The 57,671-nt window shown below is 61.0% G+C and carries 51 protein-coding genes (1 of these 51 running past the window's edge); 29 read left to right on the forward strand and 22 right to left on the reverse strand.

Annotation, left to right across the window (positions count from 1 at the left end; genetic code table 11):
* Positions 1-442 precede the first annotated feature (442 nt).
* Together HF257_RS03615 and HF257_RS03620 are read right to left on the reverse strand one after the other, a co-directional pair.
* Positions 443-1,936, reverse strand: coding sequence for a CoA-acylating methylmalonate-semialdehyde dehydrogenase (locus HF257_RS03615; RefSeq protein WP_185705351.1), 1,494 nt, complete (start codon positions 1,934-1,936; stop codon positions 443-445).
* 39 nt (positions 1,937-1,975) lie between these two features.
* Complete coding sequence (locus HF257_RS03620) at positions 1,976-3,325, reverse strand: aspartate aminotransferase family protein (RefSeq protein WP_016977052.1); 1,350 nt, start codon at positions 3,323-3,325, stop codon at positions 1,976-1,978.
* A 125-nt stretch (positions 3,326-3,450) separates the two neighbouring features.
* Here HF257_RS03620 and HF257_RS03625 point away from each other — a divergent pair, with 125 nt between their 5' ends.
* The 6 genes from HF257_RS03625 (at position 3,451) to HF257_RS03650 (ending at position 9,437) form a co-directional block, all read left to right on the forward strand.
* Positions 3,451-4,371 carry a LysR family transcriptional regulator gene (locus tag HF257_RS03625; RefSeq protein WP_185705349.1) on the forward strand — a complete coding sequence of 307 codons (921 nt, stop codon included), beginning with the start codon at positions 3,451-3,453 and terminating at the stop codon, positions 4,369-4,371.
* Between the two features lie 80 nt (positions 4,372-4,451).
* Positions 4,452-5,846 (forward strand): uracil-xanthine permease family protein, encoded by a 1,395-nt coding sequence (locus HF257_RS03630; RefSeq protein WP_185705387.1) that lies wholly within the window; start codon positions 4,452-4,454, stop codon positions 5,844-5,846.
* An 87-nt stretch (positions 5,847-5,933) separates the two neighbouring features.
* The gene (locus HF257_RS03635; RefSeq protein ID WP_185705347.1) at positions 5,934-6,593 is read left to right on the forward strand and encodes a TetR/AcrR family transcriptional regulator; all 660 of its coding nucleotides are present in this window, start codon (positions 5,934-5,936) and stop codon (positions 6,591-6,593) included.
* 12 nt (positions 6,594-6,605) lie between these two features.
* On the forward strand, positions 6,606-7,187 hold the full coding sequence (locus HF257_RS03640) for an IMPACT family protein (RefSeq protein WP_185705345.1): 582 nt from the start codon (positions 6,606-6,608) through the stop codon (positions 7,185-7,187).
* A 49-nt stretch (positions 7,188-7,236) separates the two neighbouring features.
* Positions 7,237-7,923, forward strand: a complete 687-nt coding sequence (locus HF257_RS03645; RefSeq protein ID WP_185705343.1) for an SDR family oxidoreductase — start codon at positions 7,237-7,239, stop codon at positions 7,921-7,923.
* Between the two features lie 155 nt (positions 7,924-8,078).
* Entirely contained in the window at positions 8,079-9,437 is a 1,359-nt protein-coding gene (locus tag HF257_RS03650) for an 8-oxoguanine deaminase (RefSeq protein WP_185705341.1), read from the forward strand.
* Between the two features lie 137 nt (positions 9,438-9,574).
* Here HF257_RS03650 and HF257_RS03655 read toward each other — a convergent pair whose 3' ends face one another.
* Positions 9,575-10,666: a calcium:proton antiporter gene (locus HF257_RS03655; protein ID WP_185705338.1), complete on the reverse strand. Its 1,092-nt coding sequence runs from the start codon at positions 10,664-10,666 to the stop codon at positions 9,575-9,577.
* A gap of 193 nt (positions 10,667-10,859) precedes the next feature.
* Between HF257_RS03655 and HF257_RS03660 the strand changes: the two genes are divergently transcribed.
* Positions 10,860-11,813: an adenosine deaminase gene (locus HF257_RS03660; protein ID WP_021493192.1), complete on the forward strand. Its 954-nt coding sequence runs from the start codon at positions 10,860-10,862 to the stop codon at positions 11,811-11,813.
* Between the two features lie 76 nt (positions 11,814-11,889).
* On the opposite strand, the gene HF257_RS03665 is transcribed toward HF257_RS03660, so the two are convergent.
* The 3 genes from HF257_RS03665 to HF257_RS03675 form a co-directional block, all read right to left on the reverse strand.
* Complete coding sequence (locus tag HF257_RS03665; RefSeq protein WP_185705336.1) at positions 11,890-13,260, reverse strand: MFS transporter; 1,371 nt, start codon at positions 13,258-13,260, stop codon at positions 11,890-11,892.
* A gap of 105 nt (positions 13,261-13,365) precedes the next feature.
* Complete coding sequence (locus tag HF257_RS03670; protein WP_185705334.1) at positions 13,366-14,061, reverse strand: ArsR/SmtB family transcription factor; 696 nt, start codon at positions 14,059-14,061, stop codon at positions 13,366-13,368.
* Between the two features lie 134 nt (positions 14,062-14,195).
* On the reverse strand, positions 14,196-15,125 hold the full coding sequence (locus HF257_RS03675; RefSeq protein WP_185705332.1) for a LysR family transcriptional regulator: 930 nt from the start codon (positions 15,123-15,125) through the stop codon (positions 14,196-14,198).
* Between the two features lie 118 nt (positions 15,126-15,243).
* Between HF257_RS03675 and HF257_RS03680 the strand changes: the two genes are divergently transcribed.
* From HF257_RS03680 to HF257_RS03690, 3 genes are all read left to right on the forward strand, one after another.
* Entirely contained in the window at positions 15,244-15,537 is a 294-nt protein-coding gene (locus tag HF257_RS03680) for a putative quinol monooxygenase (RefSeq protein ID WP_185705329.1), read from the forward strand.
* 25 nt (positions 15,538-15,562) lie between these two features.
* Positions 15,563-16,576, forward strand: a complete 1,014-nt coding sequence (locus tag HF257_RS03685) for a zinc-binding alcohol dehydrogenase family protein (protein ID WP_185705327.1) — start codon at positions 15,563-15,565, stop codon at positions 16,574-16,576.
* Between the two features lie 145 nt (positions 16,577-16,721).
* A complete protein-coding gene (locus tag HF257_RS03690) occupies positions 16,722-16,904 on the forward strand; it encodes a hypothetical protein (RefSeq protein ID WP_185705325.1) in 183 nt (60 codons plus the stop codon).
* 8 nt (positions 16,905-16,912) lie between these two features.
* Here the strand turns inward: HF257_RS03690 and HF257_RS03695 are convergent, their stop codons facing one another.
* A complete protein-coding gene (locus tag HF257_RS03695; protein WP_185705322.1) occupies positions 16,913-18,106 on the reverse strand; it encodes a Bcr/CflA family multidrug efflux MFS transporter in 1,194 nt (397 codons plus the stop codon).
* An 85-nt stretch (positions 18,107-18,191) separates the two neighbouring features.
* A complete protein-coding gene (locus HF257_RS03700) occupies positions 18,192-18,383 on the reverse strand; it encodes a heavy-metal-associated domain-containing protein (protein ID WP_185705320.1) in 192 nt (63 codons plus the stop codon).
* A 147-nt stretch (positions 18,384-18,530) separates the two neighbouring features.
* On the opposite strand from HF257_RS03700, the gene HF257_RS03705 reads away from it, so the two are divergent.
* The 3 genes from HF257_RS03705 to cueR all read left to right on the forward strand — a co-directional run bounded on the left by HF257_RS03705 (position 18,531) and on the right by cueR (position 21,577).
* A complete protein-coding gene (locus tag HF257_RS03705; protein WP_185705318.1) occupies positions 18,531-18,911 on the forward strand; it encodes a hypothetical protein in 381 nt (126 codons plus the stop codon).
* Between the two features lie 66 nt (positions 18,912-18,977).
* The gene (locus HF257_RS03710; RefSeq protein ID WP_185705316.1) at positions 18,978-21,179 is read left to right on the forward strand and encodes a heavy metal translocating P-type ATPase; all 2,202 of its coding nucleotides are present in this window, start codon (positions 18,978-18,980) and stop codon (positions 21,177-21,179) included.
* On the forward strand, positions 21,176-21,577 hold the full coding sequence (gene cueR / locus HF257_RS03715) for a Cu(I)-responsive transcriptional regulator (protein ID WP_185705314.1): 402 nt from the start codon (positions 21,176-21,178) through the stop codon (positions 21,575-21,577). Before HF257_RS03710 ends, cueR begins: the two co-directional genes overlap by 4 nt.
* Before the next feature lie 136 nt (positions 21,578-21,713).
* Here cueR and HF257_RS03720 read toward each other — a convergent pair whose 3' ends face one another.
* Both HF257_RS03720 and HF257_RS03725 read right to left on the reverse strand, forming a co-directional pair.
* Positions 21,714-22,610 (reverse strand): PA4780 family RIO1-like protein kinase, encoded by an 897-nt coding sequence (locus HF257_RS03720; RefSeq protein WP_185705312.1) that lies wholly within the window; start codon positions 22,608-22,610, stop codon positions 21,714-21,716.
* A gap of 124 nt (positions 22,611-22,734) precedes the next feature.
* Complete coding sequence (locus HF257_RS03725) at positions 22,735-24,012, reverse strand: acetyl-CoA C-acetyltransferase (protein ID WP_185705310.1); 1,278 nt, start codon at positions 24,010-24,012, stop codon at positions 22,735-22,737.
* 113 nt (positions 24,013-24,125) lie between these two features.
* On the opposite strand from HF257_RS03725, the gene HF257_RS03730 reads away from it, so the two are divergent.
* The 4 genes from HF257_RS03730 (at position 24,126) to HF257_RS03745 (ending at position 30,049) form a co-directional block, all read left to right on the forward strand.
* The gene (locus HF257_RS03730) at positions 24,126-25,469 is read left to right on the forward strand and encodes a 3-oxoacyl-ACP reductase (RefSeq protein WP_185705308.1); all 1,344 of its coding nucleotides are present in this window, start codon (positions 24,126-24,128) and stop codon (positions 25,467-25,469) included.
* 2 nt (positions 25,470-25,471) lie between these two features.
* Positions 25,472-26,320, forward strand: coding sequence for a MaoC family dehydratase (locus HF257_RS03735; RefSeq protein ID WP_185705306.1), 849 nt, complete (start codon positions 25,472-25,474; stop codon positions 26,318-26,320).
* A gap of 304 nt (positions 26,321-26,624) precedes the next feature.
* Entirely contained in the window at positions 26,625-28,181 is a 1,557-nt protein-coding gene (locus HF257_RS03740; RefSeq protein ID WP_185712019.1) for a collagen-like triple helix repeat-containing protein, read from the forward strand.
* Positions 28,182-28,366: 185 nt separating this feature from the next.
* Positions 28,367-30,049 carry a ShlB/FhaC/HecB family hemolysin secretion/activation protein gene (locus tag HF257_RS03745; protein WP_185705302.1) on the forward strand — a complete coding sequence of 561 codons (1,683 nt, stop codon included), beginning with the start codon at positions 28,367-28,369 and terminating at the stop codon, positions 30,047-30,049.
* A gap of 70 nt (positions 30,050-30,119) precedes the next feature.
* On the opposite strand, the gene HF257_RS03750 is transcribed toward HF257_RS03745, so the two are convergent.
* Positions 30,120-30,524 (reverse strand): response regulator, encoded by a 405-nt coding sequence (locus HF257_RS03750; RefSeq protein WP_185705300.1) that lies wholly within the window; start codon positions 30,522-30,524, stop codon positions 30,120-30,122.
* Between the two features lie 54 nt (positions 30,525-30,578).
* Entirely contained in the window at positions 30,579-30,776 is a 198-nt protein-coding gene (locus tag HF257_RS03755) for a Flp family type IVb pilin (RefSeq protein ID WP_185705298.1), read from the reverse strand.
* Between the two features lie 332 nt (positions 30,777-31,108).
* Here HF257_RS03755 and cpaB point away from each other — a divergent pair, with 332 nt between their 5' ends.
* From cpaB to HF257_RS03795, 8 genes are read left to right on the forward strand one after another with little or no spacing between them, the layout of a single operon-like run.
* The gene (cpaB, locus tag HF257_RS03760; protein ID WP_185705295.1) at positions 31,109-32,041 is read left to right on the forward strand and encodes a Flp pilus assembly protein CpaB; all 933 of its coding nucleotides are present in this window, start codon (positions 31,109-31,111) and stop codon (positions 32,039-32,041) included.
* A gap of 19 nt (positions 32,042-32,060) precedes the next feature.
* Complete coding sequence (locus HF257_RS03765) at positions 32,061-33,278, forward strand: type II and III secretion system protein family protein (protein WP_185705293.1); 1,218 nt, start codon at positions 32,061-32,063, stop codon at positions 33,276-33,278.
* Positions 33,275-34,468, forward strand: a complete 1,194-nt coding sequence (locus HF257_RS03770) for a pilus assembly protein (RefSeq protein WP_185705291.1) — start codon at positions 33,275-33,277, stop codon at positions 34,466-34,468. The genes HF257_RS03765 and HF257_RS03770 overlap by 4 nt, the downstream gene beginning before the upstream one ends.
* On the forward strand, positions 34,465-35,736 hold the full coding sequence (locus tag HF257_RS03775; protein WP_185705289.1) for a CpaF family protein: 1,272 nt from the start codon (positions 34,465-34,467) through the stop codon (positions 35,734-35,736). The genes HF257_RS03770 and HF257_RS03775 overlap by 4 nt, the downstream gene beginning before the upstream one ends.
* Positions 35,737-35,746: 10 nt before the next feature.
* Positions 35,747-36,628 (forward strand): type II secretion system F family protein, encoded by an 882-nt coding sequence (locus HF257_RS03780; RefSeq protein ID WP_185705287.1) that lies wholly within the window; start codon positions 35,747-35,749, stop codon positions 36,626-36,628.
* A 1-nt stretch (position 36,629) separates the two neighbouring features.
* A complete protein-coding gene (locus tag HF257_RS03785; protein WP_185705285.1) occupies positions 36,630-37,517 on the forward strand; it encodes a type II secretion system F family protein in 888 nt (295 codons plus the stop codon).
* Positions 37,518-37,527: 10 nt separating this feature from the next.
* A complete protein-coding gene (locus HF257_RS03790) occupies positions 37,528-38,238 on the forward strand; it encodes a tetratricopeptide repeat protein (RefSeq protein ID WP_185705283.1) in 711 nt (236 codons plus the stop codon).
* Between the two features lie 10 nt (positions 38,239-38,248).
* Positions 38,249-38,518, forward strand: coding sequence for a DUF3613 domain-containing protein (locus HF257_RS03795; RefSeq protein ID WP_185705281.1), 270 nt, complete (start codon positions 38,249-38,251; stop codon positions 38,516-38,518).
* On the opposite strand, the gene HF257_RS03800 is transcribed toward HF257_RS03795, so the two are convergent.
* Both HF257_RS03800 and HF257_RS03805 read right to left on the reverse strand, forming a co-directional pair.
* Complete coding sequence (locus HF257_RS03800; protein ID WP_185705278.1) at positions 38,515-39,297, reverse strand: response regulator transcription factor; 783 nt, start codon at positions 39,295-39,297, stop codon at positions 38,515-38,517. The two genes, HF257_RS03795 and HF257_RS03800, sit on opposite strands and share 4 nt — an antisense overlap.
* Positions 39,298-39,422: 125 nt before the next feature.
* Positions 39,423-39,872, reverse strand: coding sequence for a prepilin peptidase (locus tag HF257_RS03805; RefSeq protein ID WP_185705276.1), 450 nt, complete (start codon positions 39,870-39,872; stop codon positions 39,423-39,425).
* A 72-nt stretch (positions 39,873-39,944) separates the two neighbouring features.
* Between HF257_RS03805 and HF257_RS03810 the strand changes: the two genes are divergently transcribed.
* Together HF257_RS03810 and HF257_RS03815 are read left to right on the forward strand one after the other, a co-directional pair.
* Entirely contained in the window at positions 39,945-40,388 is a 444-nt protein-coding gene (locus HF257_RS03810; RefSeq protein WP_185705274.1) for a TadE/TadG family type IV pilus assembly protein, read from the forward strand.
* Positions 40,385-43,117 (forward strand): PAS domain-containing sensor histidine kinase, encoded by a 2,733-nt coding sequence (locus tag HF257_RS03815; protein ID WP_185705271.1) that lies wholly within the window; start codon positions 40,385-40,387, stop codon positions 43,115-43,117. The genes HF257_RS03810 and HF257_RS03815 overlap by 4 nt, the downstream gene beginning before the upstream one ends.
* Here the strand turns inward: HF257_RS03815 and HF257_RS03820 are convergent.
* The 6 genes from HF257_RS03820 to pbpC form a co-directional block, all read right to left on the reverse strand.
* Entirely contained in the window at positions 43,114-45,063 is a 1,950-nt protein-coding gene (locus HF257_RS03820) for a pilus assembly protein TadG-related protein (RefSeq protein ID WP_185712020.1), read from the reverse strand. The two genes, HF257_RS03815 and HF257_RS03820, sit on opposite strands and share 4 nt — an antisense overlap.
* A 151-nt stretch (positions 45,064-45,214) precedes the next feature.
* A complete protein-coding gene (locus HF257_RS03825) occupies positions 45,215-45,772 on the reverse strand; it encodes a DUF4136 domain-containing protein (protein ID WP_185705269.1) in 558 nt (185 codons plus the stop codon).
* 45 nt (positions 45,773-45,817) lie between these two features.
* Complete coding sequence (locus tag HF257_RS03830; protein ID WP_185705266.1) at positions 45,818-46,420, reverse strand: DUF4136 domain-containing protein; 603 nt, start codon at positions 46,418-46,420, stop codon at positions 45,818-45,820.
* Positions 46,421-46,444: 24 nt separating this feature from the next.
* Entirely contained in the window at positions 46,445-47,194 is a 750-nt protein-coding gene (locus HF257_RS03835) for a methyltransferase (protein WP_185705264.1), read from the reverse strand.
* The gene (locus HF257_RS03840) at positions 47,187-47,495 is read right to left on the reverse strand and encodes a MazG-like family protein (protein WP_071486172.1); all 309 of its coding nucleotides are present in this window, start codon (positions 47,493-47,495) and stop codon (positions 47,187-47,189) included. Before HF257_RS03840 ends, HF257_RS03835 begins: the two co-directional genes overlap by 8 nt.
* A 158-nt stretch (positions 47,496-47,653) precedes the next feature.
* A complete protein-coding gene (gene pbpC, locus HF257_RS03845) occupies positions 47,654-49,966 on the reverse strand; it encodes a peptidoglycan glycosyltransferase PbpC (RefSeq protein ID WP_185705385.1) in 2,313 nt (770 codons plus the stop codon).
* 242 nt (positions 49,967-50,208) lie between these two features.
* On the opposite strand from pbpC, the gene HF257_RS03850 reads away from it, so the two are divergent.
* The gene (locus tag HF257_RS03850) at positions 50,209-50,502 is read left to right on the forward strand and encodes a hypothetical protein (protein ID WP_185705262.1); all 294 of its coding nucleotides are present in this window, start codon (positions 50,209-50,211) and stop codon (positions 50,500-50,502) included.
* A 138-nt stretch (positions 50,503-50,640) separates the two neighbouring features.
* Here HF257_RS03850 and HF257_RS03855 read toward each other — a convergent pair whose 3' ends face one another.
* Positions 50,641-55,536 carry an alpha-2-macroglobulin family protein gene (locus HF257_RS03855; RefSeq protein WP_185705260.1) on the reverse strand — a complete coding sequence of 1,632 codons (4,896 nt, stop codon included), beginning with the start codon at positions 55,534-55,536 and terminating at the stop codon, positions 50,641-50,643.
* 188 nt (positions 55,537-55,724) lie between these two features.
* On the opposite strand from HF257_RS03855, the gene HF257_RS03860 reads away from it, so the two are divergent.
* On the forward strand, positions 55,725-57,062 hold the full coding sequence (locus tag HF257_RS03860; RefSeq protein WP_185705258.1) for an MATE family efflux transporter: 1,338 nt from the start codon (positions 55,725-55,727) through the stop codon (positions 57,060-57,062).
* Here HF257_RS03860 and HF257_RS03865 read toward each other — a convergent pair.
* A protein-coding gene (locus tag HF257_RS03865; RefSeq protein WP_185705256.1) for an alpha/beta hydrolase crosses the window boundary here: on the reverse strand, positions 57,007-57,671 show its 3' portion. Its footprint extends 229 nt past the window's final position; only the last 665 of its 894 coding nucleotides appear in the window; its start codon lies beyond the right edge, outside the window — the gene reads right to left on this strand; it ends in the stop codon at positions 57,007-57,009. The two genes, HF257_RS03860 and HF257_RS03865, sit on opposite strands and share 56 nt — an antisense overlap.

A 57,671-nucleotide genomic window follows, 5' to 3' on the forward strand; every position in this document is an offset into this window, starting at 1 on the left:
ACCCACACGAATTGCTTGATTCAGTTGTTAAAGAGCGGTTGGTTAAGATCTTTCGTCTCAACCGAGGCGCGCATTTTACAGCAGCCTCATTTGCTGTCAAGTGATTATTTTCAGAAGCTTTCGAAGATTTCTTCAACAACTTCAACCACTTGCGCTTCCGATCACTCGTTAGCGGGATGCGAATTCTACAGCGTTACACGCTGCTGTCAACACCTCTTTTTCAACTTCTTGCGGGCTTCGATGAGCTGAAGCAACTGACTGCCGAAACCTACATAACCCATTGTTTACCAAGGAGTTTTCCGTTTCGACTGCGCCGGAAGTGGGGCGAATTATAGGCCTCCAGAATCTGCCGTCAACCTGTTTCTTCACATTTCTGTCATATAGGTCAGAAAACCCCCAAAAACACAAAAGCCGGCCCCAAGGGGCCGACTTTCAGCTCATGTTACAAGCTAGGGAACGCGAACTGCGAGGCTTCATGGCTGGCCCGCTGCGGCCAACGCTGAGTGATCGCTTTGCGACGGGTATAGAAACGCACCCCATCCGGCCCATAAGCGTGCAAGTCGCCAAACAGCGAGCGCTTCCAGCCACCGAAGCTGTGATATGCCACCGGCACCGGCAGTGGAACGTTCACACCCACCATGCCCACTTCAATCTCGTCACAGAACAGACGCGCGGCTTCACCGTCACGAGTAAAGATGCAGGTACCGTTGCCGTATTCATGATCGTTGATCAACTGCATCGCCGCTTCCAGGCTATTCACCCGCACCACGCACAGCACTGGCCCGAAGATCTCTTCTTTATAGATGCGCATCTCAGGCGTTACGCGATCAAACAGGCTGCCACCCAGGAAGAAACCTTCCTCATGTCCGGCAATGCTCAAGCCGCGCCCATCAACCACCAACTCAGCCCCCGCCGCCACACCGTCTTCGATATAGCCACTGACCTTGTCCCGCGCCTGCCCCGTCACCAACGGCCCCATATCCAGCCCGCAAGAGGTGCCGGCACCAATCTTCAGCGCCTTGACCTGCGGCACCAGCTTGGCGATCAACGCATCCGCTACCTGGTCGCCCACGCAGACAGCCACCGAGATCGCCATGCAACGCTCGCCGCACGAACCATAGGCCGCGCCCATCAAGGCACTGACCGCGTTATCCAGGTCTGCATCCGGCATCAACACCGCATGGTTCTTCGCACCGCCCAGGGCCTGCACGCGTTTACCGCGTTTGGTGGCTTCGGAATAGATGTACTCGGCAATCGGTGTCGAGCCCACAAAACTCAGCGCCTTCACCTCCGGCGCTTCGATCAGCGCATCCACCGCGCCCTTGTCACCGTGCACCACGCTCAGCACGCCCTTAGGCAGACCGGCTTCCTGCAACAGTTGTGCAATCAACAGCGTCGAGCTCGGATCACGCTCCGACGGTTTCAGGATGAAACAGTTACCGCAGACAATCGCCAGCGGGTACATCCACAGCGGCACCATCGCCGGGAAGTTGAACGGGGTGATACCCGCTACCACGCCCAGAGGCTGGAAATCCGACCACGCATCAATATTCGGTCCTACGTTACGGCTGTATTCACCCTTCAGAATCTCCGGCGCCGAACACGCGTACTCAACGTTCTCGATCCCGCGCTTCAATTCACCAGCCGCGTCCTCCAGCGTCTTGCCGTGCTCTTCGCTGATCAACTGCGAGATACGCGCTTCGTTTTGCTCCAGCAATTGCTTGAAACGAAACATCACCTGGGCACGCTTGGCCGGCGGGGTATTACGCCACGCAGGAAACGCAGCCTTGGCCGAGTCGATAGCCTGCTGAATAGTTTCACGACTGGCCAACGGCACCTGGTGAATCACTTGGCCGGTGGACGGGTTGTACACATCGGCACTACGGCCGCTGTCACTGACCAACTCACCGTTGATCAAATGCTGGATAAGGCTCATGCAGGGCTCCTGAAAAGTTGTTCTATAAAGAAGGAGAAATCAGTCGATCTTGTTCAGCACTTCGCCGACCGCGTCGAACAGACGATCCAGGTCCTGCGGCTTGCTGTTGAAGGTTGGCCCAAACTGCAGCGTGTCGCCGCCAAAGCGCACGTAGAAACCGGCCTTCCACAAGGCCATGCCGGCCTCGAATGGACGCACGATGGCATCACCGTCACGCGGGGCAATCTGAATCGCACCGGCCAGGCCATAGTTGCGAATGTCGATTACGTTCTTGCTGCCCTTCAAGCCATGCAGCGCATTCTCAAAGTGCGGCGCGACTTCGGCTACGCTCTGCACCAGGTTTTCCTTCTGCAGCAGGTCCAATGCCGCCAGGCCAGCCGCGCACGCTACCGGGTGCGCCGAGTAGGTGTAACCGTGTGGGAATTCCACCGCGTACTCAGGCGTGGCTTGGTTCATGAAGGTCTGATAGATCTCGCTGCTGGCAATGACCGCGCCCATCGGGATTGCACCGTTGGTGACTTGCTTGGCGATGCACATCAGGTCCGGGGTTACACCAAAGCTGTCGGCACCGAACATCGAGCCGGTACGGCCGAAACCGGTGATCACCTCATCGAACACCAGCAAAATGTTGTGCTGGTCGCAGATCTCGCGCAGACGCTTGAGGTAACCCTGTGGCGGCACCAGCACGCCAGCGGAACCCGCCATCGGCTCAACAAACACCGCAGCGATGTTCGAAGCATCATGCAGCTCGATCAGCTTGAGCAATTCATCGGCCAAGGCAATACCGCCTTGCTCCGGCATGCCACGGGAGAACGCATTGCTCGCCAGCAAGGTGTGCGGCAGATGGTCAACATCCATCATTGCCTGGCCAAAAATCTTACGGTTGCCGTTCACACCACCCAGGCTGGTACCGGCGATGTTTACACCGTGGTAGCCACGGGCGCGGCCGATCATCTTGGTCTTGGTGGCCTGGCCTTTTAGGCGCCAGTAGGCGCGCACCATTTTCACCGCGGTATCAGCGCACTCAGAACCGGAGTCGGTGAAGAACACGTGGTTCAGGTTGCCCGGGGTCAGGTCGGTAATCTTTTCTGCCAGTTGGAAGGACAGCGGATGACCGTATTGGAACCCCGGCGAGTAATCCAGGGTGCCCAGTTGCTTGGCAACCGCCTCTTGGATTTCCTTACGGGTATGCCCGGCGCCGCAGGTCCAAAGACCCGACAACGAGTCGTAGACCTTGCGCCCCTTGTCATCCGTCAACCAGCTGCCTTCAGCGGCCACGATCAGGCGCGGGTCACGCTGGAAGTTACGGTTGGCGGTATAGGGCATCCAGTGCGCGTCCAACTTCAGTTGGCTGGCCAGGGACGATGGGGCGTTTTCGGGCATGTTCATCAGCAAAACCTCGCAAGGCAAAAGGCAGCGTCGGGATTGAAAAGCGTTGTTGCAGCTAAATTGCCACGGCGATAAAGTCGGTGAAATTCAACTCTTCTAACCTTCAGTCAGGCCTTTACTAAACTATGAGCAGCCGTCGACCCGATCCACTGGCCCAAGTCAGCGACTTCGACATACGCCTGTTGCGCATCTTTCGCAGCGTGGTGGAGTGCGGTGGTTTCTCGGCGGCAGAAACCGTGCTTGGCATCGGTCGTTCGGCGATCAGCCAGCAAATGAGTGATCTTGAGCAGCGCCTCGGCTTAAGACTCTGCCAACGCGGGCGCGCTGGGTTTTCCCTGACCGAAGAAGGCCGCGAGGTCTACCAATCCGCCCTGCAGCTATTAAGTGCCCTGGAAAGTTTCCGCACTGAGGTCAACGGCCTGCACCAGCATTTGCGCGGCGAGTTGATCATCGGCCTCACGGACAACCTCGTCACCCTGCCCCACATGCGCATTACCCACGCGTTGGCACAGCTGAAGGAGCGCGGTCCGGACGTGCAGATCCAGATCCGCATGATCGCCCCCAACGAAGTGGAACAAGGTGTGCTCGACGGTCGACTGCACGTCGGCGTGGTGCCGCAAGCCAGCGCACTGTCAGGACTGGAATATCAACCGCTGTACAGCGAACGCTCATTGCTCTACTGCGCGGTTGGCCACCCTCTGTTTTATGCCGACAACAAACAACTAGACGACACACGCATCGACAGCCAGGACGCCATCGCCCCCACCTTCCGCTTGCCAGCCGACATCCAGGCGCACTACCAGGCCCTCAACTGCACCGCCAGTGCATCTGACCGCGAAGGCATGGCGTTCCTGATCCTCACTGGCCGCTACATCGGCTACCTGCCCGATCACTACGCCAGCCTATGGGTGCAACAAGGCCGACTGCGTGCGCTGAAACCGGCTACACGTTTTTACGATTTAAGCCTCGCATCGGTCACGCGCAAGGGCCGCCGCCCCCATTTGGTGCTGGAAAGTTTCCTGGAAAGTCTCGCGGCAACCCGCTAACGCGGCGTCGCGGCAAAAAGCTGAGCAGTTGGACAGTTTTTTGCAAGAGCACAAGGACATCGACCTTGAGCTTGCCCGCCATGCCACCAGAATCGTCCAGCAACAGCGACCTGATCTACGGACTCAACGACCGACCAAAACCCGCGCCTGCCTTATTGGCCGCACTGCAACATGTGCTGGCCGCTTTCGTGGGCATCATTACTCCGCCATTGATCATCGGCTCTACCTTGGGCCTGACCGCCCACTTGCCCTACTTGATCAGCATGGCACTGATGGTCTCCGGCGTCGGCACCTTCATCCAGGCGCGTAGGCCGTTTGGTATCGGCGCCGGGATGATCTGCCTGCAAGGCACCAGCTTCGCGTTCCTCGGCGCAGTATTGTCGGCGGGCTTCCTGGTGAAGCAACGTGGCGGCAGCCCGGAAGACATCATGGCGATGATCTTCGGCGTGTGCTTTTTCGGCGCTTTGGTGCAAATCGTGCTGAGCCGCTTCATCGGCCAACTGCGCCGGGTGATCACACCGTTGGTGACCGGAATTGTGATTACCCTCATCGGCATCAGCCTGATCAAAGTAGGCATCACTGACCTGGGCGGCGGTTTCAACGCGCCCGACTTTGGCGCGCCCACCAACCTGGCGTTGGGCGTGTTCGTGGTGTTGACGATCATCTTGCTCAACCGTTCCAACACCCCCTGGGTACGGCTCTCGGCGATCATCATCGGCCTGGCCCTTGGCAGCCTGGCGGCTTGGTTCAGCGGCAAGCTCGTACCCCAAGCCCTGCCCGATCTGCCGCTGGTCAGCCTGCCAATTCCCTTTCGCTTCGGCTTCAACTTCGACTGGAGCGCTTTCCTACCGATCGCGCTGATTTACCTGATCAGCAGCATCGAAACCGTCGGCGACCTGACCGCCAATTGCATGATCGCCCGCCAGCCCATCAGTGGCCCCTCCTATATAAGCCGGCTCAAGGGTGGCGTATTGGGTGATGGCGTCAGTTGCATGATCGCCGCCACGTTCAGCGCCTTCCCCAACACCACGTTTGCCCAGAATAATGGCGTGATCCAACTCACCGGCGTGGCCAGCCGTTATGTCGGTTTATACATTGGCGTGGTGTTGTTTTGCCTCGGATTGTTTCCGTTGATTGGCGCAGTGCTGCAGCAAATCCCCAAGCCCGTTCTGGGCGGCGCAACGCTAGTGATGTTCGGCAGCGTGGCCGCTGCCGGTGTGCGTATCCTGGCCCAGGCGCCGTTGGACCGTCGCAGCATGTTGATCATCGCCACTTCCTTTGGCGTCGGCCTGGGCATCGCCGCCCAACCGAACCTGCTGCACCTGATGCCAACCCTGGTGCAGAACCTGTTCGATTCGGCCATCACCAGCGGCGGCCTGACGGCCATTGTGCTGTGCCTGTTATTACCGGAGGCCAAGGCCAGCCCCATTGCCGCAAACCACACATCGGAAAGCGACACACTCGAACCGCTTTGACGGTTTTATTGCATCGGGACTTGTCTGGGGCTTGAGGGTGGGTTATCTGTGCACACGTCGTCTCTATCGATCAGCACGGAAACCTCCATGAGCCTCGAAGTTCCTGCCCACAGCAACCCCACCGGAAAACCCGCCAGCCGTATTCGGCAAAAGAACGAACAAGCGATCCTCCAGGCTGCTGAAGACGAATTCGCGCGCCATGGCTACAAAGGCACCAGCATGAATACCATTGCTGCCAGTGCCGGACTGCCTAAAGCCAACTTGCATTACTACTTCACCAATAAGCTGGGGCTGTATATCGCGGTACTCAGCAATATCCTCGAACTGTGGGACAGCACATTCAACGCGCTGACCGCCGAGGACGATCCCGCCATCGCCTTGAGTCGCTATATCCGCACCAAGATGGAGTTTTCGCGACGTCATCCCCAAGCCTCGCGGATCTTCGCCATGGAGATCATCAGCGGCGGCGAATGCCTGACCGAATATTTCAGCCAGGACTATCGCGCCTGGTTCAGCGGCCGTGCCGCGGTGTTCCAAGCCTGGATAGAGGCCGGCAAGATGGACCCCGTCGACCCGGTGCACCTGATCTTCCTGTTGTGGGGCAGCACCCAACATTACGCCGACTTCGCCACCCAAATCTGCCGCGTCACTGGCCGTACCAAGCTGACCAAGCAGGATATGGAAGACGCCGGCAACAACCTGATCCACATCATTCTCAAAGGCTGTGGCGTCAAGCCGGCCCTATAAACGAAGCGCCTTATGTCTTTCACGCTGACCGGCCTTTGCGAATTTCGTGAAGAAATACGCAAAAGCCGCTTTATCACCCTTGCCGCCCCGATCACCAGCCCGCAAGACGCCCAGGCGTTTTTCGAGCAGCACAGCGACCTGAACGCCACGCACAACTGCTGGGCCTGGAAACTCGCCGACCAATACCGCAGCAATGACGATGGAGAGCCCGGTGGCACGGCGGGTCGACCAATCCTGGCGGCCATAGAGGCGCAAGGTTTTGACCAGGTCGCGGTACTGGTCATTCGCTGGTACGGCGGCATCCAACTCGGCACCGGTGGTCTGGCCCGCGCCTACGGGGGTGGCGCGAACAAATGCCTGCAAAACGCCGAACGCATCGAACTGATCAGCCGGGTGCCGTTGAGCTGCGCCTGCAGTTTCTCCGAATTGAATCTGGTAAAACTGCGTGTCGCCGAACTGGGCGGGCTGGTGGTGGAGGAAACCTTTACCGCCAATGGCGTCGAACTACAGCTTGCCTTGGGTGAAGCACATATCGACACCTTGCAAACTCAACTCGCCGACCTCAGCCGTGGGCGTATCTTGCTACAACGCTGAAACTGCTTACATTGAACTCCCTGAACCGCGACTCCAAAGGAAGCTTTTCATGTCTACGCCAAAAACCGCACTGATCATCGGCGCCTCGCGCGGGCTGGGCCTTGGCCTGGTCAAGCAATTGCTCCAGGACGGCTGGGACGTGACCGCCACCGTACGAGACCCGAGCAAAGCCGATGCCCTGAAAGCCGTCGGGCCAGTGAAGATCGAGAAACTCGACATGGACGATCAGCAAGCCGTGATTGCCCTGAGCCAGCGCCTCAAGGACCGCACCTTCGACCTGTTGTTCGTCAACGCCGGCGTCAAAGGCCCCGCGAATCAGGAACCGGGCCACGCCACCCTGGCGGAAGTCGGCCAACTGTTTTTCACCAACGCCGTGGCACCGATCAACCTGGCCCAGCGGTTCGTCGGGCAGATCCGCAAAGACAGCGGCGTGCTGGCGTTCATGAGTTCGGTACTGGGCAGCGTGACCATCCCCGATGGCTCGGACTTGGCGCTGTACAAGGCCAGCAAGGCCGCGCTCAACTCCATGACCAACAGTTTCATCACCCAATTGGGTGATCAAAAATTGACCGTGTTGTCGCTGCATCCGGGCTGGGTGAAAACCGACATGGGCGGCGAAAACGCGCATATCGACGTCGACACCAGCGTGCGTGGCCTGGTAGATCAAGTGAATGCCTACACCGGTAAAGGCGGCCACCACTTCGTGGACTACAAGGGCGATACCATCGCCTGGTAACCGCCTCCCACACCATCTCGTCCATCCTCCTACAGATGGACGAGATCTCGAACTACACGTAATCTACTCCCTCGCCTTAACCGGCGACCCTGGATCAGCAGACAGGGCAACACTGAGCTGGCAAACCTGAACCCATCATTCAGAGGAGCCGGCCAATGCCTGCGACCCGTATCTGGTTAAAAAACCCCCTCGCAATTTTCACTGCCAATGGTCTCGATGCCCGTGGTGGCTTGGTGCTGCAAGACGGTGTGATCACCGAAGTGCTGGCCTTGGGACAAGAGCCCGCGCAACCCTGTGCACAAGTGTTCGATGCCCGCGAACATGTGATCCTGCCGGGCCTGATCAACACCCACCACCACTTCTACCAAACCCTGACTCGCGCCTGGGCGCCGGTAGTCAATCAGCCGCTGTTCCCCTGGTTGAAAACCCTGTACCCGGTCTGGGCGCGCCTCACCCCGGAAAAACTCGCCCTCGCCACCAAAGTCGCGCTGGCTGAACTGCTGCTCTCGGGCTGCACCACGGCCGCCGACCACCATTACCTGTTTCCCGATGGTTTGGAAAATGCGATCGATGTTCAGGTGCAAAGCGTGCGCGAACTGGGCATGCGCGCCATGCTTACCCGCGGCTCCATGAGCCTGGGCGAAGCCGATGGTGGCCTGCCGCCACAGCAAACCGTGCAGCAAGGCCAGGTGATCCTCGACGACAGCCAGCGTCTGATCCACGAATACCACCAGCGTGGCGATGGCGCGCAAATCCAGATCGCGCTGGCGCCCTGCTCACCGTTTTCCGTCACCCCGGAAATCATGCGCGCCAGTGCCGAACTGGCCGAAAAACTCGATGTGCGCCTGCATACGCACCTGGCGGAAACCCTGGACGAAGAAGACTTCTGCCTGCAACGCTTCGGCCTGCGCACCGTCGACTACCTCGACAGCGTCGGCTGGCTCGGCCCACGCACTTGGCTGGCCCATGGTATTCACTTCAATCCGGATGAAATTGCGCGCTTGGGCGATGCCGGCACCGGTATCTGCCATTGCCCAAGTTCAAACATGCGTCTGGCCTCCGGCATCTGCCCGACCTTGGACCTGCTCGCCGCCGGTGCGCCTATCGGTTTGGGCGTGGACGGCTCGGCGTCCAACGATGCGTCGAACATGATCCTCGAAGCACGCCAGGCCTTGTATATCCAGCGCTTGCGCTACGGCGCAGAAAAGATCACCCCCGAAGGCGTGCTGGGATGGGCGACGAAGGGTTCAGCGCAGTTACTGGGCCGTACGGACATCGGTGAGTTGGCTGTAGGAAAGCAAGCCGACCTGGCACTGTTCAAGCTGGATGAGCTGCGCTTCTCGGGTAGCCATGATCCGATTTCTGCGCTGCTGCTGTGCGGTGCAGACCGGGCGGACCGGGTGATGGTGGCGGGTAAATGGCGGGTGATTGACGGCCAAGTCGAAGGACTGGACCTCAAGGGTTTGATTGCTGATCACACCCAAGCGGCAAGAGCCTTGATCGCAGGAACTTGAGCCTGACGCAGCTCTAAATGTGGGAGCGGGCTTGCTCGCGAAGGCAGTGGTTCAGCCAACTCATGCGCTGACTGACAAGCCGCCTTCGCGAGCAAGCCCGCTCCCACATTGGGCCCTGTTGCGGTCAGTAAATCTGGTTAGAGTCCCAGCAACGACAACATGATAAAGGTGGCAAACAACACAAAATGCGTCATCCCTTCGATGGCATTGGTCTCGCCATCATTGAGGTTGATCGCACTGACAATCAGCGTGATAAACACCATCACCGTCTGCACCGGCGTCATCGCCATCTGGAACGGCTGGCCGGTATAGAGCGCCATGGCTTCCATCACGGGCACCGTCAGGATTACCGTCGACAACGACGCGCCCAAGGCAATATTCACCACCGACTGCATACGGTTGGCCAACGCCGCCCGCAATGCCGTCAGAATTTCCGGCGCCGCCGAAATGGCTGCCACCACAATCGCCGTGATCACTGGCGGCGCGCCCGTGCCTTCCAGGCCCAGGTCCAGGGTCTTGGACATCACCTCGGCCAGCGCACCAATCACAATCACGCCAAACACCAACGTACCGATGGAGAACGCCAGGTTCACCGGCGGCGACTCCTCTTCCTCCGGCTGCTTCTTGCGACGCTTCTCCGGGTAGCTGTAGCTGAAGAAATAACTGTGGGGCCCCACCTGCATCCGCAAGAACAAGGTGTACAACACCACCATCGCGCCGATGGTGAAGGCCGAGTAAATTTTCCAGTCGGCCTCGGGGATAAACTCCGGCACTACCATCGACACGCCCATGGCGGTGAGAATCATCACGCTGTAGCTGCGCGCCGAATCATCGTTGTAGGACTGTTCGCCATGCTTGATGCCGCCCATCAGCGCGGCCAGGCCGAGAATGCCGTTGATATCGAGCATCACCGCCGAATAGATCGTGTCGCGCACCAACGTAGGCGACGGCTCGTTGCTCATCATGATCGCCAGGATCACCACTTCCACCAGCACGGCGGCCAAGGTGAGGATCATGGTGCCGTAGGGGTCGCCGACCTTTTCGGCCAATTGCTCGGCATGATGGGCGACACGCATCGACGCCACCACGATAAACGCGATCAACACCACGCCACCGAGCAGCGCCACGCCCTGTCCGCTGTTGAGCATCCAGTGTTCCAGCGGGTACGCGGCAATGGCGGCAATCAGCGCCAGCAGCATGAATTTTTCTTGCTTGAGGGATGTGAGCATTCCGGGCCTTATCGAACAGCAAATCAGTCATTGATGGGGTGCAGACTACGGCACGCTGCTAACGTTTCGTTACACCTTAGTTCACGCGGCCCTTGTGCGAACGCAACAAAAACGATCCTGCTGGTCAGGTTTTGCCAATTATTTCAGCCATGGCCTGTAGAATGCCGCCATTGCACCTGATGAGAATTTAGAAATGTACGATTGGCTCAACGCCCTGCCCAAGGCTGAACTGCACCTGCACCTGGAAGGCTCGCTGGAGCCTGAGTTGCTGTTCGCCCTGGCTGAGCGCAACAAAATTGCGCTGCCGTGGAACGACGTCGAAACCCTGCGCAAGGCTTACGCCTTCAACAATCTGCAAGAGTTTCTCGACCTGTACTACAAGGGTGCCGATGTGCTGCGCACCTCCCAGGACTTCTACGACCTGACCTGGGCCTACCTGCTGCGCTGCAAAGAACAGAACGTGATCCACACCGAACCGTTCTTCGACCCGCAGACCCACACCGACCGTGGCATCCCCTTCGAAGTGGTGCTCAATGGCATCGCCGCTGCGCTCAAAGATGGCGAGCAGCAACTGGGCATCACCAGTGGTTTGATCTTGAGCTTCCTGCGCCACTTGAGCGAAGCCGAAGCCGAGAAAACCCTCGACCAGGCGCTGCCGTTCCGTGATGCGTTCGTGGCCGTGGGCCTGGACAGTTCTGAAATGGGTCACCCGCCGAGCAAGTTCCAGCGCGTGTTCGACCGTGCCCGTCACGAAGGCTTCCTGACCGTGGCCCACGCCGGCGAAGAAGGCCCACCCGAGTACATCTGGGAGGCCATCGACCTGCTGAAAATCCAGCGAATCGACCATGGCGTACGTGCCATTGAAGACGAGCGTTTGATGCAGCGCATCATCGACGAGCAAATCCCGTTGACCGTGTGCCCACTGTCCAACACCAAGCTCTGCGTGTTCGACGACATGGCCCAGCACAACATTCTCGACATGCTTGAGCGTGGCGTGAAAGTCACGGTCAACTCGGACGACCCGGCGTACTTCGGCGGTTATGTCACCGAGAATTTCCACGCGCTGCACACTGCACTGGGCATGACCCAGGACCAGGCCAAACGCCTGGCGCAGAACAGCCTGGATGCGCGGTTGGTAAAGCCATAAGCCGCACTCACTGGATGAATGCAGCCTAAATGTGGGAGCGGACTTGCTCGCTCCCACATTGGTTTTGTGTTGCCGGTTAAATCTCGGTGAGTTCTTCCAAAGTCTTGCCCTTCGTCTCCATCCCAAACACCCACACCACCAACGCCGCGACCGCAAAACACAGCGCGCCCAGGGCAAACACGCCACCCTGCCCGGTAATCGGAAACACCAGCCCGGTCACCAAGGGCCCCAGCAACGAACCGACCCGGCCAATCGCCGAGGCAAACCCGGACCCCGTCGCCCGTGCCGACGTGGGATATAGCTCCGGTGTGTAGGTGTAGAGCACCGCCCACATGCCAAACAAAAAGAACTGCATCAACAGGCCTGAGGTGATCAGAAGGCCCACGTTGCCGCCAAACACCGCACTCTGCCCGTACAAAAATGCCATTACCCCGCCACCCAGCAGCGTCACGACGCACACCGGCTTACGCCCCCACCGCTCCACCAGCCAAGCCGCCATCAAGAAACCGGGAATCCCGCCCAGGGAAATGATCACCGTGTAATACACCGACTGGGTTACCGCGAAACCCGACTGCTGCAACAGCGCGCTCAACCAAGACGTCAGCCCGTAAAAACCCAGCAAGGCAAAAAACCACACACTCCAGATCATCATCGTGCGTTGCCGGTACTGCGCCGACCACAGTTGCTGGAATGCCGAGAAGAATGTCCCGGGCGCACTCTCCACCCGTGGCAGGCGGATGGGCTCTGGTAGGTCGTGGCGACCTATCGAATCGCGGACTTTTTGCTCGATGCCCTGCAATACCTTGTCTGCCGCCTCATGCCGCCCAGCCTGTTCCAGCCAGCGCGGCGACTCGGGGATAAAAAATCGGATCGCCAGTACAAACACCGCCGGCACCGCCAACACCAGGAAGATGTCGCGCCAGCCAATCACCGGCAGCAAAAAGTAAGACAGCACCCCCGCTGCTACAAAACCCAGCGGCCAGAAGCCGTCCATCAGCGCGATATAGCGCCCACGCCCCTTGGCCGGAATCAGCTCGGACAGCATTGACTGCGCAATCGGAAACTCCATGCCCATGCCAATCCCCAGCAGGATGCGAAACAGCGTCAGCGTCTCCACCGTCTGCGCCGTGGAGCACAGGTAACTGGCGATGCCCCACAACACAATGCTCCACTGGAATACGGGTTTGCGGCCAAAGCGATCGGCGAGCATCCCGGACAACGATGCCCCTACCACCATGCCAAAAAAACTCGAACTGGCCAGCAACCCAGCCTGGGCTGTGCTCAGCCCGAACTCGGTTTTGATCGACCCCAACAGGAAGGTCATCATCGCCAGGTCCATGGAGTCGAAGAAAAACGCCAGGGCGATAATGATGAAAATGATTCGGTGGTAGCCGCTGATGGGCAACCGTTCCAGCCGTTCCGCTGCGCTATAGCCTTGCATACCCATGCCGCACCCCCTGTGTGAAGAATCCCCTCGGCGAGTGTGCGGCATGGTTTTTCCAGGTTATTGCTGGATGCGACCTGATTGAAACTCTGAACGACGCGACCGCTACTACGACTGCTCCGACGTTGCCAATCGCGCGATTTCCGTCAGGCCGATGTCACTTACCGTCAACGCTTGGGAGTCGTGGGCCACGCTGATCCAGTTCGACTGCAAGAACAGTTGCAGCAACCCGGCGCCCAACGCACCTCCCAGGTGCGGATGCTGTTGACTCCAATCGCAGCAGTCACACACCAATGGCATTGCCAGCGCCTGGATGAAAATACCCAGGTGCGCCAAGTGCCGCGCGCCCTTTAGCGTGACCTCAGTCCGATGCTCATAGCGCTCGATCCATCGCCCCGCCAACATCTGTTGGTACAACTGCGCCGCCAACTCGCCACCGAGGTGGCCACGGCATAACCGGGCACGTCGCAGCGACAACGGCGCCGCCAATGCGGGCAGTGCAACCTCTGGCGCGTTGCGTGCCGCGCTGGCCACTGTTGTGCAGGCCAAGGCATCGATAGCGGCGCTGACGTCTGGCGCCGCCATGCGAAACAGTCGCTTGCCGCGCCCGACCTCGACCCGCAGTAATCCGCTACCGATCAACCGACCCAGATGGGCGTTGGCCGATGCCGCTGTCAACCCGACAGACCTCGCCAGCTCCGAGGAGGATTTGGCCGAACCGTCCATCAAGGCCCAGAGCATCGCTGTACGTTTGGGATCGGCGAGCAAGCTGGCGATATGACTGATACAAGGTGCTTCTTCCATCGGTTCACTCCCTGTTAAATCGTTTGACTGCTGCGGTTGGCGTCAAAGTATAGGGGCGCAAACGCACGGTTCCGCAGCGTCCTACAGCGCAGATAGGGACAGCACTTGAGTGAAACTTCTGGAGAGCTTGAAGGCTACTGGCCGGTGATCAATCGCTCCGGCAACTGCGCACTTAATGTCGCACAGCGGGACACAAGCATTTCCCGCAGCAAGTTGATGGGTTTGCTCAACTGGGCGCGATGCGCGCACAACAAATTGAGCGGCGTTCGTTCGCCACGCAACTCCGGCAGGATCAAGCGCAAGCGCCCAGCCAGCACATCGGTGCTGACATCCAGCCAGGATTTGTAAGCAATGCCCACACCGGCTACCGCCCAGCGGCGCACCACATCTGCATCGTCACTGAAACGATCACCGCTGACCGTCAGACTGACTTCGCGCTTACCGTCGTAAAAGGTCCAGTGATCATGGACTCGGCTGCCGAGCATATAGAGCAGGCAATTGTGCTGAGCCAGTTGTTCCAAGTATCTCGGCTCACCATGGCGCGCAAGGTAACTGGGCGCGGCGCACAACACCCGCACATTTTCTGCTGCGACCGGGAGCGCGATGAGACTCGAATCCTCCGGTTCGCCGTAGCGCAGGGCGATGTCCACCGGTTGGCGAAACAAGTCGGCAATGCGATCCCCCAACAGCAGGCGTACGGTCAGTTGCGGGTACTCGCGCTGGAACTCATCCAGCCACGGCAGTAGTTGGTTGCGGCCGAAGTCCGAAGGCGCCGACAGCTGCAGCACGCCGCTGACATGGTCTTGGCCACTGGCCAATAGACGTCGCCCTTCGTCCAAAGAACTCAATGCGGCGCGGGCATATTCCAGGAAACCTTCACCTTCGGCAGTCAGGCGCAAGCTGCGGGTGGAGCGGGCCAGCAAGCGCGCGCCCAGTTGCTGTTCGATGCGCTTGAGCGCCGCACTGGCCACAGCAGGTGACAAATCCATCACCCGCGCCGCCGCCGACAAACTGCCCAAGTCGGCGGCGCGCACAAACAACTGCAAATCATCAAAACGCAGCATATATTTCCGCTCATTATCAATATTTTGTTGAAACAGACCTTTGTTTTAGCCGCTTTTATCTTCGTGGGAAATAGCCAATCATCTGTCCAGCCCGTTTATCACGTGTCTGGAGTCGAATATGTCCACAGCCTTTAACGTCATCGCCACGCTGATCGCCAAACCCGGCCAACAGGTCGTCCTGGAACCCTTGCTGCGCGGCCTGCTGGAACCTACCCGTCTGGAAGCCGGGTGCGAGCAGTACGACCTGCACCAGGACCTGCAACACCCAGAGACCTTCTACATGCTTGAACGCTGGAGCGACGAGGCCGCGCTGGCCGACCACGACCAGAGTGCCCACATCCAGAATTTCCGCGCCAAGGCGGCCGATGTGATCGAACACTTCGAACTCAAGCGCCTGAAGTTTCTTGCCTGATCACCGCCCATTTTCCGGAGCTCCCATGAAAGCCATTGCCTACTACACATCCCTGCCAATCAACGACCCAAACGCCCTGCAAGACATCGAATTGCCCGCGCCGGTCGCCGGCCCCCGTGACCTGCTGGTGGAAGTCAAAGCCATCTCCGTGAACCCGGTAGACACCAAGGTGCGCCAGAACGTCGCCCCGGAAAACGGCGCCGCCAAGGTGCTGGGCTGGGACGTGGCCGGTGTGGTCAAGGCTGTCGGCAGCGAAGTCACGCTGTTCAAGGCTGGTGACAAGGTGTTCTACGCAGGCTCCCTGGTACGCCCGGGCGGCAACAGCGAACTGCACACCGTGGACGAGCGCATCGTTGGCCACATGCCGAAAAGCCTCGGCTTCGCTGAGGCCGCCGCACTGCCGCTCACGGCTATCACCGCCTGGGAACTGCTGTTTGAGCGCCTGCAAGTGCGTGAAGGGAAACAGGATGAAGGCCAGAGCCTGCTCATCGTCGGCGCAGCCGGTGGTGTGGGTTCGATCCTCACCCAACTCGCCAGCCAACTCACCGCGTTGAAAGTGATCGGTACCGCCTCGCGCCCGGAAACCCAGGAATGGGCCAAGGCCTTGGGCGCCGACCTGGTGATCGACCACAGCCAACCGCTGAGCGAGGCGCTGAAAAACGCCGGCCAGGCACAGGTTACCCACGTCGCCAGCCTGACCCAGACCGACCATCACTTGGACCAGCTTGTTGACGCCCTGCAACCCCAAGGCAAGCTGGCGCTGATCGACGACCCAAAAACGCTGGACGTGAGCAAGCTCAAGCGCAAGAGCCTGTCGCTGCATTGGGAGTTCATGTACACACGCTCGATGTTTGAGACAACGGACATGATCGAGCAGCACAACCTGCTCAATCGCGTGGCCGAACTGATCGACGCCGGCACCTTGAAAACCACGGTGGGCGAGCACTTCGGCGTGATCAATGCGACCAACCTGCGCCGTGCCCACGCATTGCTGGAAAGCGGCAAGGCCAAGGGCAAGATTGTGTTGGAAGGGTTCTAAAAGGAGCGCTTGGGTGACGTCCGTTATTCACCAAGGTGATGGACGTCACCATTAGTCCGAAGGTTGACCTTTGTCATATTTGTGAGCGTATTCGGGTTTATATTGGCCGCCTTTGCCGCGTTTCTTTTACGTAAGGAGGTCAGCAATGAAGATCCTGATAAAAGCGTTAGCAAAATCCCCAGGCAACAAATGGCAGGTTCGTCTCGACGGTGATGCGTTCACCTTCCGCACCGAGGCCGAGGCCCGCGCCTTTGCCGACACCCTGCAAGCCCGTATCCAGGCGCCTCACCGCTTCCCACCCAGCCAGCAACGCTCCGCCGCTGGCTGATCGGCTTCCTAGACCTGCGCCTGTGCGGCCCTTGCCCGTTGCAGGCGCTGGGTCGACACCGCAATCGTCACGGCCAATACACCGCACAGGCTGATGACCATTGCCATCGGCATCGCGCTGCCATCGTGCAAGATCCCCACCAACGACGCCGCTCCCGCCGCTACGCCAAACTGAATGCACCCCAGCAGCGCCGATGCGCTACCGGCACGTGCACCCTGCCCGCTCATGGCACACGCCGAGGTGTTGGGCAAAATGCAGCCCAGGCTGGCGATGCAGATAAACAGCGGCACCAGCAATGGCCACAACGCATTGGTGTGCAATGCCGCAACACCGAGCAACGTCACCGCCGCCAACAGATAGACCCACACGCTGCGCGACAGCAAAAACGCTGGGCCGCGCTTGGAAAGCAACCGCGCATTGAGCTGCGCCACCAGGATAAAGCCCGCTGCGTTGGAGCCGAACAGCCAGCCGTAATGCTCGGCGGGCACGCCGTAGAGTTGGATGAAGACGAAGGGGGAGCCGGCGATATAGGCAAACATCCCGGCAATCGAAATACCGCCGGTGAGGGCGTAGCCGAGGTAGACCCGGTCGGACAACAGCGCGCCGTAGCGACGCAGCGAGCCGGACAGCGGCTGGCGTGGCTGATGGGCGGGAAAGGTTTCCGGCAAACCCACCGCGACAGCGATAGCGGCCATCACGCTGAACACGGTGAGCGCGAGGAAGATCGACTGCCAGCCCCACAACCCGACCATCACCCCGCCCGCCAGCGGCGCCAGGATCGGCGCCAGGCCGGTCACCAGCATCAGTTGGGAAAACACCTTGGCCGAACCCACTGCGTCACATTTGTCGCTGACCACCGCCCGGGAAATCACCATGCCCGCGCAACCGCCAAGGGCTTGCACAAAACGCGCGCCCGTCAGCCATTCCAGGGACGGCGCATAGGCACAGGCAAAAGAAGCCAAGGTGAACAAGGTGACGCCACTGAGCAGCGGCACGCGCCGGCCAAAGCGGTCGGCCAAAGGGCCATAGATCAATTGGCCGATCGCCAGGCCCGCGAAGTACACCGCCAGCGTTCGCTGGATATGTTTTTCGTCGGTGGCAAACGCGGCGGCCATCGCCGGGAAGCCCGGCAGGTAAAAATCGATCGCCAACGGTGCAAAGGCGCTCAAGGCACCCAGGATCAAAATTATGCGGAGGTTCATCAGGCACCCAAGTAGGACAGCAGCCCGACAGTCTAGCCGTGCTTGGGTGCCTTGAACATTACGATAGCTCGCTAACTATTAAAAATCAGGAGACGGTGTAGCCTTCTTCGCGGATCAAGCCGGCGATCACTTCCGCGCTCAGCTGGCTTTGCACACTGACTTGCTTGGCCGCGAGGTCCACCTTCACTTCAGCGGCCGGGTCCTGGCTCTGCACCGCCTGGGTCACGGCCCGAACGCAATGGCCGCAGGTCATTCCTTCAACGTTGAATACTTGCATGACATGACTCCTTTGATGAGGTTGGGTGTAATGTCGACCTTGCCATCATGGCAAGGTCAAGTTCTGTAATGTTCGGCCGGGCTGGTATTCGCAGGCGTGGTCGGCCAAGCTTCACCCATCTTGGATATGAACCATGGAGCATTCGCCATGCGCTGGTCGTTTTTTGCCCTTGCGGGCCTGATGGGTTTGTCTGCCGCTGCGCCCCTGGCCAATGCCGCAGAAGACTACGCGGTGCTGATCATTTCCCGCGAACGCCTGGAAGTGCCGACCAACTGCGAGATCGGCTTGTACCTCAATGACCAGTTGGCAGGCCGACTGTTCCAGGAGCAAGCCACCTCGTTCAACTTGCCGGCGGGCAACCTGTCATTGCGCTTGAAACTGCTGCCGGGCCAATCCCCAGGCTGCCTGCCGGGCCTGTTGGCGCCGCCGGCGCAGAACATCACGCTCAAGGCCGGTGACGTACGCAAGTTGCGCATCGCCCAGGGCCCGGACGGTATGTACCTCAAAGCCGCCTCACTGGAATATTAAACGCGCTTGACCTTACCCATAGGTCAAGGTTGATGCTAGGGGCAACTTCTTCTGGAGGACTGCCCCATGAATGGATCGACCACGTTTGACCTGCCCATCAGCGGCATGACCTGTGCCAGCTGTGCCGGCCGTGTCGAGCGCGCGCTGGGCAAGGTGCCGGGGGTGCAAAGCGTCAGCGTCAACTTGGCCAATGAACGCGCCCACGTTGAAGTGCAGGGCCAGTTGGACCCCGCCGTGTTGATCGCCGCCGTCGACAAGGCCGGCTATACCGCCAGCCTGCCCCAAAGTGAAACCACCACAGACGCAAACCAGGCACAACGCCTGCACCGCGAGCGCTGGTCGCTGCTGCTGGCCATTGCGCTCGCGCTGCCGTTGGTACTGCCGATGTTGGTAGAGCCCTTCGGCCTGCATTGGATGCTACCGGCCTGGGTGCAGTTCGCACTGGCCACGCCCGTGCAATTCATCTTTGGTGCGCGCTTCTATATAGCGGCCTGGAAAGCCGTGCGGGCCGGTGCAGGCAATATGGACCTGCTGGTGGCCATCGGCACCAGCGCCGGGTATGGCCTGAGTATTTATGAATGGCTTACCGCGCCAGCAGGCAGCATGCCGCACCTTTACTTCGAAGCCTCGGCGGTGGTGATCGCCTTGGTGCTGCTGGGCAAATACCTGGAAAGCCGCGCCAAACGCCAGACCGCCAGCGCCATTCGCGCCCTTGAAGCGCTGCGCCCGGAGCGGGCGATTCGGGTCATTGAAGGCCGCGAAGAAGATGTCGCCATCAGTGCGCTGAAATTGGGCGACCTGGTCATGGTCAAGCCCGGCGAGCGTTTCCCGGTGGACGGCGAAGTGGTCGAGGGTCAGAGCCACGCCGACGAAGCCTTGATCAGCGGTGAAAGCTTGCCAGTGCCGAAACAACCGGGGGACAAGGTTACCGGCGGCGCTATCAACGGCGAAGGCCGCTTGCTGGTGCGCACCCAGGCCTTGGGCGCAGAGAGCGTGCTGGCGCGAATCATCCGCCTGGTGGAAGACGCACAAGCCGCCAAGGCACCGATCCAGAAGTTGGTGGATAAAGTCAGCCAAGTCTTCGTTCCAGCGGTCCTGGTGCTGGCGTTGATTACCCTGGTGGGCTGGTGGCTGTACGGCGCGTCGATGGAGACCGCGATCATCAACGCCGTCGCCGTGCTGGTGATCGCCTGCCCTTGCGCCCTGGGCCTGGCCACACCCACCGCGATCATGGCCGGTACCGGCGTCGCCGCACGCTACGGCATCCTGATCAAGGACGCTGAAGCCCTGGAACGCGCCCATGAAGTGAGCGCCGTGGTGTTCGACAAGACCGGCACCCTCACCTCTGGCGCGCCGAAGATCGCCCATCTGGTAGCGGTGGATGGCAACGAAGCCCTGCTGCTGCAACAAGCCGGCGCATTGCAACGCGGCAGTGAACACCCGTTGGCCAAGGCGGTGCTGGATGCCTGCAGCGAACAAGGGTTGAACGTGGCAGATGTGAGCGCCAGTCAATCCCTTACCGGTCGCGGCATTGCCGGCACACTCGACGGTCGGCCACTGGCCTTGGGCAATCGCCGGCTGTTGGAAGAAAACGGTTTGAGCACGGGCGACCTGGCCGAGTCGGCCAAGGCTTGGGAAGCCGAGGGACGCACGTTGTCCTGGCTGATTGAGCAAGGTGTACAACCGCGTGTGCTGGGCTTGTTTGCGTTTGGCGACACCCTCAAGCCCGGCGCACTGGAAGCGGTGGAGCAACTCAAGGCCCGGCACATCACCAGCCATTTGCTCACCGGCGACAATCGCGGCAGCGCCCGTGTGGTCGCCGAGGCCTTGGGCATCGATGATGTGCACGCCGAAGTGCTGCCCGCCGACAAAGCCGCCACTGTCGCCGAGCTGAAAAAAACCGGCGTGGTGGCCATGGTCGGCGACGGCATCAACGACGCCCCGGCGCTGGCTGCCGCTGATATCGGTATCGCCATGGGCGGCGGCACCGACGTGGCCATGCACGCCGCCGGTATCACCTTGATGCGCGGCGACCCACGCTTGGTGCCGGCGGCCCTGGAGATCAGCCGCAAGACCTATGCGAAAATCCGCCAGAACCTGTTCTGGGCGTTTGTGTATAACTTGATCGGCATTCCCCTGGCGGCGTTCGGCCTGCTCAACCCGGTGCTGGCGGGCGCAGCCATGGCGCTGTCCAGTGTCAGCGTAGTGAGCAACGCCCTGCTGCTTAAAACCTGGAAACCCAAGGATCTGGAGGATCAACGCCCATGAACATCGGCCAAGCCGCCCGCCAGAGCGGGTTGAGCGCCAAGATGATTCGCTACTACGAATCCATCGGCCTGCTCAAAGCCGCCCACCGCACCGACAGCGGCTATCGGATCTATGGCGCGGACGATTTGCACACCCTGGCGTTTATCAAACGCTCGCGAGACTTGGGGTTTTCATTGGAAGAGGTCGGCAAGCTGCTAACGCTGTGGCAGGACCGGCAGCGCGCCAGTGCCGATGTGAAAGCGTTGGCGCGCCAGCATATCGAAGCGTTGAACCAGAAGATCCTGGAGCTGGGGCAATTGCGCGATACGTTGCAGGACCTGGTGGAGCACTGCCAGGGCGATGATCGGCCGGATTGTCCGATCCTCAAGGAACTGGCGTCGGGGAGTTGCTGCCCCTGAAAGGGCATACACAAAACAACTGTGGGAGCTGGCTTGCCTGCGATGCAGACACCTCGGTGTGTCAGCCACACTGAGGTGATGCAATCGCAGGCAAGCCAGCTCCCACAGGGAACCGCGCCAGCCTCGGGTTAACGAATCATTGCATCCAAGGCGGTGGCGGTTCTTCCGCCGTCTTGCTCGGTGGCGCATCATCCGCCGCACGAATCGCCTGCTTGCGCTCTTCATCCAGCCGCGCCGCTTCGATCTCGCGAATCACGCCGCCCACGTCCGCCAGTTCTTCCGGTTCGTCGAACTCGCCGGTCAATACACTGGCCGGGTGCAAGGTGCCGGCTTCATACAACGCCCACATTTCCTTGGCGTACTTGGTCTTCTTCAACTCCGGGGCAAAGCGCCCGAAGTAGGAAGCCATGTTGCCCACATCCCGCTCCAGCATGCTGAACGCGTGGTTGTTGCCCGCCGCATCCACCGCCTGGGGCAGGTCGATGATCACCGGGCCGGTCGGCGTGAGCAGTACGTTGAACTCGGACAAGTCACCGTGCACCAGGCCGGTACACAGCATCAGCACAATCTGGGAGATCAGGAAGGCGTGGTATTCACGTGCCTGGTCCGGCTCCAGTACCACGTCGTTCAGACGCGGCGCCGCATCGCCGTACTCGTCGGCCACCAGTTCCATCAGCAGCACGCCTTCGAGGAAGTCAAACGGCTGGGGCACGCGAACGCCCGCGCCGGCCAGACGGAACAACGCCGCCACTTCAGCGTTCTGCCAGGCATCTTCGGTTTCTTTCTTGCCGAACTTGGAGCCCTTGGCCATGGCCCGGGCCTGGCGGCTGTTGCGGACCTTACGGCCTTCCTGGTATTCGGACGCCTGACGAAAACTTCGTTTGTTCGCCTCCTTGTAAACCTTGGCGCAACGCAATTCATTGCCGCAGCGCACCACATAAACAGCTGCTTCTTTACCACTCATGAGTGGGCGCAGCACTTCGTCGACCAGACCGTCTTCGATCAGGGGTTCAATGCGTTTAGGAGTCTTCATCAGCTTTTATTGTGGGTCCTTTATTACCAAATACGCGTATGGCACTCGTTATACGGCAATCGGCTCGCCGGTGGGAGGGGCTACCGACCGTTGATCACTTAAGAATGCATCCAATATGCCAGTTTCAACGCTCAATGATCGCCGTAACCCCCTGCCCACCCGCCGCGCAGATGGAAATCAGGCCACGCCCCTTACCTGCCGCATCCAGCAATTTGGCCAAGTTGGCGACGATACGCCCGCCGGTGGCGGCGAACGGGTGCCCGGCAGCCAGGGAGCTGCCCTTCACATTCAGGCGGCTGCGGTCGATAGACCCCAACGGCGCCTCCAGCCCCAGGCGCGTCTTGCAGTAGTCCGCATCCTCCCAGGCCTTGAGCGTGCACAACACCTGGGCGGCGAACGCCTCGTGAATCTCGTAGTAATCGAAGTCCTGCAGCGTCAGACCATTCCTCGCCAACAAACGCGGCACCGCGTACACCGGCGCCATCAACAAGCCTTCGGCACCGTTGACGAAATCCACCGCCGCAGCTTCGCCATCACGCAGGTAGGCAAGGACCGGCAGGCCACGCGCCTTGGCCCATTCTTCACTGCCCAGCAATACCAGCGATGCACCATCGGTGAGCGGCGTCGAATTGCCGGCGGTCAGTGTGCCCTTTTCGCTGCGTTCAAAGGCGGGTTTGAGGGCGGCAAGTTTTTCCAAGCTCAGGTCGGGGCGCAAGTTATTGTCGCGGGTCAGCCCCAGGAACGGCGTGAGCAAATCGTTATGCCAGCCTTCGGCGTAGGCAGCGGCCATTTTCTGATGGCTTTCCAGGGCCAACTGGTCCTGTTCGGCGCGGGGGATCTGCCAGGTTTGCGCCATCAACTCGCAATGCTGGCCCATGGACAACCCGGTGCGCGGTTCGCCATTGCGCGGCAGCTCTGGCTTGAGGTGATTTGGGCGAAGTTGTAACAAGACTTTTAACTTATCCGCCATGGATTTGCTGCGGTTAGCTTGCAGCAGGATCTTGCGCAGCCCTTCATTCACGCCAATCGGCGCGTCCGAGGTCGTGTCCACCCCGCCGGCAATACCGCATTCGATCTGGCCGAGCGCAATCTTGTTAGCCACCAACAACGCCGCCTCCAGCCCGGTGCCGCATGCCTGTTGAATGTCATAAGCCGGGGTTTGCGGCGAGAGGCGCGAGCCCAGCACACATTCGCGGGTCAGGTTGAAGTCACGGGAATGCTTGAGCACCGCCCCCGCAGCCACCTCGCCAATGCGCAGGCCATGCAGGTTGTAGCGCTCGATCAGGCCTTCCAGCGCCGCCGTCAGCATCGCTTGGTTGCTTGCCGTGGCGTACTGCCCATTGGAGCGGGCGAAGGGAATGCGGTTACCGCCGATGATCGCTACGCGGCGCAATTGAGTCATGGAAAGCTCCCTGATAGTTGTAGGTGGAATCATTGAGCCTAGCCTAGGCTGATCGAACGACTACCGCCCCGGGGTGGTCAACCCTTTGAACCCCAGCCTTCGGAGAGCGTTCCATGTCTGACCGTTATATCGACTTCGCCAACTCAAGCCTCGGCCATCGCCTGGTCGCCGCCATTGGCCTGCCGTCACCGGTACGCCTGGAACGCTGGCAAGCCGGGCGCCTGCGCCCGGTGGAAGGTGCACTGTTGTTAGGCGGGGGCGCGTTGGCGAGAGAGGTGCAAGCGTTCGCCCACAAACTCACCGACGCGACTTATACCTACGGCAACGAGGCCTCGACCTGGATTCCTGGCCACGGCCCCAAACTCAAGGCCGTGGTGTTCGACGCCAGTGAGCTGCAACACACCGATCAGCTCAAGCAACTGCGCGAATTCTTCCAACCGCTGCTGAAAAACCTGGATAACAGCGCGCACCTGGTGATCCTCGGCCGTGCCCCGGAAAGTCTCGGCGATCCGTTCGCCGCCAGCGCTCAACGTGCACTAGAGGGGTTCAGCCGTTCGCTGGCCAAGGAGTTGCGCAACGGCGGCGTGTTGCAATTGCTCTATGTGGGTGACGGCGCGGAGGATCAGTTGGAAGGCGCGTTGCGCTTTTTCCTCTCTCCGAAAAGTGCCTACATCAGCGGCCAGGTCATTCGCCTGCAAGCCTGCGCTACACCGGTCGAAGACTGGACACGCCCGCTGGCCGGGCGCAAGGCGCTGGTCACCGGTGCCGCCCGAGGTATCGGTGCGTCCATCGCCGAAACCCTGGCCCGCGACGGCGCTGACGTCATCCTGCTGGATGTGCCCCAAGCCAAGGCTGATCTCGAAGCCCTCGCCGCACGCCTGGGTGCGCGCACCGTGGTGTTGGATATCTGCGCCGAAGACGCCGCCGGCCAATTGGTCGAACATCTGCCCGATGGGCTCGACATTCTGGTGCACAACGCCGGCATCACCCGCGATAAAACCCTGGCCAACATGACGCCGGAATATTGGGACGCGGTGCTAGCGGTGAACCTGAATGCCCCCCAGGTGCTGACCAAGGCCCTGCTGGACAGCGGCACCCTGCACGACAACGCGCGCGTGGTGCTGCTGGCCTCCATCAGCGGTATTGCCGGCAACCGTGGGCAAACCAACTATGCGGCGAGCAAGGCCGGGTTGATTGGGCTCGCGCAAGCCTGGGCACCCCTGCTCAAAGAGCGCGGGATCAGCATCAACGCGGTAGCGCCGGGTTTTATCGAAACCCAGATGACCGCGCATATTCCGTTCGCCTTGCGTGAGGCCGGACGCCGCATGAGTTCCTTGGGCCAGGGCGGTTTGCCGCAAGACGTCGCCGAGGCCGTGGCCTGGCTTGGACAACCGGGCAGCGGCGCGGTCAGCGGGCAAGCGCTGCGAGTCTGTGGGCAAAGTCTTTTGGGAGCGTAAGCATGGAATGGCAAACGTTAGGCGCACCTCCGTTGTTGCTGCCGCTGTACTGGCGCGCGGCACTCAAGCGCAAGATCACCGGCACCACATTGCCCGAGCGAGGGTTGCGTTGCCGGGTGCGCGTCAACCCCAAGGAGGTGGCGACGTATCGCAAGGTGTGTGGGTTTGCTGACAGCCCGATCCTGCCGGCAACGTATCCCCATATCCTGGCGTTTGGCTTGCAGATGCAGCTGCTCACCGACAAAACCTTTCCCTTCCCATTGCTAGGTTTGATCCACCTGAGCAACCGCATCCGCATTCATCGCCCACTCGGCGGTGTGAATGACCTGACCGTCGGCGTGCACGCGCAGAACCTCAAGCCTCACCCCAAGGGCGCGACGTTTGACTTGGTGACCACCGCCGAAGATTCCCTCGGCCTGCTGTGGGAGGCTGAAAGCCGCATGCTGTGTCGTGGCGTGAAGCTGCCCGGTGACGCCACGGAAGACGCACAGCCCACGCCCACTCAGGTCAGCGAGCTGACGCACTGGCCGGCCCACGCCGATATCGGCCGGCGGTATGCATGGGTTTCTGGCGACTACAACCCGATCCACCTCAGTGCCCTCACCGCCAAGCTGTTCGGCTTTCCCCAGGCCATCGCCCACGGCCTGTGGAACAAAGCGCATACCCTCGCCGCCTTGGGCGAACACCTGCCCGCGGCCAATATCGAAATTGCCGTGGAGTTTCGCAAGCCAGTGCGCCTGCCCAGTGAGGTCAGGTTATGGGCCAGCGCGGCCGGCTCCAGTGGCGAGTTATTGCTCAAAGGCGCCGGCGATATTGATCACATGGTAGGTAAATGGCAGCCGATCGCCTGAAATAAACTGATTAATTGTATATATACACCCTAAGTTATAGCGGACCTTTTCAGGTCCGTTATTTTATTCAAGCCATTGATTTACAAGATATATACATCCTGATACATCCTCCCTTTATACCGTTGGTATTAGTCCCTAAGCCATGACTGGCCGCCAGTATATAAATCGTTAATACCAAGTTGAGAATGGTGAGAAAGAGCGCCTGGGATTCTTATGACCTCACGGACAAACACATCGCTACCCCATGAGAAGTAGGGAGTGTTTGAAGACAACCAAGGTTGTACAGGTGCAAGGAACTCACATCATGAAAACTCAAGTCGTGTTTTGGAAAGCAAGCAGCGTGCTGGCCCTGGCAATTGCATTGACGCTCGGCGGCTGCAGCAGCGGTGGTGGTGGACATCACAGTGGTGGCTCCTCTTCTTCCGATACAGCCGCAGGCGGCGGCACGGGTGGCGGCACTGGCGGAGGGACCGGTGGTGGCACTGGTGGCGGTACTGGCGGTGGCACAGGCGGCGGCACAGGTGGCGGCACCACCACCCCACTGGTAACCGCAACCGTAGTAGACACCCTCGGCGACACCGTGACCGGCCTTGGCGGCACCGTCAGCAGCCTGGGTACTACCCTCGGCAGCCTGCCGATTGTTGGCGCAACCGCAGGCGGCCTGGTCACTGCGACCGGCAACGCGGTTGGTAGTATCGGTACCGGTCTGTCGGACGGCCTAGGCTCACTGGGTACCGACAGCAATGCCCTGGGCAAAACCGTCGCTGGCGTGGCTAACGGCGTGGCAGACCTGGGCACTGGTGTCACCACTACCGGTACTAACGTCGCCACGCTGCTGGGCCAAGTGCCTGTGGTGGGCACCGCCGCACCGGTCGTGGGCAACGTCGTCGGCAAGGTGGGCAATGTAGTGACCATGCTTGGCGACACCTTGAGCACCGCCAGCACCACCGGCCCACTGGGCTCGGTCACCAACACCGTTGGCGCAAAAGTCCTGGTGCCTGTGGTCTCGCTGGTAGAGAACACCACCGGAAAAGTCGGCAGCGCAACCGGCCTTGATGCGCCTGTTGGCGGCCTGCTGCAAAAAGTCGGCGACACCGTTGACGGCCTGGGCGACAAAGTTGCCAGCGCAGGCGGCACCGGCAACCCTGTGACCGGCGCAGTGGGCAACGTACTCAATGGCGTCGGCACCGTAGTCGGAAAAGCCAGCGGTTACGTCGACCCGGCTTCGGACGGCAGTGGCAGCGGCGGTTCGGGCGGTAGCACCAATCAACTGGGCCTGGCGGAACTGCTCGGCGGCATCATCGCCGGCGCCGGCAACGGCCTGGATGCAGGCAGCACCAATGGCGTGGTCAGCGCGACCGGTGTCACCGGTGGTAAAGCCGGCAGCACCGTGGCCTCCCTGGGCACTATCCTCGGCGGCAGCGGTGTGCCCAACACCGCAGCGGGCGCACCGGTTGGCCAAGTGACCAGCACCCTCGGCAATGCCCTCAACCCTGTCACCAGCGGCGTCGCCAGCCTGACCCAAAACGTCGGCAGCGCCACTGGCCTGGGCGGCCCGGTCAACGGTCTGGTGACTAACGTTGGCGGTGCCGTGAGCAACCTCGGCGGCGCCATCAGCGGCGCCAACGCCAACCCAGTTACCAACGCCTTGGGCGGCACAGTTACCGCAGTCGGCGGCACCGTAGCCTCCATCGGCGGCCTGGTGACTGGCGGTACCAACACCGGTGGTGGCTTGCTCGGCGGCGGCCTGAACCTGGGGGGTAGCGCATCTGCCTCCGCGGGTGCCAGTGCCGGCGCCAGCGCCAGTGGCAACGGTGGTCTGCTGGGCGGCCTGCTCGGTGGCCTGACCGGCAAAAAATAGAATTGCACCTGGCCGATTAGACGGCCTCACCTACAGCGCCTACGCTTGGTTGAGACGAGAGACCTAATAAGCCTCTCGTCTTTTTTATGGGCGAATGAAACGCCCTGGAAAACACCCGAACCGCGCCCCCAGAGCCCGGCGGGAATCTGCGAAACGCTGCTGCAGTTTTGACCATGGAGTGTCCTATGCGCGCTTTGACGCCGTTGTTGTTGCTCACCCTCAGTACTTACGCTTGCGCCGATACCCTACCCAGCTTCCTTAATAGCAACGACACCATCCGCAACCTGCCGGTGCCCAACCTGCCCGCCGACGCTTACCGCCCGGTCGTCCCTCAAACCCAGTTACCGACGCCCGCTGCCACCGCGGGGCAACCCTTGTTGATGGACACCAAAGTCACCATCCGCAAACTGCAGATCGACGGCGGCACCGTGTACCCGCTCAAGGAACTGGCCCAGGTCTTCGAACCGCTGATTGGCCACGAGACCAACCTGGCGCAACTGATCGAGGCCACTCGCAGCATCACGCGGCGCTATCAGCAGGATGGCTACCTGCTGTCCTATGCGTTCCTGCCGGAGCAACGCTTCGACGATGGCCTGGTGCATGTGGTGCTGGTAGAGGGCTACATCCGCGATTACCAACTACAAGGCGACATCGGTTCGGTCTCATCCTACGTCGACAAGCTGGCGGAAAAGCTCAAGGCCGAACGCCCGCTGACCCGCAAGACTTTCGAGCGCTACACCACGCTGATGAGCGCGATTCCCGGGGTGACCTTGCAGGCCCAAGTGCCTCCGCCGGGTACCACCGATGGCGGCGCCCATATGCAGATCACCGCCAGCCGCAAGCCGTTCACCACCAGCATGAGCCTCACCGAAGCCAGTCGCGGCGGCACGCAGGCGCTGCTCACCGCCACCAGTAACTCGTGGACGTCCATGGGCGAACAACTGAGCATCAGCGGCTTGTTCCCGCCGGGGCATGACAAGGAACATTACTACCGCGCCGCCTACAGCCAGTTCATCAATGCCGAAGGTACACAAGTGGTGGTTTCAGGCGAACGCTATCGCGCCGATCCGCGTACCAGCCTGCAACTGGGCGATGGCCTGGAACTCACGCCCCATCAGGAGATCGACCGTTACTCCGTCGGCCTCAGCCACCCGTTTATCGCCTCGCCAAGCGAGTCGTTGAGCCTGGGCACACGCCTCTACGCGGTGGACCAAACCACCCGCTACAAACTGGAAGGTTTCCCGCAACGCTTCGACCTGGAAACCAACCTGCGCGCCCTCGCCGTCGAAGGAGACTGGCGCAAGGCCGACACCACTCAACTGCGCATTCTCAGTGCCGGTTTATACCAAGGCATCAATGGCATGGGCGCCAAGACCCGCACCGACTTCGGCGGCCTCAAGCCCGACCTGGATTTCTTCCGTGTGCGGCTGTCGGGTGTGCAAAGCAACAAGCTGTTCGATAACTGGCAGGGAGTGCTCTCTGGCGCGCTGTACTGGAGCAACGACAACCTGCCCGACAGCGAACGCGCTACCTTCGGCGGGCAGAACTTCGGCCGTGGCTATCCCGATGACCAGGGTTCGGGCGACAAAGGCTGGGGCGTGGCCTACGAGGTCAACTACAGCTACAACCGTGCCGGCGACTGGGTGAAGATCCTGCAACCGTACGTGGTCTTCGACCGCGCCAAGACCTGGTACAACGACCTGCCCGTCAAAGGCAACGACATGTCCTCGGCAGCGCTGGGGCTGCGCTTTGGCGATGCGAAGTACTACAACATTGCGCTGGAAGCGGCCAAGCCGATGTCGGATGTGGCGTTCGACAACTTTGACCGGCGACCACGGTACTCGCTGAGCTTCAGCTATCAACTGTAACGAGGACGACAACCGTCCAATGTGGGAGCTGGCTTGCCTGCTCCCACGTTGATATCAGATGCACCTATGATCAGTAGCGGGATTTGGGGAGGGGGAAAAGGCTGTTGAGCGTATCGATCAAGCGCACCAAATAGATCGGCTTGCGAAACAGATCGAGCACCTGCAAGCGCAGCATATCGCTCACATCATCCATTTCGGCATGACCCGACATCACGATCACCGGCAGGTGCGCGCGCTCGGTGTGTTCGCGCAAGCGCTTGATCAAGGAAATACCGCTTTCCTCGGGCATGCGCAGGTCGGTGATGATCAGGGCGATATCGGGGTTGAGTGTCAGTTCTTGTAATGCATCGGTTACAGAAGAGGCGGTAAAACACACAAATCCCTCATTTTCGAGGGATTCGGCGAGTTCGATCAGCGCGTCCTCTTCGTCGTCCACCAATAGAATTTGCTGGCGAGGAGAAGACGATTCGCTCATAGCCGTACCTGGAGAAAGTAGTCAGCCTAATTGGGAATAACACGTTGAGCGACGTCAGCTCGCTGTCGTCATTTTGCTAGCCATTGTGTTGAACACCGAGGCTACCTTAGTGCCCAGCCCAGAACCGGCCGCGACAATAACAAGTGCAACCAGCGCAACGATAATTGCGTACTCAATACCCGACGCACCGTCTTTACGTTGGAGGAATGTTTGCGTTTGGACATAAACTTTCAACATCAGGTCAAGGAACATAAGACTTCTCCCTAAGAACGCCACTGAAAGCCGAAAGGGCTCTAGTACCAGATGATCGCGGCGTGCCACTAGAGCATTGTCAACAAATCCCAGGCTCACAACTGTAAGAACGGATTAACCACAAAGTATTAGTCGTAACGTTGGCGCCAAAAACCCTGCCACTAAAAGGCTGCCTTTAAAGTTCAGATAAATTTTTTCTGCGTTAATGGCATTTCGTCCTAGCTGGGCTACCTTCAAATAGCCAAATCGTTAGATGTTCATCACAGCCAGGTTGCGAATTAACTCGTTTGGATTAAACGGGCCTGTAGTGCAACGGGAAAGGGAGAGCCGTCATGAACAGTCGCATCAGCATGATCCTGGCCGGCCTGTTGCTTATCGGGGCGCTGATCGCCGGTTACTGGGGACTGGTGTTGAGTCGCCAACCGGAACCTGTCGCTGCACCTGTCATTTCTGTCGAACGTGCCACCGCCGTGATCGACGACCAAAACCGTCAACCCGTGGTCGTCCTGGCACATGACGCCCCAGCCTTTGTTCCCCTCACTGCTGCCGACCTGGTGATAGAAAAGCTGCGCACGGTGCCCGCCGGCAGCCTGACGCAACTGGATCAAGCCATCGGGCGGATGCCCCAGCGCACGCTGGGAGCCGGCACCTGGCTTACCGAAGAAAGCTTCAACGCCGGCGGCCCGCTGGCCCGCATGATCCGCCCGGACGAACGTGCGCTGGCCGTGTCAGTGGATGAAGTGATCGGTGCCGCCGGCCAGTTGAGCCCGGGCGATTACGTCGACGTCTTGCTGTTCCTGCGCCAGGACACAAGTAACGCCGAGCAATCAGCTCAAATCGTGATTCCGGCCATGCGCTTGCTCAGCGTCGGCGACCAGTTGGGCCTGGCCAATGATGGTAAACCCGCGGTACCACCGCCGGTCACACCCGAAGAGCGCGCCCAAGCCGCCCAACGACGGGCCGCCGCACGTACGGTAGTGCTGGCGGTGCCAGAGCCTTTATTAAGCCGCCTGATGCTCGCGACACAAGCCGGCACCTTGCGCCTGGCGGTACGCAGCGCCGACGAGCAACTGCTCAGTCGTTACTGGGCCGGCGAAAGCGATGCCCCACAAAAACTCGAGAGTGCCAACCGCGACCTTTATCAATTCGCCCAACTGGCTCTGACCGCCCCCCCAAAAAGAGTCGCACCGGCCGGCGCAGCGGCTGGCGTTCGTCGGGGCGTCGAGGTGATTCGCGGCGCACAGACCACTCAACAAACCCCGTGATTGAGCAAGGATGCCTTGAATGAGCCATCGCTACGCACTCATGTTCACTCAGCTGGCCTGGGCCTTGATGCTGTCGAGCTTGCCCGCAGGCGCGGCACTCGCGGCGTCGGGCAATTGCAGCGCCTTGGGCCAATTGCCCGCTGTGGTCGAAGTGGGAGAAGGCCTGCAACAAGAGCTGCAATCGCCGGTGGCAATCACACGCCTGGCCATTGGCGACCCCAAGATTGCCGACGTCCGGGTCAACGGCGACCGCAACTTCCTGCTGACGGGTGTCTCAAGCGGCGCCACCAGCCTCATGGTGTGGACCGCCTGCGCCAGCGCGCCGCGCCAAAGCATGGTGTTCGTCAAAGGCAAGGCGACTTCGGCGCTGACCAGCCTGTCGCTGTCGCCTTCGCAAGATCCAACGCTGCCCAGCCAGGTGCAAACCGATATCCGTTTTGTCGAGGTCAGCCGTACCAAACTCAAAGAGGCCAGCACCAAGTTCCTGGGCATCGGTACCGACTTTTTCCTGGGCAGCCCCAACCTGCTGTCGCCCTCGGAGGGCGTCTTCAAACTGCCCGTGAGCACGACCAATTTCAACGTAGGGTTTGGCGGTGGCCGGGTCAAATCGATGATCAACGCGTTGGAGCGCAGCGGTTTTGCCTACACCTTGGCGCGTCCCAGCCTTGTTGCCATGAGCGGCCAAAGCGCCACCTTCCTGGCTGGCGGTGAAGTGCCGATCCCCGTGCCCAGCGCCGGTAGTGACACCATCTCCATCGAGTACAAGGAGTTCGGTATTCGCCTGACCCTCACGCCCACGGTGATCGACCGCAACCGCATCACCCTCAAGGTTGCGCCAGAGGTCAGCGAGCTGGACTACAGCAACGCGATCGCGATCCAAGGCATTCAGGTGCCGGCCCTGACCGTACGCCGCACCGATACCAGCGTTTCCCTGGCCGATGGCGAAAGCTTCGTGATCAGCGGCCTGATCAGTACCAACAACACGTCCACCATCAGCAAATTTCCAGGCCTGGGCGACATCCCGATCCTCGGTGCATTTTTCCGCGACTCAAACATCAGCCGTGAAGAAAAAGAACTGCTGATGATCGTCACCCCACACCTGGTGCAGCCGTTGGCCGCCAACGCCCAACTGCCCTCGTTGCCCGGCGAAAAACTGCGCAGCTATGACCCGAACTGGTACCGCATGTTTTTCCTGGAAAACGGTAATTTCGACCGCCGCACAGGACTGTCCCAATGAGCGATAGCCTGAGCCAAACCTTCCTCGCGATCACCCGCAACACCACCGACCTTGAGTGGCTGCAGGGCGCGCTCGCGCCCCTTGGCCAGGTCGTCAGCGTTGGTACCGGCAGCCTGGACGAACTGCTGGCGCTGGCAGATGTAACCTTCGCCAACCTGGTGTTCGTCGGCCTGGACCGTGAAAACGTCGTCGCCCAAAGCGCATTGATCGAAGGCGCGCTGGAGGCCAAGCCGATGCTCGCCGTGGTCGCCCTGGGCGATGGCATGGACAACCAGCTCGTACTGAACGCCATGCGCGCCGGCGCCCGAGATTTCGTGGCCTATGGTTCGCGCTCCAGCGAAGTCGCGGGCCTGGTACGACGCCTGAGCAAGCGCCTGCCTCCCGTCACCTCGAACGCGCACCTGGGCGGCCTGACGGTGCTGTATTGCACCCAAAGCAACGCCGATGGCGCGATGCTGGCAACCCACCTGGCAATGGTGGTGCAAAAAAGCGGACAGCAGACCCTGCTGCTGGACTTGGGTCTTCCGCGCAGCGACAGCCTTGCCCTGCTGGGCCTGGAGAGCACCTTCAATTTCGGCGATGCCCTGCGGCACTTGCGGCGCCTCGACACCACCTTGATCAACAGCGCCTTCACCACCGCCCAGGATGGCTTGCGCATCCTGGCGTACGCCACCGGTGACGAGCCACTCAAACTCACCAGTGCTGCCGAACTGTTCATGCTGCTCAGCGCACTGCGCCAACACTTCCAGCACATCGTCGTCAACATCACCGGGCAACCGGACAGCGAAGCCCTGCGCACGTTTGTCAGCCACTGCGACAAGCTGCTGTGGTGCACCGACCAGAGCGTGCTGGACTGCCGTCGCAACCTGGCCGTGCTGAACCGCTGGCGTGACAAAGGCATGAAGCTTGAGCACGCCAAGCTGGTGGTGGATCGCTACATCAAGTCCTGTGCGCCCGACACCGAGGCGCTGGAAAAAAGCTACGGCCTTGAATGCGTCGCCGTGCTGCCCTTGGCCGCCGAGCTGCGCCTGAACGTGAAGAACCAGGGCCAGACCTTGTTTGCCCTGGCCCCCCGCGAGCCCTTGACCCAAGCCGTACGCACCTTGGGTGAGCGCCTGGCAAAACGCTCCGAAGGCATGGAGAAACCGTCCATGCGCTGGTTTGAACGCTTCTTGGGGTCAGGACGATGAACGGCGAAAAACTGTTTGGCGGCCCCGCCCGCACGGCTGGCGGCAACAGCGATCACGATGGCCTGAAACTGGTGCTGCATCGCTACATCATCGACGCCATCGAGGAGTCGGGTAAAAACCTGCTGGAAGGCACTCGCCAGTCCCTCGCGCAATTTGTCATCGACAAAGTGTCCGAGTACATCACGCGCATGCGCCTGGCGATCTCGCGCTATGAAATGGAACGCCTGGCCGAGGAGATCGTCGACGAACTCACTGGTTTCGGCCCCTTGGAAGTGCTGCTGCGCGACCCGTCGGTGACCGAGATCCTGGTCAACGGTCCGCACCGGGTCTTTATCGAGCGCGATGGCCTGCTGCATCAGAGCGACCTGCGCTTTATCGACGACCACCATGTGGAACGCGTGATGCAGCGCATCCTCGCGCCGCTGGGCCGACGCCTGGACGAGTCGTCGCCCATGGTGGATGCGCGCTTGCCCGACGGTAGCCGGGTCAACGCGATCATCCCGCCCATTGCCCTGGATGGGCCCTGCCTGTCGATTCGAAAGTTCCGCAAGGACATGCTCAAAAGCAGTGACCTGGTGGCCATGCAGACCATCGACCACAGCATTTTCGAATTCTTCCAGGAGGCTGTGGGCAAGCGCTGCAACATCCTGATCAGCGGCGGTACCGGCACCGGCAAGACCACCTTGCTCAATATCCTCAGCCAGTTGATCAACCCCCATGAACGCCTGGTGACCATCGAAGACGTTGCCGAACTGCAACTGGGCCACCCCCACGTGGTACGCCTGGAAACTCGCCCGCCGAATGCCGAGGGTCACGGTGAAGTAAGGTCCAGCGACCTGATCCGCAACGCCCTGCGGATGCGCCCCGACCGCATCATTCTCGGCGAGATCCGGGGCGTGGAAGTGCTCGACGTGATGACCGCCATGAACACCGGCCACGATGGTTCGATGAGCACCGTGCACGCCAACAATGCCCAAGACGCGCTGCTGCGCCTGGAAACCCTGGTGGGCCTGACCGGCCGCGTGATCGCGGAAAAAACCCTGCGCCAGATGATCTGCGCCGCACTGGACGTGGTGATCCAGCTGACGCGCATGCCCGATGGCCGCCGTTGCGTCAGCGAAGTGGTGGAGGTGGTGGGCGTGCGTGACGACGTGTATGTCACCAATACCCTGTTCCGCCTGGACCGGCGTACCGGCTTCGGTTTCCTGCGGGAAGCGCTCAACCCGGCCGGCGACAAACTGCGCCGCGAATCGGCCTTGCAGTCATAGGGAGCGCCTGATGAAGGGACCGGTGCTGTTGCTCATCTGCCTGCTGCTGATCGGCCTGTCGTTCTGGCTGTTCCAAAATGGCCTGCGCAAGGCCCAGACCAACCGCGTGCTGGAGCGCTTGGGTGACGGTCAACCCGAGGCACATGAGCAGCAAACCACCTGGACCGGCCTTGAGCGTATGTTCCTGCGTGCCGGGCTGGGTAAACCCACCGAGCGCCTGGGCTTGTGGATCAGTGGCTGGGTGGTCGGCGCCCTGTTCGGCTACCTGTTCGCCGACGGGCTGGGCCTGGTGGTGATGATCGTGTCGCCGCCTGTGGCCGTGCGCATGTACGTTGCCTGGTGTTACCAGCGCCGTGTGCAACGCATGATTGAACAACTGCCGCAGTTGCTGGACCACAGCGTGCGCAGCCTCAAGTCAGGCCGAACCCTTGCCGACGCCGTGCTGGGCGGCATCGAAAACGTTGAAAACCCACTCAAGGAAGCCATGGGCCGGGTGCAGCGCAACGTGCGCATGGGGGTGAGCCTGCCGGATTCGGTCAGCGACTTCGCCGAGTTCTATGAGCGCGACGAATTCCGTCTGTTTGCCCTGGGCCTGAAGGTCAACCACCGCTACGGCGGCAACGCCAGCGAGCTGCTGGAAAACCTGATCAAGATGATTCGCGAGCGCGAACAAGGCGCCCGCCAACTCAAGGCCATGACCGGCGAAACACGCATGACGGCCTACGTGCTGGGCGGGTTGCCGATTCTGATTGTGGGGTACTTCATTGTCGTCAACCCAGGCTACCTGATGACCATGTGGAACGACGACACGGGGCGCAATCTGTTGTTCGGCGCGTTGGCAATGGACGTGACGGGCACCGTGGCCATGTGGCGCATGCTGAGGAGTGTCTGAGATGGCCATTCTCGTCGCAGCCCTGTGCTTGCTTGCCGCTGCGGTGTTGGTAGCCGGCCAGTTGCTCGAACAGCGCCGGCGCGGGCGGCGCATCGCTGATCGCTTGCAAGGACAGATGACCAGCACCGACAAATTCGGTTCGCTGATACGCCAACTGGGCAGCAGCAGCCTGGCACAGCGCTCAGTCAGCCTGGACAACGAGACCCAGGTCCTGCTCAACCGGGTCGGTTGGCGCAAGGCCAGCCAGCGCTCGTTGTTTGCCGCATTTCAGGTCGGTGTGCCCGTTCTGCTGATGGGGCTTACCATTCTTGGCCAACGAATATTCTTTCCCGAAGTGGACCCTGCCTGGATCGCCCCGATCGCTGCGCTCGGCATCGGTTACCTGCTGCCCAAGCGTGTGCTTGCCGCCGCGGCCAAACATCGCCAACAGAGCATTGCCAAGGAAATTTCTACCTTCATTCCACTGCTGCGCATCCTGTTTGAGTCAGGCATGGCAGTGGAGCAATCACTGCGTGTATTGGGCAACGAAGCGCAACGCTTGCTGCCCCACCTGACCCACGAACTGCGCCTGATCCTGGCACGCGTCGACTCCGGGCTGGAGCTGGGCGAAGAGTTGGGCAAGACCGCCCGTTTGCTCGAAGTGGACGAACTGACCGACACCTGCGTCATCCTCCAACAACTGATCCTGCAAGGGGGCGGCGCGATGAAATCGTTGCTGGCCCTCAAGCAATTGCTCGACGACCGCCGCCTGACCCGCTTGCAGGAGTACATCTCGAAGATGTCGGCAAAAATGTCGGTGGTGATGATGGTGTTCCTGTTTCCAGCGTTGCTGATTGTGCTGGGCGGCCCGGCCTTTATCGGCATCGCCCGCGCGCTGAACCACTTTTAAGGAGATGTTGATGAAAGCACTGATTGCCGGCCTCGCCCTGTTGATGCTCGGCGGGTGCGCCACCAACGGCCAATCACCCTGGGCGGCCTTTGGCACACCCGGTAGTTGCAGCAAGCCGAGTTCGGACCAGGACCTGGCGCTGAACATGGCCGATGACATGGCCAACGAAGGCAAGCTGCACGCCAGCCTGGCCAACCTGGAAAACCTGCCCGACGCCCTGCCTCAGGTGCGCCAGCGCAAGGCGCGCGTCTATCGGTTGCTGGGCCGCAGTGAGGCCGAACCGTTGTACCGCAGCCTGCTGGGCACCTGCATGACCGCCGAGGGTGAGCATGGCCTGGGGCAACTGGCGGCCGCCAGGGGCGACAATGTCCAAGCCATGACCCATATGCAACGTGCGGCGCAGCTGGCCCCCACCGATGAAAAAATCCGCAATGACCTGGGGGTGGTGTACCTCAATCAACTGCGCCTGGAAGACGCACGCTTCGAATTCATGACCGCCATCGAGCTTAAACAGGCCGACCCGCTGGCGGCCGTGAACCTGGTGACCCTGTTGATCTACCAGGGCGATTGGGGGCAGGCGGCAAAAGTGGTCAGCCAGCTGGGCCTGAGCCCAGACCAAGTGACCGATGCCCAGTCGCGTGCGGCGAAACTCAAGAGCACCCGCACTGCGACGCGCAAAGTGGCGGTGGTCAGCGATGCGCTGCCCTTGACGATCAAGTGAGGAGTCGATGATGAAAGCCCATTACCTTGTTTGCCTGGCGCTGTTGCCACTGTCGGCATCGGCCATCGAGCCGGGACCTTCGTCGCCGCAGCAAGCTCAAACGGAAAAATGGCTGACGCTGCAGGTCAACGGAGACGCCGCCTCGCAAACGCCGCAAAAAACCACTCCCGCAGAGCGGGAGCACGCGTTGCAGCGATGGCTGGATAGCAACAAGCACCCGATTCCGGAATTTTTCGAGCAGAAAGCAGGCGGAAATGCCTCAGGAGGTGGCAGTAATTAATGCGCCGTCACCCGCTGGCGCATTGCCGAATTGCTGGGCGACAACGCCAGCGCCAACTGGGTGCGGTTATGCATATGGGTCAGGCGCAGCACTTGGGACACATACAACTTGACCGTGTTCTCGGTGATCCCCAGCTCACAGGCGATCTGGTAGTTGGTCTGGCCCTTGCCCACCAAGCGCGCGACGTCGAGCTGGCGCGGTGACAATTGATTGAAAATCGACGGTATTTCCAACGGTCCCGCATCGTCTGCCGATATGTCTGCGTCACTGTCCTGCAAAGGGCTGCGACGGACTTTGTCGAGGTCCTGGTACAGGTCGTTGATGGATTCGGACAGGTACTGCAATTTCTGGTTCAAATGCCCCAGTTGCAGCTCTTTTTGCCGTTCTTCGAGTGCCGCCTCCTGGCGTTGCAGGCCTTCGAGCAATTCGTCGAGGTTGATGGGCTTCTGGTAGTAGTCGGAGATCCCTGCACGCAGCGCCTTGATCACGTCCTGTTTGTCGGCACGGCCAGTCAGCATGATCGCTTCGAACGCCCGCTGCTTGCCCGCGACCTTCTGCATGGCCTGGACCAACTCGATGCCGTCCATGTCGGGCATGTGCAGGTCACACAGCACCAGGCCGATCTCAGTGTCTTCACTGAAACGCTGCAAGGCGTGCCGGCTGGACTCACAAGGGACGCAGCGGTAACCGCTGCTCTCAAGAAACTCACAGAGTTCTTCCACGATCAGGGGTTGGTCGTCGACCACGAGCACTTTTACCGCCGATGTAAGCTTGTTCACGCGCTACTCCATGCCTGGCAAGCCAAAGATTTGACCTATCCTTTTTGACGAAGAATCCAAACATCTACTCAATAAACGTAGACCTACTTTCCGACTATGTACATAGCGATAGAGGCCTTGTGCGACTAATGGATCCAAAGCCAGCAAGCGATGAAACCTGTCAGTAAATACGGTGCAAATGGCTGCTTTCTTGACGCCTGATCGGAGTGATGTGCAACGCGTGCGCTAAGCCCTTGACGCATAACAACCCACACACTCATCGCCACTGCAGAGCCGATCAGCGACCACAGCAAATACTCGGTATGAGTGGCCAACCCCAGTGCGGCCAACAGCTTCACATCGCCCGCGCCAAAGCGGCCCAGCGCATAGCCCGGCAAGCCCAGCAGCAAGGCCAGGGCAAACGCCCAGCCGCCGTCGCTGGCAGGTGCGCCGATCCAGGTAACACCCACCCACAGCAGGTAGGCCAAGGCGAGCAGCCCTGCACCGAGGGTAAGTACATTGGCGATTTGCCGCTGACGCATATCCTGCAACGCGCAGAGCGCCAGCCAGAACACGATTACCAAGCCTTGGGTCACGTAAAAAACATCCCTTTTCGCCGAATGATTCTATGCTGATATCAAGTAGTAGCCGTCAGGGTAGACGTAGTCATGAAAACAGGCCTCCCTAGAAAGCAGAAAGGTGCTGCGGCGATTGAATTCGCCCTGGTCTTCGGGATTTTTTTTGCCGTGTTCTATGGCCTCGTCAGCTATAGCCTGCCGCTGCTGCTGATGCAGTCGTTCAACCAGGCAGCGGCGGAGGCCGTGCGTCAGGCCATGTCGGTCGACCCGGTTACCGCGGGCACCGCGTACCCTACACAACTCACTGCGCGGGCGAAAAACACGGCAATCACTCAGTTGAGTTGGATCCCCACCAGCTTCCAGTTTTCTCCGGACTTCATCACCGCGACCTACGTTGGCACCACGTTGACCGTGGCCATCACCTACCCCTCCAGCAACCTGTACTCGGTGTTTCCGGCGCTGGTGATTCCCGGTGTAGGCACCGTACCGAACCTGCCAACCAACCTCGCCGCCCGTTCGAGTGTTCAATTTTGACCGCTGGGGACAACCTCTTCGGACGTTTGCTGGGTCGCACCAGCGCCATGCCCGCCGATACGCCCGTGGCGAACCTCACTGGCCTGCAACTACAACTGGATCATCTGGGCCGGGTCGTGACTATCAACGGTACCCTGCGCTCGCAACTTGCCTCGCACCTAGGGGGTGACGCCCGGCCTTTATTGCGTGAATTGCTGTGCGCCAGCAGCGCCCTGAGCGTCGAAGGGTCACCCGCCGACTGGCAGCGCCAAGGCCTGGACCTGGACTTTCGTGGCGCTGCTGATCAGGTGCTGCACACCCGTGGCTGGGTCGAGCCCGACGGCGACCACTGGACCCTGCGCCTGGTGGATGTCAGCGACCTGCTGGCGGGTCGGCAATTGGCGGGGCACCGCGAGCAGAACCATCAGCTGTCCAGCCAGATGAGCGAACAACTGCGCGTTTGCACCCTCAGTCGCCTGCCAGACGTTCTCAACGAACATCTCGCCAGCCTGGCCCAACGCTGGCGCATCCCCTGTGTGGCCATGGCGTTGCTCGACGAGGATGACCAGGGTTGGCGGATCTACGGGCAATACACCGCCCACGACGCTCCGGCCTTGTGGCAAGCCGGCCAACGCCTGGGGACAGGTCTGGACAGCGTCAATGGAAACGTACCACTGAGCCTCGCCCAAGGTCGCAGCGACAACCCGCGCCTGCAAAGCGTGTTCGGCAATGCCGACGGTTTTTTGGTGCCCTACCGCGACGGCCAAGGCATCGCGGCCTGGCTGCTATGCGGCGTCTACAGCACGCAATCACAGACCAGTGAGCGCGACTGGCTTAACCTCACCGCCGCCCTTGCCGCTCCGCTGCTGGGCCGCCTGCGCGAGCAACGCCACCATCAGCAACTGGAACGGGTGGAGGCCTTGCAGGGCCTGCTCGGCACAGGGTGGTGGGAGCTGCTGCCGGCTACCCAGGAAATCCAGCTCGCACCGCAACTGCAGCGCAGCTTGAGCCAGGACGACGGTGCAACCCGCCAACCGCTGAGCCTTTGGCTGGAGTTGATCCACCCCGCCGACCGCCAGGAACTCAACAGCCGCCTGCAAGACCTTCAAGCCCTGGGCAAACCCTTGCTGACCAGCGTGCGTCTGCAACGCAGCGACGCCGACCACAACCCCATCTGGTACCGCGTGCAAGGCCAGGTACTGGGCGTTGGCGACAGCCGCCGTTGGATCGGCTTCATGCTCGACATCAGCGACATCAAGAACCAGCAACTGCAAGCCGCCGCCGCCCATGCCCGCCTGGATAACCTGATCGCCAGCTCTCCGGCGGTTATCTATGTGCAGCGCTACGTCAGCGGCGCCCTGCACCCGGCATTCTTCAGCGACAGCCTGCTGCCGTTATTGGGCTGGACCCTGGCCGATTGCGACCACGCCGGCCTGGCCTCACTGATCCACCCCGACGACCGCGACCTCTATTTTGAACGCACCCGCCAACTGCTGCGCGAAGGCAGCGTGCGCAGCCGCTACCGCGTGCGCGACAAACAAGGCAATTACCATTGGTTGCTGGACGAAGCCAAATTGCTGCGTGACGACCTCGGTTTGCCAGTGGAAGCCGTGGGACTGTGGCTGGACGTCACCGACGCAACCCTGGCCGCCGAGCAGGTCAAGCAGAGCGAAGAGCGCTACCGCATCCTGGTAGAGGACTCGCCGGCGATGATCTGCCGCTACCAACCCGACCTCACACTGACCTTTGGCAACACGCCGCTGGCCAATTACCTGGAGTGCCTGCCCGCCCAACTTCCCGGCCTGAACCTGGGCCACTGGCTGTCGGACGAACAACGCCAGGCCTTTGTACAGCGCATCAGCCAACTGAGCGTGGAGTTTCCCGTCAGCACTGCCGAAATCAGCCTGCAACTGCCCGGTCGAGAACATGCCTGGTGGGTGTGGTCAGATCGCGGCGTGTTCGACGAACACGGCGCGTTGGTGGAAGTGCAAGCCGTGGGCCGCGACAACACCGAAGTGCGTCGTTCCCAGCAGCAACTGACCCAAAGCGCCAAGATGGCCACCCTCGGCGAAATGGCCACCGGCCTCGCCCATGAGATCAACCAACCGCTGAACGTGATGCGCATGGCCATCGTCAATGTGCTCAAGCGCCTGAGCAACGGTGATGCGCAGATCGACTACCTCACCGAAAAGCTCCAACGCATTGATGCGCAGGTCCAGCGCGCCGCACGGGTGGTGGACCATATGCGCGTATTTGGCCGCCGCTCGGAAATCGAACGACACCCCTTCGATCCGGCCCAGGCAGTGGAAGGCACGTTGTCGCTGCTCAGCGAGGGCCTAAAGGGTAAAGGCGTGGAGGTGCGCCTGACGCCGGCGGACTTTTCGGTGCAGGTCATCGGTTACGCCGACCAGTTGGAACAAGTGCTGATCAACCTGATGGTCAACGCCCGCGACGCGCTGCTCAGCCAACGGGAAAAACAACCGGATTTACGCCCGTGGATCGCCGTCCACACCGAACACGACAGCCGCCACGTACGCATCTGGGTCGAGGACAACGGTGGCGGCATCGACCCGCGCTTGCTGGAGCGAATATTCGAGCCGTTCTTCACCACCAAGCCGATTGGCGTGGGCACCGGGCTGGGGTTGTCGGTGAGCTACGGCATTGTGGAAAACATGGGCGGACGCCTGAGTGTCAGCAATGGCAAGGACGGCGCGCAGTTTTGTGTAGAGCTGCCCGTCGTAGGCAGCTAGATCACCAGGTAGGCGCGGCCCATGTGGCAGGTGAGGTTGGCGCCAACTTCGGCGTTGCCCAGGCGGATGCCCAGTGCTGAAAGAAGCGTGTTGACGATGGGGTCGAGGACCGGTGCCAGCACAGTTTTTATCAGCGTCACCACTGAATTGGTCACCGTTGTCAAAAGACCTGCGACGCTAGCCAGCGCGCTATTGGACACACTGCCACTGGGTGGCACGTAGGTGACCTGCAGGCCGTTCAAGGTTGCCCCTAGACTGTTAATGATATCCACGGTGGCGGGTGGGCTTTTGTAGGTCGGCAGTGCATTCATTTCGTTCACTGGCGAATAGAGCAATGTGCTGGTTTGCGCCGCCACGGTGGACAAGGCTCTCAAGTTCAAACCGCCGCCGACGCCCGCTGTTCGGGTTGCACTGCACAGCAACCCAGCCACAAGGCAATACCGCTCACCAAAATCGACCAGCCTGATGGGTTGCACCGTCACCGGGGCAGATGAAGAAAAGGCGGCAACCGGATCAACATAGCCAACGCCCAAAGTAGCGAGTGAAGTGGTGGCCGACACCGTCAACGACTTGGTGGCCGGCGTGGCGCAACTGAAATCCGTTACATGGCTTTCGGCACTGGCGGCCTCTATGTAAATGGACAACGATTGAGTGATATCCACGTCAGTGACGTTGCACCCCACGAGGCACAGGATTCCCCCGACCACCGCGGGAATATTCAAGCTCAGCAGTCCACTGACCACCTGCGACACCGGTGTGGCAAGTCCGGTCAATATCGAACCGACGCCCGACACAGCCTTGAGTATCGGCGCCTGGAGAACAACCAGGGTCCTGACTTGCGCCGTCCTTACAGAAATCTGATTGGTGGGTGGATTGTTTGCCAGCCCGGCCTTCGCCAGGGCGGGGTTGCCGATTGCCGACAATTGCGGCGGCTCGATCACCTTGGTCTGGATCGAGAGGCTGGCAAGCCCTGGAAGGCCCACTTGAACAGCCGCACTAACCGCACTCTTGCTGTTGGACAACTGCGCCACCGCCTGCAATAGGTCAAACAACTGCACCGTGGAGTTCAGGGCAGCCATCGGCGTACCCGTCGCCACGTTCAACAGATTACCCACCGTCAGCACCTTGGTATTGGGCGCGATAGCCGCAATCGCCAGTATGTCGTTGACGTTTGCCAACACTCCCGTGCCGCCCTTTTGCAACAACGTCACCGCCGCCTGGACCAAGTCCGTCGCTGACGCAGCAGTGGTCAATAAGGTGGTGTAGTCGCCTGCGGTCACTTTCAACTGGATCGCCAACTGATCCAGGTAGCTGAGCAAATTGACGTTGGTGCCCAATATGCCTTGCCAGCCGGCTGCCGATATCGAGAGGCCACCACCCAGCAGGTTGGCGAACACTGCATTCAATGCTGGGGACTGGCTGGTATCCAACGACAACAGGTTATTACGAATGGTCAACTGCGCCACCGGCGGGGCCTGTGCAGCCACAGCCGTTGCACTCAAGGTGGTCTGCGTGGCGAGTGGCACGCCATTGAACAGATTCCAGATGCCGTTGGCGATACTGGTGGCCACCGCACTCGAGGCCACGACACGGATCGCATCGTTCTTGGTGGCGTCGGGCGTGAAAACCCGCAGGTTGCTGGCATTCGTCACAAGGGTGCCGCAGGTCACGACCAGAGCACGGCTGCCGCCGGCGACGATAGTGAAGCCATTGCGAGCGGCATTCTGCACGGCATACGCATTGGCGGTGGTATTGGAACCACACTGCCCACCCAAGCCCGCAGCTTCGAGGGCCGCGGTGTCGGCGATGGCCTGGACTTTGCGCTTTTCGAGGTACAGGCGCCCGCTATCAACGGCCAGCAACATGAACACCAAGGCCACCGCCATGGTTCCCGCCGCCATCAGGCCAATCGCACCACGCTGCCTGGAACGAAGTCGGGGAGACATCGAGCACTCCTTTAGCGCTTACTCTCCGTAGATGAGTTGGAGTGTAGACAAGGCTTGGTCAGTGCGCTGGCCAGTCGCCACATTAACGACTGACGGAGAACCCCCTGTGGGAGCGGGCTTGCCCGCTCCCACAGGGGGGGTGTGGTGTTTTTTAATGAGGCGGGTAGGTAGAGAGGATTCGGCTTACCGTGGTGCGAATGGCATTACTGCGATCCTGCGGGTTCGGCGTGCTGCTCATCATCTGCTCGTCACTGCCACGCCACACCAGCTTGCCGTCCTTGCCGTCGAGCAGGTCGATCTGGATGGTCGCGACTTTGTAGGTGATGTTGCGCGTTTCGTTGTACATCGGCCCGCCCCAGTAGCCATTCCACGGGCCACCCCAGGCGCCGCCGTAGTTGGTGGTGACTTGTTGCTGGCGGTCCTCGACGATCAGGTAGGCCTGCACGTTCAAGTCAGCCTTGGTGCCCGCCGCTGCCGGGCGCAGGCCACGCTGGTCGAGCTGTTCGCCCACCGCCTGGCGGATGCGTTGTTCGGTGAGGTCACTCTTGATGCGCGGATCATCCGGGCGGTACTGCAGCGCCGGGTCTTTCCAGGCCCAGCTGCGGTAAGCGCCGAAATCTCGGCTGGCATCAAAATCGTGATTGACCTGGCTGGTCTGGCAACCGCCCAGCAGCACTAAAAAAGCGAGGGTCGCGATACGACGAAACATGGTTTTTCTCCAAAGAGCGAACGGCGCTAGGGATGAGAATAGCTGTTAACTGGGCGGATAGGCGGTCATGGCCTTTTGCACGGCCTGGCGCAAGGCATCAGCGCGTTGACTGAGGCTGCCTTGGCTGGCAGTTTCGGCACTGGTGCTCCATACCGGCTGGCCACTGCGCGCGTCGAACAGGTTGACGCGCACCACCGCCACCGTGACTTCATAGGTGCGCACCACCGGTACCGAGTTGTACATGCCATAGCCGTTGCCATACCGGTTGTAGCCGCCATAACCGTAGCCGTAGTCATCCTGGACTTGCTTGAGACGCTTCTCCAGGCGCACATCGGCGCTCACCAACAAGTCCGGTGGACGGTTGTCATGCAATGGGCGCAGGCCGCGCTGGTCGAGGGCGCCGCTGACGGCTTCGGCAATTTGCGCCGAATCGGCCCATGCCGAACCTGCAGGCAGTTGACCGTTGCGCCAGGCCCAATTGCGGTAGGCACCGTAATCGCGCACCGGCGCAGGATAAGCGCTGGCATCGAAGGTGTTAGCCGCCTGAACAGGCGCGGGTGGGATTGGCGCCGAGGCGGCCACATAGGGATTGGGGCTGGAGCACGCCCCCAAACCGAGAGACAACAGGATCAAACAGAGACGACGCATTTCGACCTCCGCAGACTGGGCCGCTTAAACCGGACGGCAGATCCAGTGCAAATAACGCCCAAGTCCGGCAAAGCTTGGGTGACGACGGTGAGCGAGTTCCATCTCCAAAAGATCCTGCACATTTGCGCGGGCCTGGAATTCCACCGGCATGTAGTCGTGGAACACCCGCACACCACTTTGGCTTTCGACCTGCCAAAGGCCTTCGAGTTGCGCCGCCAATTCCCGTGGGTCGAGGGGTTGCTGCGGCGTGAGGCTCTGTTTCTCGCCAGCCATGTCGTTCTTGCGCATTTTACGGAAGTGGCCTTTGAGCAAATTACGGTAGATCAACGCATCCCGGTTGTAGAACGCCAGGGACAGCCAGCCACCGGGCACCGTGAGCTGGTGCAACACGGGCAGGATCGCATGGGGCTCGGCCAGCCACTCCAGCACGGCGTGGCATAACACCAGGTCGTACGGCTCGGTGAGTTGGCCAAGCAGGTCCTGCCACGGCGCATGAATAAAGGTCGCCGTTTGCCCAGCGTCGGCGAAACGTTGGCGTGCACCTTCAAGCATCGGTTCGGCGGGCTCGGCCAGGGTGACTTGATGGCCTTGCTCGGCCAGCCACAACGACATATGGCCCAACCCCGCCCCGATATCCAACACGCGCAATGGGCGCTTCGGCAGCGCCTCGGTCAGGTCGGCCTGCAGCACCGCCAGGCGAATCGCACCCTTGGCCCCGCCATAGATTTTTTCGGCAAAACGCGTGGCCAACTGGTCGAAATGACGATCACTCATGGGCAAACCGCCGCTCGCTGTCGGCCAACTTGGCGCGCACCACCTCGTTCATGTCCAGGCCCAACTCACTGCACAACAACAGCAGGTACAACACGATATCGCCCACTTCCTGCCCGGCATGGGCGAGTTTGTCGGCGGGCAACTGACGGGATTGGTCTTCGGTGAGCCATTGGAAGATCTCCACCAACTCGGACATTTCCACGCTGGCGGCCATGGCCAGGTTTTTTGGGCTGTGGAACTGCTTCCAGTCGTTGGTATCGCGGATGCGGTGCAGGCGTTCGGTGAGGTGTTCGAGGTTCATGCGGGGGCTCCTGAAGGTGTATAGCTTCGGGGGGATCTGGCTTGAAGGCAAGTGAATCTCCGGGTGTTCTTGAGGACGCCTTCGCGAGCAAGCCCGCTCCCACATTTGAGGGTATTCACAAATCCAAATGTGGGAGCGGGCTTGCTCGCGAAGGCGATTCAATCAACGACGCTGAACTCAAGCCTGGCGGTTTGCCCCGCTTCATCGAGCACACTCAACTGATACCGACCCAACTGCTCGAAACTGGCATTGATAAAGTCCTGGCTGGCACTGTCCCCCAGCGGCGCGCCATTGAGAAACCACCAACGCCGACCGCTGCCGCCGAGCGCAGACAGTTTCAGGCGCAGGGCTTGCTGGCTACCCGCCGGCAACCGCAGTTGATCGCCCTCACGCACGCCGACAATCGACAGTGGCGAGGACGCCGCCAGCGCTGGCGGCGGGCAATCGGGATCAGCGGCCGGAATGCGTGCTTCGCGACGTTCGACCCTGGGCAACCACGGTTCCAGCGGCGCAGGCCACAGGGCGATGTTTTTGAGCGCTGCGCCCGGGCAATGGGCATCGACTCGCAGCCCCTTGGCGTTGACCCACACGCTCTCCATCAACCCCACGCTCAACGGTTGATCCAACGCCTGCAACGTCGGTGGCGTAGTGTTATCCAGCGTCCAGGCAAAGCGTTGGCGACGGCAATTGGGATCGGTGCGGCTCATGGGCTGGCCCAGCGGCCAACAGATCGCCGCCACGCCGACATTCGCGGGAGCCGGTTTGACGGGTGCGCTGATGCCGCGCTGGCTGTCGCGGTTGGTCAGCACATCGTGCACTTGCAGCATCAAGGGTGCCGCCGAGGCGAGGCCGAATTGCCCCGGCACCGGTGTGCCGTCCGGTCGGCCTATCCACACGCCAATCAAGTACCGCGGCCCCACGCCAATCGCCCAGGCATCGCGAAAGCCATAGCTGGTGCCGGTTTTCCACGCCAGCACTGGGCGCTGTACCAGCTCCGCACGCGGGTCACGGTCGGGCCGCGCCTGGCCACTGAGGATCCGCCGCACAATCCAGGCGCCACCTGGCGACAACATCGGGCGCTCCCTGAGTTCGTCGTCCGGCTGCAAGCGAATCGTCGCACTCTTGCCGTCGCGCGCGAAGGCGCTGTAGCCGCTTACCAAGTCTTCCAGGCGGCTGCCCGCACCACCCAGGATCAACGCCAGGTTGGGCTCGGCCAATGCAGGCAATGCCAATGGCACGCCGCCGATACGCATCTGCGCGGCAAAACGTTTGGGCCCGTAGGCTTCCAGCAGTTGCACCGCCGGCAGGTTCAGGGAACTGGACAGCGCCGTACTCGCCGGCACCGCACCGGTAAAGCCCATGGAGAAATTGCCCGGCCGGTAATCGCCATACCGCCGGGGTACGTCCTGTAGCAGGGATTCGGAGTGGATCAACCCATCGTCCAGGGCCATGCCATAGAGGAAGGGTTTCAAGGTGGAACCCGGAGAACGCAGCGCGCTGACCATGTCCACATGGCCAAAACGCTTGGCATCGTTGATGTCCACAGACCCGAGGTAGGCGCGCACGGCCATGGTTTCTTCTTCCACCACCAAAATAGCGGCAGAGGTGTGCTCCGGCAGGCGCGCGCGCCAACCCAGCAGCAGGTCTTCAAGACGGCGCTGTAGGGTGGCATCCAAGGTGGTGCGGATCAGCGGCGGGCTGTCGGGACGGTTCAGACGCCGGGCAAGCAAAGGGGCCAGGCTCGGTTCCAGGCGCGGGGCGAGCAGCAGCGGTTCCTCCAGGGCTTCATCGACAGCAGCTTGCGGCCACACCTTGAATTCGGCGAGGCGGCGCAGCACTTTGTCGCGGGCTTCCTGGGCACGTTGCGGGTGGCGGTCAGGGCGCAGGCGGCTCGGCGCTTGGGGTAATACCGCGAGCAAGGCGGCTTCGGCATGGGTCAGCTGGGCCGGGGACTTGCCCAGGTAGGCCCAACTGGCCGCGGCAACGCCCTGCAAGGTACCGCCAAAAGGCGCGCGGTTCAGGTACAGGTTGAGGATTTGCTCCTTGGACAAGTGCCATTCCAACTGCGCAGTACGCCACAACTGACGCAACTTGCCGTGGAAGGTGCGCGAATGCGGGTCCAGCAGGCGGGCCACCTGCATCGACAAGGTACTGCCGCCGGACACCACTCGTGCGCCGGTCAGGTTCTGCCAGGTCGCACGTACCAGCGCCAACGGGTTTACGCCGGGGTGCTGATAGAACCAGCGGTCTTCGTAGGTGAGTAGTGCGTCGAGGTAATAGGGCGAGACTTCGTTGGTTTGTACCGGGTAGCGCCACACGCCGTTGGCATCGGCGAAACGCCACAATGGGGTGCCATCCTCGGCGAGGACGACGCGGGCCAGGTCGTCTTGAGGCAAGGGTAACGGCCAGATGCGGTCGGCGAGCCACAGCAGCGCAAGCACCAACACCCCACTTGCCAAGGCCCAACGCAATAAATGTGGGAGCGGCGGTGCGACGATTCGACTTGCTCGCGAATGCGGTGTCTCTGCCAATGGCGATGTCACTGACCCACCGCTTTCGCGAGCAAGCCCGCTCCCACATTAGACCGAGTACATCCATCACTCTTGATTAATCGCAAACTCAAACGGGCAAACCTCTATGCTTGTAGGGAACTAGCCTGTCGCAATAACAACCAAAGGCACAGATACGCCCACCTTCTCATCAGGACACACATATGCAGGTAGAAAGCTTTTTCGAATGGTTGGGCCAGGCGCTTGGTTCCATCATCCGTTTTATCGTCGACGGGCTCAGCGGGTTGTTCGGTGCCTTGACCCATGCCGGCGGCAATTTTGTCGAAGGCCTGTCGCGTACGTTGGGCATGGACACTTCGATCATCAGCATCATTACCCTGATTGTTGGCCTGCTATTCCTGTATTCGGCGGTGCGCGCCTTTATGCGGGCGTCGATCATCATCGGGGTTATCTGGTTGATGTTGGGTCTTTGGCTGCTGAGCTGGGTGGTGCACTGATCCCCCAGACACCCTCAGTTCCCCGTGGGAGCGGGCTTGCTCGCGAAGGCGGTGTATCAGTATCAGATGTGCTGACTGACACTGCGCCTTCGCGAGCAAGCCCGCTCCCACATTTGGCTTCCATTTCAAACTGAACGATCAGCGCCCCTTGATCACCAGGTCCGCCGGAGTCTCGCCCACCGCCTGCCAGTTCGGCCGATACATCGACTCCACCTGCGGCGGCGGCACACGGTACGTGCCCGGTGTCACCGCACGCGCCAGGTACAGCAAGTGCGTGGTGCCGTACCCATCCAGGTTCAGCGCCGCCACGTAACGATCATCCCGGAACTCCTGGTGCTTGAGCGAAGCGTTCTGCATCGATTCGCGCCATTCCTTCACCTGACTGCTGGCGTTTTCCAGGCTGGCCGCGCTTTGGGCCAGGTTCTGGTTCTCCAGTTCCAGGCCGGCCGGCAACAGGTCGACCACCAACGCATCCGGCACACGCTGCTTGGCGCTCACCGCCAGGTGCACCAGCACCAGGTCGCCGCTGTTGAGGCTACGCAGGTTCAGCGGCTGGCCGTTCATGCCCAGGTAGTCGCGGCGGATGCTCAAGTTATCCCCACCCGCCGTCGGCGGCACTTGTGGATAACCCGAAACGGTCAGTTGCTGATACACCGGCGTCTCGCTTTGATTGGTCAGGCTCAAGTTGCCAGACAGCAGCTTGCCCTCCAGATCCAGGGTCGACTGCTGGTTGTTCAGTTCATGCACGCCGCCGCTGCCATCGAGCAGTACTTTCCAGTCCGCCTCAGGCTTGGCGAACCCCAAGCGCCCGGCCAGGAACAGCGAGTTACGCTCCTGGGTCGACAGGTACGGACTGGCCGCCAACTGGTCCGACAGCGTGAACAAACGCTCCTCGCGCTTGCCCTTGGCCAGGTCGTTCTCTTCCAGCAAGGCCAGGATCATCGCCTGATCGCGTAATGGACTGCCGTAGTCGGCCAGCCATTCATTGGCGTTACGCTGCGTCGCCAGACCGGCCTGCAACGCCTGATCCGCACGCGGTTGATCGCCCATCTTTTGCAGCGCGATCGCCAACTGCACCAACGGCAAACCGGAGCGTGCTTCGGTGCGTCGTTCGAACAGGCTGCGCAACGCGCCCAGCGGCGCTTGCTGGCTGCGCGCCAATACCATGCCGGCGTAGGCCTGCACGGCAAAGCGGGTGTGGTCGGCGTTGTCGCTGTAATCGACCTCGATCAGGTTGCGCTCCTGCACATAGCGCAGCAGGCGCTCGCTGGCCTTTTTCAGGGCCTCAGGCGGCACGGCAAAACCCTGGTCGCGGGCGCGCAGCAGGAAGTCAGTGACGTAAGCCGTTAGCCAATATTCCTCTTCGCCATCGGCGCCCCACAAGCCAAAGCTGCCGTTGTAGCGCTGCATGCCCAGCAGGCGCTCTATGCCAATTTCGATCTTGCGCTTGCGCTCGGCATCCGACTCACCCTTGATCGACAGGCGCTTGAGCAACGCGTCGTCGGCATACAGCGACGGATACAAGCCGCTGGCCGTCTGTTCCAGGCAACCGTAAGGGTAAGCCTTGAGCGCACTGATCTGCGCACCAAGGTTCAACGGTGGCCGGCTCGACAGGCTCAGCAATGCCTCACGTCCCGAGGCGTCGAATTGATCCAGCGCGCCCGGCGGCAGGTTCCACGGCTGATCCTTGAGCACCGCGCGGTAATGCTTGAGCAATGCCGGATACGCTGGGCGCACGCCCAGGGTCCACTCACGGCTGAACGGTGGCAGGTTCTCGCCCGGCAGGTCCAGGCCATTCACCGTGACCCTGACCTTACCCTGCCCCAAGCCGCCCCAGGCTTTCACCGGGATACGCAGCGTGGTGCGCTGGCCTTGTTTCAGTTCGACGGTCTGCGCATCACTGTTGATCAACTCCAATTGCCCTTCGGCGCTCAGTTGCACCTCCAGTTTCTGCGCTTTGCCCGACAGGTTGGACAGGTCCAGCGCCAACGTGGTCTGGTCGCCACCAGCAAGGAAGCGCGGTGCCGACAGTTCGGCAATCAACGGTGCAGCAATCACCGTCTTGGCTTCGGCCATGCCGTAGCGATCATCGCTCCAGGCCTGGGCCATCAAGCGCAGTTCGCCGTTGAAATCGGGAATGTTGACGCTGACTTCGCCCTCGCCTTGCTCATTCAAGGTCACCGGCGCGCTTTGCAGGGCGACGATGGTCACGCTGGTGTCCGGGCGTTTGCCGCCCTTGGCCAGCGCCGCATCGCCACCAAACGCCAGGCTGGCCAAACGGCCCTGCCCAGCTTCGATCAACTGGCCGTAGACGTCGAACTGGTCCACACCGTAGGCCTTACGGCCAAACAGGCTGGAGTACGGGTCGGGCGTCGGGTATTCGGTGATATTGAGGATGCCCACGTCCACCGCCGCCACCAGCACATGCACCTGCTTCGGCACGCTGCCATCGGCATTCTTGGCGGCGATCTTCACCGTCAGTGGTTGTTTGGGGCGCATCTTCTCGGGCGCGGTGAGGGTCAGCCCAAGTTTGCGCTGGGTGCGATCCAGCGGCAGATGAAGCAGGCCGACCGCACGTTTGGGCGTGATATTGGCTTTGCGCTCACCGGGACGAATCACCAGGGCACTCAGGTACAAATCATGACGCGACCATTTCGGGTCGAGCTTCACGGCGAAGGTCTTGCCCTCTGCCGGCACATCGATTTCCTGCCACCACAACGGGCCTTCGGCGGACTCCACCAGCAGGTAGCCTTTGCCGGCAGCGGGTGGGGTGACGGTGACGTTGGCAGTATCGCCATCGCCATACGCCGGTTTGTCCAGCGCCAGCTTGACCTGGTCGGGGCGCACGGCGCCGCCTTCGGTGTTGTCCTGGGCCTGGTAGCCAGCCCAGAAGCGCAGGCTGCTGACCAACCCGGTCTGCGGGTCTTCAACCTCGACACGGTACGGGCCCCACTCCACCTGGAAGCTGACCTTGGCGGTGTCGCCAGCCTTGATGTTCAGGGTCTGCTCATCGAGGTTGAGGAATTTTTCGTTGAAGTGGTAGCTCCAGCCATCGCTCTCGGAGTAGTTCCAGTAGTAGTCACGACGCTCGCGCACCAGGCGCACCTTGAGGTTTTGTGCGGCGAGTTTCTGCCCATCCTGGTTGGCCAGCAACACGTCGAATTCCGCCGGGCCATCGCCATTGGTTTCCTTGCCGTCAAACAAGCCACGCAAGCCCGGCAGTTGTTTGGCCGGCCAGATCGGTTGCACCAAACGGCGAGTGATCGGTCGCCCGCCCGACTCTTGCAGGCTGGCCTGCACGATCAGTTGCAGGGGCGACTTGGCGTCGGCCCATTTGCTTTCCAGGGTCAGAGCTTCCTGGCCCTTGGCGTCGAGGACGCTTTCGTCCAGTTCAAAATCCTGGCTCAGTTCTTCTTCCGTGACAGAGCCGAACTGATAACCCGGCAGTGACTTGACCGCCTCGCGCAACGGCCGCACGTAGACTTGACCGCTGACCCGGTTGCCAGACGCCGGTGCGCCGTAGAGGTAGCGACCGTTGACCTGAATCACCGGGTTATCCGCCGGGCTCAGCGGCGTATCGCTGCCCTTGAGCTCCAATGCGAGCCGCTCGGGCAGGAAGTCTTCGACGAGGAACTCATACAATTGCGGCTTGCCGTCACCCAGGTTGAACACCAACTGCCAGCGCCCGGTCGGCGCTTCGCCGGCCAGTTGCAGCGGATACTGATAGAGACCGGAGGCGTCGGCCTCCCACACAAACTTGCGACTCACCTGTTCATCCGGGCGACGCACTTCGACGCTCACCGGTTGCGGTTTGACGGCGTTGCCATCCTTGTCCCGCAGCAGTGCATTAAGCAGCACGGTTTCGCCAGGGCGATACAGGTCACGCGGGCCGAACACAAAGAACTGCAAGGGATGGGACGGTTGACCACCGATATCGAACTCCGCCAGGTCCAATGCGGCACTGTCCAGGCGCAGCATGCTGGTCTGATCACCTTGCTTGGCCAGCAGCACCTGGGCGTTCTTCGGCAACGGCAACTCGGCATGGCCGCCCTTTTCGGTCTTGCCTTGGCCGACCACTCGGCCATTGGCATCAAGCACTTCAAGGTCAACGCCATCCAGCGCCTTGCCGCCTTCCAGTGCCTGGGTGAAGACATCCAGGCGATGGGCATAGCGGTGCACCGACAGGCCGATATCACTCAAGGTGAACAACGTGGCCGGTTGTGAGTAGTTGTAGGTGCCAGAGGCGCGCATCACTGCCAGGTACACGCCTGGCTGCTGCAATTGCTTGAGGCCGGCGATAGGCAGCAACAGGGTCTCGCGGGTGTTGCGCGCCGGGTTCAAATCGAAACGGCCACCGTAGACCAGATCCGCCATGGGCAGCAGTTCGCGGGACTCATAACTTTGCAGGCTGGTAGTGCGCCCCCACCGCGCCAGGAACGACGGCAGGGAGTCGGGCTTGATGCGGAAGAACTCGACGTCGATCTTGTCGACGTTTAGCGCGATCACCGGCAGGCCTTCGGCCAGGCGCGTCGGCAGCAAGGTGCCACGGCTGGCGAAGCCGACGGTGGCTTGCAGATCACGGGTTTCCAGGCGGGCGATGTACTCGGCGGCGAGTGCGTTGCCATTGACAGCCTTCACGCCAGCGTCGACCGTCAGCACCAGCTTGCGCTGCGGCTCCAGGTGGCGCAGGCGCAATTCCATAAGGTTGTCGGAGAGTTCCCAGGCGCCATCGACCTTGCCCGACTTGCTGTCCACCAAGTGGAGCTTGTCGGCAAACTTCTGATCGGGGTCCAACGGAATGGAAAAACTCACCGACAAGGTACTGGCCCCGTCGAGTTGCACTTCGGACACATCCACCACACTCAACTCACGCCCGGCATAACGCTGCTTCACCGCCGCCACATCCACCGCCGCTTTCGCAGGCTTGGGCGCAACCGTCGCCGCTGGGGCAGTCGGGGCAGCCGGTTTATCGGAAGAATCGCAGGCGCTCAGCAGGGCCAGCGCGCAGGCCAGGAACAATCCTTTGTTAAGCATGGGGCACTCGTAGTGAGAGGGGGCCGAGGGGTGAACTATATATCAGCCTGGGTGGGGCCGATGGGGTGCTGGTCACATTGACCGACGGAGGGTGGATTGGTTCTCAAGCCGAGCCGAATCCTACAAACACATTGGCTCTGCGGTGTTCTGAAGGGACGGTTACAATGCCGCTCCCCCGAGGAGCCTGCATGTCCACCCTACTCTCCGACTGGCGTCACCGCCCCACCCACCGCAACGTCTGGGCCCTGGCTGCGCCGATGATCCTGTCGAATATCTCGGTGCCCTTAGTGGCCTTGGTCGACAGCATGGTCATCGGCCACCTGCCTCATGCCCATCAGTTGGGTGCCGTCGCTGTCGGCGCCAGCTTGTACACATTTCTGGCCTGGGCCATGGGTTTCCTGCGCATGGGCTCCACCGGGTTCGCCGCACAAGCTGCCGGGCGTAATGACGGCGCCGCACTGCGGCAAATTCTGCTGCAAGGTCTGCTGTTGGCGCTGGGGCTGGCGATGTTGCTGGGTACCGTGGGCATTCCGCTGAGCCATCTGGCCCTGGAATGGATGCAGCCCTCCCCCGAACTCAATCAACTGACTCAGGATTTTTTCCACACCCGCCTGTTCGGCCTGCCTGCGGCCCTGGCAAGTTACGCGCTGGTGGGCTGGTTCCTCGGCACGCAAAACGCCCGCGCACCGCTGGCGATTCTGTTGACCACCAACCTGGTCAACATCGCCCTGAACCTGTGGTTTGTACTCGGCCTGGATTGGGGTGTGGTGGGTTCGGCGCGGGCGTCCGTCGTGGCTGAATGGACCGGCGCCCTGCTCGGTCTTGCGCTCACGCAAAAAGCCCTGCGCGCCTACCCCGGGCATATCGCCTGGGCTGCATTGAAACGATGGCAGAGCTGGCGCCCATTGCTGGCAGTGAACCGCGACATTTTTATCCGCAGCCTGGCGCTGCAATCGGTGTTCTTCATGATCACCGTGCAAGGCGCACGCCTGGGTGATGCCACCGTGGCGGCCAATGCGCTGTTGCTCAACGGCCTGCTGCTGACCGCCCACGCCCTGGACGGTTTAGCCCACGCCGTCGAGGCCCTGTGTGGCCACGCCATCGGCGCCCATGACCGCCAAGCCCTGCGCCGTTCACTGGTGGTGGCCGGCGGTTGGTCACTGATCGCCAGCGTCGGTTTTGCCTTGCTGTTCACCGTTGGCGGGCACCTGTTTATCGCCATGCAAACCGATATCCCCAGCGTGCGCGAAACCGCTGATATCTACCTGCCCTATCTGGCTGTGCTGCCGTTGATTGCGGTGTGGAGTTACCTGCTGGACGGCCTGTTCATCGGCGCCACCCGCGCGCGGGAAATGCGTAACGGCATGCTGCTGACGGTACTGCTTACACTGCCATTCGCCTGGGCGCTGCAAAGCGTGGGCAACCACGGCCTGTGGATAACCTTCCTGCTGTTCATGGCCCTGCGCAGCCTTACTCTGTGGGCGATTGCCTGGCGCTTGAATCGGCAGAACCAGTGGCTTGGATAAACCCAGTCACCCGATCCAAGACCGGCGCCAGCCAGCGTAGCGGCCTGGAGATCGAGGCCACCAGCGTCGCATGGCTGGTTTTGCTGAAGTAGAACACCTCAACCGGTACACCGGCTGCCCGCAACTTATTCGCCAAGCCACCGGTATTGCGCGTCGGGTTGACCAGATCGTCATCCGTCGAGGCGATCAACAGCGTGGGCGGTGCACCGGCGCTGACGTGATTGATTGGCTGGGACTCGGGCGGCGAATCCGGATAGAAAAACACCGGCCGAACATCGCGGTTTTCAATCGGCAGGAAATCATACGGCCCGGCCAGGCCGATCCAGCCTTTGAATATCGACGGCGACAAGCCCACCGCATTCAGCCAACGCCCATCCAATGCCAACATCGAGGCGTTGTAGGCCCCGGAGCTGTGGCCCATCACATAAAGCTGTTTAGGGTCTGCGCCGTAGTCGGCGATATGTTGATGTGTCCAGGCCACCGCCTGGGCGCCGTCCTGGAGAAAAGCGGGGTATCGCACCTGCGGGTAAAGCCGGTAGTCGGCGATCACCACCACGATGCCGCGAGAGGCGAGGGCTTCGCCAACAAAACCGTAATCATCCTTGGAGC

The organism is Pseudomonas cremoris (genome assembly GCF_014230465.1).

Bases quoted from the DNA above. Each gene is read 5' to 3' on its own strand.
- HF257_RS03635 (WP_185705347.1), top strand. From the start codon at position 5,934: ATGAGCCTCGAAGTTCCTGCCCACAGCAACCCCACCGGAAAACCCGCC.
- HF257_RS03820 (WP_185712020.1), bottom strand. From the start codon at position 45,063: ATGTCTCCCCGACTTCGTTCCAGGCAGCGTGGTGCGATTGGCCTGATG.
- HF257_RS03835 (WP_185705264.1), bottom strand. From the start codon at position 47,194: ATGAGTGATCGTCATTTCGACCAGTTGGCCACGCGTTTTGCCGAAAAA.
- HF257_RS03695 (WP_185705322.1), bottom strand. From the start codon at position 18,106: ATGAACCTCCGCATAATTTTGATCCTGGGTGCCTTGAGCGCCTTTGCA.
- HF257_RS03825 (WP_185705269.1), bottom strand. From the start codon at position 45,772: ATGTTTCGTCGTATCGCGACCCTCGCTTTTTTAGTGCTGCTGGGCGGT.
- HF257_RS03840 (WP_071486172.1), bottom strand. From the start codon at position 47,495: ATGAACCTCGAACACCTCACCGAACGCCTGCACCGCATCCGCGATACC.
- HF257_RS03750 (WP_185705300.1), bottom strand. From the start codon at position 30,524: ATGAGCGAATCGTCTTCTCCTCGCCAGCAAATTCTATTGGTGGACGAC.
- HF257_RS03765 (WP_185705293.1), top strand. From the start codon at position 32,061: ATGAGCCATCGCTACGCACTCATGTTCACTCAGCTGGCCTGGGCCTTG.
- HF257_RS03730 (WP_185705308.1), top strand. From the start codon at position 24,126: ATGTCTGACCGTTATATCGACTTCGCCAACTCAAGCCTCGGCCATCGC.
- cpaB (WP_185705295.1), top strand. From the start codon at position 31,109: ATGAACAGTCGCATCAGCATGATCCTGGCCGGCCTGTTGCTTATCGGG.
- HF257_RS03740 (WP_185712019.1), top strand. From the start codon at position 26,625: ATGAAAACTCAAGTCGTGTTTTGGAAAGCAAGCAGCGTGCTGGCCCTG.
- HF257_RS03780 (WP_185705287.1), top strand. From the start codon at position 35,747: ATGAAGGGACCGGTGCTGTTGCTCATCTGCCTGCTGCTGATCGGCCTG.
- HF257_RS03675 (WP_185705332.1), bottom strand. From the start codon at position 15,125: ATGCTGCGTTTTGATGATTTGCAGTTGTTTGTGCGCGCCGCCGACTTG.
- HF257_RS03620 (WP_016977052.1), bottom strand. From the start codon at position 3,325: ATGAACATGCCCGAAAACGCCCCATCGTCCCTGGCCAGCCAACTGAAG.
- HF257_RS03860 (WP_185705258.1), top strand. From the start codon at position 55,725: ATGTCCACCCTACTCTCCGACTGGCGTCACCGCCCCACCCACCGCAAC.
- HF257_RS03660 (WP_021493192.1), top strand. From the start codon at position 10,860: ATGTACGATTGGCTCAACGCCCTGCCCAAGGCTGAACTGCACCTGCAC.
- HF257_RS03690 (WP_185705325.1), top strand. From the start codon at position 16,722: ATGAAGATCCTGATAAAAGCGTTAGCAAAATCCCCAGGCAACAAATGG.
- HF257_RS03680 (WP_185705329.1), top strand. From the start codon at position 15,244: ATGTCCACAGCCTTTAACGTCATCGCCACGCTGATCGCCAAACCCGGC.
- HF257_RS03710 (WP_185705316.1), top strand. From the start codon at position 18,978: ATGAATGGATCGACCACGTTTGACCTGCCCATCAGCGGCATGACCTGT.
- HF257_RS03850 (WP_185705262.1), top strand. From the start codon at position 50,209: ATGCAGGTAGAAAGCTTTTTCGAATGGTTGGGCCAGGCGCTTGGTTCC.
- HF257_RS03655 (WP_185705338.1), bottom strand. From the start codon at position 10,666: ATGCTCACATCCCTCAAGCAAGAAAAATTCATGCTGCTGGCGCTGATT.
- HF257_RS03725 (WP_185705310.1), bottom strand. From the start codon at position 24,012: ATGACTCAATTGCGCCGCGTAGCGATCATCGGCGGTAACCGCATTCCC.
- HF257_RS03615 (WP_185705351.1), bottom strand. From the start codon at position 1,936: ATGAGCCTTATCCAGCATTTGATCAACGGTGAGTTGGTCAGTGACAGC.
- HF257_RS03685 (WP_185705327.1), top strand. From the start codon at position 15,563: ATGAAAGCCATTGCCTACTACACATCCCTGCCAATCAACGACCCAAAC.
- HF257_RS03735 (WP_185705306.1), top strand. From the start codon at position 25,472: ATGGAATGGCAAACGTTAGGCGCACCTCCGTTGTTGCTGCCGCTGTAC.
- HF257_RS03785 (WP_185705285.1), top strand. From the start codon at position 36,630: ATGGCCATTCTCGTCGCAGCCCTGTGCTTGCTTGCCGCTGCGGTGTTG.
- HF257_RS03745 (WP_185705302.1), top strand. From the start codon at position 28,367: ATGCGCGCTTTGACGCCGTTGTTGTTGCTCACCCTCAGTACTTACGCT.
- HF257_RS03795 (WP_185705281.1), top strand. From the start codon at position 38,249: ATGAAAGCCCATTACCTTGTTTGCCTGGCGCTGTTGCCACTGTCGGCA.
- HF257_RS03855 (WP_185705260.1), bottom strand. From the start codon at position 55,536: ATGCTTAACAAAGGATTGTTCCTGGCCTGCGCGCTGGCCCTGCTGAGC.
- HF257_RS03670 (WP_185705334.1), bottom strand. From the start codon at position 14,061: ATGGAAGAAGCACCTTGTATCAGTCATATCGCCAGCTTGCTCGCCGAT.
- HF257_RS03755 (WP_185705298.1), bottom strand. From the start codon at position 30,776: ATGTTCCTTGACCTGATGTTGAAAGTTTATGTCCAAACGCAAACATTC.
- HF257_RS03645 (WP_185705343.1), top strand. From the start codon at position 7,237: ATGTCTACGCCAAAAACCGCACTGATCATCGGCGCCTCGCGCGGGCTG.
- HF257_RS03630 (WP_185705387.1), top strand. From the start codon at position 4,452: ATGCCACCAGAATCGTCCAGCAACAGCGACCTGATCTACGGACTCAAC.
- HF257_RS03720 (WP_185705312.1), bottom strand. From the start codon at position 22,610: ATGAAGACTCCTAAACGCATTGAACCCCTGATCGAAGACGGTCTGGTC.
- HF257_RS03650 (WP_185705341.1), top strand. From the start codon at position 8,079: ATGCCTGCGACCCGTATCTGGTTAAAAAACCCCCTCGCAATTTTCACT.
- HF257_RS03775 (WP_185705289.1), top strand. From the start codon at position 34,465: ATGAACGGCGAAAAACTGTTTGGCGGCCCCGCCCGCACGGCTGGCGGC.
- HF257_RS03810 (WP_185705274.1), top strand. From the start codon at position 39,945: ATGAAAACAGGCCTCCCTAGAAAGCAGAAAGGTGCTGCGGCGATTGAA.
- HF257_RS03770 (WP_185705291.1), top strand. From the start codon at position 33,275: ATGAGCGATAGCCTGAGCCAAACCTTCCTCGCGATCACCCGCAACACC.
- HF257_RS03790 (WP_185705283.1), top strand. From the start codon at position 37,528: ATGAAAGCACTGATTGCCGGCCTCGCCCTGTTGATGCTCGGCGGGTGC.
- HF257_RS03640 (WP_185705345.1), top strand. From the start codon at position 6,606: ATGTCTTTCACGCTGACCGGCCTTTGCGAATTTCGTGAAGAAATACGC.
- HF257_RS03625 (WP_185705349.1), top strand. From the start codon at position 3,451: ATGAGCAGCCGTCGACCCGATCCACTGGCCCAAGTCAGCGACTTCGAC.
- HF257_RS03830 (WP_185705266.1), bottom strand. From the start codon at position 46,420: ATGCGTCGTCTCTGTTTGATCCTGTTGTCTCTCGGTTTGGGGGCGTGC.
- HF257_RS03700 (WP_185705320.1), bottom strand. From the start codon at position 18,383: ATGCAAGTATTCAACGTTGAAGGAATGACCTGCGGCCATTGCGTTCGG.
- HF257_RS03665 (WP_185705336.1), bottom strand. From the start codon at position 13,260: ATGGGTATGCAAGGCTATAGCGCAGCGGAACGGCTGGAACGGTTGCCC.
- cueR (WP_185705314.1), top strand. From the start codon at position 21,176: ATGAACATCGGCCAAGCCGCCCGCCAGAGCGGGTTGAGCGCCAAGATG.
- HF257_RS03705 (WP_185705318.1), top strand. From the start codon at position 18,531: ATGCGCTGGTCGTTTTTTGCCCTTGCGGGCCTGATGGGTTTGTCTGCC.